We start from the raw sequence: 50,101 nt of genomic DNA, 5'->3' as shown, positions 1-50,101 counted from the left end.
TCCGCGCGGTGCTGCACCGGCTCGAGGCCGGCGAGCTGCGCGGCGAGATCGAAAAGCTGCTGGCCGCCCAGCTGGAGACGATGTGGAGCCTGAACGCCGAGTACGACGTCCTCGTCTGGGAGTCGGACCTGGTGCGCGAGGGGCTGTTGCAGCAGGCGCTCGAGCTGCTCGAAGCGACCCCCTACGTCAGCCGGCCCTCGGAAGGCAAGTACCAGGGCGCCCTGGTGATGGACACCTCGGCCTTCATCGAGGGGATGGAAGACCCCTACCTGGTGCTCTTGCGCTCCGACGGCACGGCCACCTACACGGCCAAGGACATCGCCTTCCAGTTCTGGAAGATGGGCCTGCTCTCGGGGCTGCGCTTCCGTCCCTTCACCCGCCAGCCCTCCGGCCGCCAGCTCTACACCAGCCACCCCGAAGGCGAGCCCATGCCCTTCGGGAACGCCCAGGAGACGATCAACGTCATCGACGTGCGCCAGAGCTACCCCCAGCAGGTGCTCAAGGCGGCGCTCGAGGCCGCCGGCCGCCACGACCTGGCCGAGGGCGCCTACCACCTGGCCTACGAGACCGTGCTGCTCGAGGGGAAGCCGCTGTCGGGGCGCAAGGGGCACACCGTCAGCGTCGACGAGGTGCTCGAGGAAGCGGTGCGCCGCGCCCGCGCGGTGATCGCCGAGAAGAACCCCGGCCTGGAGAACGCGGACGCGGTGGCCCGCATGGTGGGCATCGGCGCCGTTCGCTTCGCGATGGTCAAGACCGAGCCCAAGAAGCAGATCGACTTCCGCTGGGACCAGGCGCTCAGCTTCGAGGGCGACGCCGCCCCCTACCTGCAGTACGCCCACGCCCGCGCCGCCTCGATTCTGCGCAAGGCCGAGGCCGAAGGCCTCGCCGACGAACCCGACTACGCCCGGGCCACGCCCTACGAGGTGGAGCTGGCCAAGGTGCTGCTGCGCTTCGAGGAGTCGGTGCAGAAGTCGGCCGAGCTGAAGACGCCGCACGTCCTCGCCCAGTACCTGCTCGACCTCGCCGCCGCCTGGAACGCCTACTACAACGCCAAGGAGGACGGCCGCCCCGCCACCCCGGTGCTCACCGCCCCCCAGGGGCTGCGCGGCCTGCGGCTTGCGCTGGTGCGCCGCTTGAAGCAGACGGTGGCCACGGGGCTCGGCCTGCTCGGCATCGGCGCCCCCGAAGCGATGTAATCTTACGCGAGTTTAAGACCCGGGCCGTATACTTTAAGGCGAATGCGACCCCGCGACCTGCGCCCCTCCCTCGCCACGGCCTTCTGGTTGATCGCCGCGCTCGCCCTGCCCGCCTGGGCCGAAGTCTCGGGCGCGGCCGAGGCCGCCCGCGTACGGGTGATCCAGGAGGCCATGCCCGCCGTGGTCAAGATCCAGGGCACCCCCACCTACGCCGGCGGCGAGGACGCGGTCTGGGGGTCGGGCTTCTTCTACTCGAGCGGCCGGGTCGTCACCAACTTCCACGTCGTGGACGGTCTCAAGAACCTGACGGTCACCCTCTACGACGGCCGCAGCTACCCCGCCGACGTCTTCGCGGTGGACCGCGGCATCGACCTGGCCATCCTCGAGGTGCACGGGGCCACCGCGCCGGCCACCCTCACCTTCGCCCGCGAGACCCAGGTGCTCGCGGGGCAGACGGCGATCGTGCTGGGCTCCCCCTTCGGCAAGCGCAACCTGGTCTCGGTGGGCGTCATCTCCGGCAGCGGCCCCTTCGACTTCGTGGGGCAGCTGGGCGAGGGCGACGTGGGCATCGAGATCCCCGAGATCTTCTACACCGACGCCCGCGTCGAACCCGGCAACTCGGGCGGCCCGCTGCTCGACGGCCAGGGCCGGGTCATCGGGGTGATCGACGCGGTGCTGGGCGGCGCCAGCGGCATCGGCGGCCTGGGCATCGCCGTACCCGGCTACCTGGTGGTGCAGAGCATCTACGACCTCGAGCAGTTCGGGGTGCCCCAGCGCGGCTGGCTGGGCGCGGCGCTCGTCGACCTCACCGAGCTGGACCCCCTCACCCTGCGCCTCGCAGGCCTGGAAAGCACTCAGGGGGCGATGGTCGACCGGGTGCAGCCGGGTTCCCCCGCCGAGGCCGCGGGGCTGCAGGGGGCGCGGCGCGACCGCTACGGCAAGCTCGTGGAACTGGGCGACGTCATCGTCGCCGTGGGCGGCAAGGCCGTCAAGAACCGCTTCGACGTGATCCGCGAGATCGCCCGCAGGCGCCCGGGCGAGAAGGTAGAGCTCACCCTTTGGCGCAACGGCCAGAAGATCACCGTGACCGTGCAACTCACCGCACGACGCTGACACCCGGGAGACGACGTGTACATCGCCATCGAAGGACCCATTGGGGTCGGTAAGACCACGCTCACCCGCCACCTCGCCCAGGCCCTCGAGGGCGAGGCGCTTTTCGAGGTCGTCGAGGAGAACCCCTTCCTGCCGCTGTTTTACGAGGACCCGGAGCACTACGCCTTCAAGGTCCAGGTCTTCTTCCTGCTCTCGCGCTACAAGCAGCTCGAGCACCTGGCGCAGCCGCGCCTCTTCGAGCGCGCGGTGGTGGCCGACTACCTCTTCGACAAGGACTTCATCTTCGCCTCGCTCAATCTCGCGGGGCACGAGTGGCAGCTCTACCAGGAGCTCTACCAGAGCCTTTCGCCGCGCATCCCCACCCCTGACCTGACGATCTACCTGCGCGCGCCGCTGGAGGTGCTGCTCGAGCGCATCCGCCGCCGCGGCCGCAGCTTCGAACGCGGCATCGACCCCGGCTACCTGCAGCGCCTCACCGAGGCCTACGACCGCCACTTCGCGCGCTACCGGGGCCGCCTCTGGATCTTCGACAACACCGACGTCAACTACGCCGACGATCCCGCCGCCGCCCACTGGGTGACGCGCCAGGTGCTGGCCCGGGCCAGCGTAGACTAAGGGCGGGCATGTACATCGCCATCGCCGGAAACATCGGATCGGGCAAGTCCACGCTGACCAGGCTGCTGGCGGCGCGCTACCGGTTGCACCCCGTCTACGAGGCCGTCGAGGAGAACCCCTACCTCGCCGACTTCTACCTCGACATGCGGCGCTGGGCCTTCCACTCGCAGGTCTTCTTCCTGGCCAAGCGGCTGGACCAGCACCTGAGCGAGATCAACCCCCGGCGGCGGGTGGTGCAGGACCGCACCGTCTTCGAGGACGCCCACGTCTTCGCGCGCAACCTGCGGCAGCAGGGGCACTTCTCGGACCGCGACTGGGCCACCTACACCGCGCTCTTCCAGGGGGTGGCGCGGGCGCTGAGGCAGCCCGACCTGCTCATCTACATCCACGCCGGCGTGGAGACGCTCAAGGCGCGCATCGCCAAGCGGGGACGCGACTACGAGCGCGCCATCCCCGAGGCCTACCTGGCGGCGCTGGCGCAGCTTTACGAGGAGTGGGTGGGCGGCCTGAAAGACGTGCCGGTGCTCACGCTGCCCGGCGACGAGCTGGACTTCGTGGAGAACCCCGAGGACCGCCGCTGGATCTACCAGCAGCTCGAGGTGCGCGGCCTCCAGCCCTTCGAGCTCTTCGAGTGAGCCCATGACCCTGCGCGAACTCTTCGCCCCCTTCGGCCCCGCCTTCCCGGACGCGGAGGTGCGGGGCGTGACCCACGACTCCCGGCGGGTGGAGCCCGGCTTCGTCTACGTAGCCCTGCCAGGCCGGCGCTTCGACGGCCACGCCTTCGTGGACGACGCCGTGCGCCGGGGTGCGGTGGCCGTGGTGGGCGCGCGGGAGCTGCGCCCCGGGGTGCCCTACCTGCGCCTGCCCGAGGCCGAGCTGCGGCCGGCGCTGGCGCGGCTGGCAGCCGGGTTCTTCGACCGCCCCTCCGAAAAGCTGTGGGTCGCCGGGGTCACGGGCACCGACGGCAAGACGACGACGGCCTTCCTGCTCCGCCACCTGCTCGCCGCCGGCGGCCGGCGCACGGGCCTGATCGGCACCGTGGGCCACGACACCGGCGCGGGCCTCGTCTTCCCCGAAGGCCACTTCACCACCCCCGAGGCTCCGGAGGTGCAGGGGCTGCTGGCGGAGATGGTCGCGGCCGGCCTCAGCCACGCGGTGCTCGAGTCCAGCTCCCACGCGCTGGCGCAGCACCGGCTCGACGCCGTGGACTTCGACCTGGCCGTCTGGACCCACCTCAGCCCCGAACACCTCGACTTCCACGGCGACATGGAGGGCTACTTCCGCGCCAAGGCCGCGCTGGTCGAGCGGGCGCGGCTCGCGGTGCTCAACACCGCCTGCCCCTACGCCATGCGGCTGGTGCACCGGCCCCACCTGAGCTACGGCCCCGGCGGTGTCTTCGAGCTGCTTGCGGTGCACGAGGAGGCGGAAGGGCTCGCCTTCGCGTTTTCGAGCCCCGAGGGCCGTTTCGAGACCCGGCTGCCGATGCTGGGGCGCTACAACGCCGAGAACGCCCTCGCGGCCCTGGCCGCGGGCTACACCGCGGGGGTGAGCCCGGAGCGCGCCGCGGCGGAGCTGCCGCGGTTCGGAGGGGTGCCCGGACGGATGCAGATCGTTCAGACCCGGCCCTTCCGGGTGGTGGTGGACTTCGCCCACACCCCCAAGGGCCTGGCCGCGACGCTGGCGGCGCTCTCCCCCACGACCCGCGGACGCCTGATCGTCGTCGTCGGCTCCGCCGGCGAGCGCGACCCCGGAAAGCGCGCCCCGCTGGGCCGGGTGGCCGCCGAGCGCGCCGACCTGGCCGTCTTCACCGAGGAGGACAGCCGCAGCGAGCCGGTGGAGGAGATCCTGGCGGCGATGGCGCGCGGGGCGCGGGAGGCGGGGGCGCGGGAAGGCGAGCGCTACCGGCTCGAGCCCGACCGGGCGCGCGCCATCGCCCTGGCCTTCGAGCTCGCCGGCGACGGCGACACCGTGGTGCTCGCCGGCAAGGGGCACGAACGTACGCTGGAGCGCGCGGACGCCACCCTGCCCTGGGACGAGGCCGCCCTGGCACGCCGCCTGCTGGGGCTAGACTGAGGGCATGGAGCGTTTCCCCACCAGCCTGCTCGAGCGCATCGAGGCGTCGATCTACCTGGCCGCGGGCTACATCCTTTCCCTCGCCGCCGCGGCGCTCCTGGGCTTCGCGGTCTGGGAGGCGATCGGGCTGTTCTCGAGCCAGAACCTGGCCGGCGCCATCGTGCGGCTGCTGGACCGGGTGCTGCTGGCGCTGATGATCGCCGAGATCATCTACACCGTCGCCCGTTTCTCGCGCGAAGGCCACCTCGAGGCGGAGCCCTTCCTGGTCGTGGGCGTGATCGCCGCGGTGCGGCGCATGCTCGTCATCACCGCCGAGAGCACCGTGGACATGAGCCTCGAGAGCGCCCACTTCCTCGCGGTGCTGGCCGAGCTGGGGCTGCTGTCGCTGGCCATCGTCTGCTTCGCGTTCGCCATCTTCCTAATTCGGCGGCGGTAGACTGGGGTCGTGCCGCGCCTGCGCCCCAACCTGATCCCGCCCCTCGAGCACGGCGAACGGGTCATCTACTGGCTCGTCGCGGTTTCGCTGATGATCGGGGCGCTGGTCTACCTCGGCTACACGCTGGTCTACGTCTTCGGGCTCTACGCCCAGGCCAGCTACACCGACGGCACCCTGGCGCTGCTCAACGGCTCGCTGCTCACCCTGATGCTCGCCCAGGTCGTCTACACCACCCTGACCTTCCTCGAGACCGGGGTCCTGCAGATCGAGCCGGTGCTGATCGTGGGCATCATCGCCTCGGTGCGGCGCATCCTGGTGATCACCGCGACGCTCAGCACCACCTCCCCCGCCCCGGCGCCGCTCGCCTTCCAGGAGACGATGGTGGAGCTGGGGGTGCTGGGGGCAATCACCCTCGTGCTCGCGGTCGCCATCTTCCTGATCCGCGGACGCCGCTTGAAGGAGCAACCATGCAAAGAGACCGCCTCGTAACCTGGCTCGACGACTTCCTGAAGATCCACGACTACCCCGACCTCGCCCTCAACGGCTTGCAGGTGGAGGGCAAGGAGACCATCGAGCGCATCGGCGTGGCCGTGGACGCCGCCCAGGCCACCTTCGACGACGCGGTGGCCGCGGGGGTGGACCTGCTGATCGTGCACCACGGCCTCTTCTGGGGGCAGCCGCTGGCGCTGCGGGGGCACGTGAAGAAGCGCATCCAGACGCTGTTCGACGCCGGCATCGGCCTCTACGCCGCCCACCTGCCCCTCGACGCCCACCCCGAGGTGGGCAACAACGCCGTGCTGGCCCGCGAGCTGGGCATGGTGGACCTGGAGCCCTTCGGCAGCTACAAGGGCGTCAAGATCGGCTTCAAGGGCCGCTTCCCCGCCGGCACCACCCTGCACGACGTGGCCGACCGCCTGGGCCAGCTCACCGGCATGCAGAGCCTGGTGCACCAGGGCGGCGGCGACCTGATCGGCCGCGGGGGCATCGTCTCGGGCGCCGCCGCCTGGACGCTGGTCGAGGCCGACGAGGAAGGGCTGGACGTCTTCATCACCGGCGAGCCCAAGCACGAGGTCTTCCACGAGGCCTTCGAGCGCCGCATCAACGTGGTCTACGCCGGCCACTACGACACCGAGACCTTCGGGGTGAAGGCGCTGGCGGCCCGCCTCGAGGCCGAGTTCGGCCTGCCCTGGACCTTCTTCGACCGCCCCACAGGCCTGTGACCATGGGCGAACCGCTGCGTTTCATCAGCTTCGAAGGCCCCGAGGGCTCGGGCAAGAGCACCCAGGCGGGCCGCCTCGCGGCCTGGCTGCGGGCGCGCGGCGCGAGCGTCACCCTGACCCGCGAACCGGGCGGCACCTTGCTGGGGCAGGAGATCCGCAGCTGGCTGCTCCACCGCGAGGAACCCATGGGCGAAGAGGCGGAGTTCCTCCTTTACTCGGCGGACCGGGCGGAGCACCTGCGCACGATCGTGCGGCCGGCGCTCGCGGAGGGGGCCTTCGTCATCAGCGACCGCTTCGTGGACTCGTCCTACGCCTACCAGGGCTACGGCCGCGGCCTCGACCTCGACTGGCTGCGGGCGGTGAGCGCCGGCATCCTCCGCGGCGTCCTCCCCAGCCTCACCTTCCTGCTCGACCTGCCGCCCGAACGGGGGCTGGCGCGGCTGGCCGGGCGCGACCGGCTGGAAGGGGAGTCGCTGGAGTTTCACCGGCGGGTGCGCGAGGGCTACCGCAGCCTGGCCAGGAGCGAACCCGAACGCTTCGTCGTCCTCGACGCGGAGCTGCCCGCGGACGAACTGGAGAACCGCATCACCCGGGAGGTGATCTCACGATGGCCAAGTTTAAGTGGCTCCTGATCGGCGTGGTCGTGGCGCTGGGAACCTACGGCTACTTCGCCGCCACCCAGCTGCGGCTCGAGTCCACCCCGCCGCCGCTGCAGCTGCGCCAGCGGGTGCTCTACGTGACCACCCCGTCGCAGACCTATGAACTCGTCGTGGAGGTGGCCGAGACCCCCGAACAGCAGATGCGGGGGCTGATGTACCGCACCGAGCTGGCCGAAGACCACGGCATGGTCTTCCTCTTCCCCCGGGCGACCGACGTGGGGTTTTGGATGAAGAACACCAAGATTCCGCTCTCTATCGCCTTCTTCGACCAGAACGGCCGCATCGTGCGCATCCTCGACATGGACCCCTGCACCCTGCCGCCCGAGGAGTCGGACCGCTGCCCGGTCTACGCCCCGGGCCTCGCCTACGTGGGGGCGCTGGAAGTGAACCAGGGCTGGTTCGCCGCGCGCGGCGTGAAGGAGGGGGACTCGATCAGCTTCGGGCCCTGGAAATAAAACCCGGGGGCGGCCCGGCCGCCCCCGTTCGCACGCCGCCCGGTCAGTCCGCGGCGGCGCTTTTCGTGGCCTTTTCGGAGCCGCCTGTGGACTTCTTCCCGCCCTGCGAGCCGGAGCTGCGGGAATCCTTCACGTACCAGCCCGAGCCCTTGAAGATCACGCCCACCGGCTGGATCACGCGCTTCACCGGCTCGCCCGTCTCGGGGTGATGGGTCAGCGGGTCGTCGTGGATGCTCTGCTCCACTTCGAAGTACTCGCCGCTTTCCAGTCCTTTGTACACGTAGGTCGGCATCGTTCCTCCGTTCGGCATTTTGACACTCACGGCGCTTGAGTGTCAAGACCGCGGCGAGGGTTAGACTGGTCCGCATGAAGCCGGAGCTGCGCAGGCAACTTCTTAAGCGGCGCGCCCGCCTGGACACGGAGCGGATCGGCGAGGCCGCGACGGCGGCGCTGGCCGACTTCCTGCGCCGGCGGGGGGCGGGCCGGGTGCTCCTCTACCTGCCGTTTCGGGGAGAACCCTCGCCGCTGGGCCTGCTCCGGCGCTACCCCGAGGCCCGCTACTTCCTGCCGCGCACCGCGCCCGGGGGCCTGAGCGTGCACCCCTTCGACGCCCCGCGCGAACGCCACCGCTACGGCTTCGAGCAGCCGGCCGCGGGTGCGCCCGAGGTCGATCCGGCGGGCCTCGACGCCGTCGTCGTCCCCGGCCTCGCCTTCGACCGCGCCGGCGGCCGGCTCGGCTACGGGGCCGGCTACTACGACCGCTTCCTGGCGGCGCTGCCGCCGCGGGTGCTGCGGATCGGCCTGGTGCCCGAAGCCCTGGTGCTCGAAGCGCTGCCCCGCGACCCCTGGGACGTCCCGGTGGACTTCCTGGCCACCGAGCGGGGCGTGCGCCCCGTGCTCCGGGGCCGCGATCCCGATAAAATGGCTCCATGATCCGGGCGGTGGTCTTCGACCGCGACGGGGTGCTGATGCGGCCGGCCCGCGGCGTGGTACGGCGGTTCGCCGAGTGGCTGGCCCCCTGCACCCCCGGCGGGCTCGAAGCCGACGCCCTGCTGGCCACCCTGACCCCGATCTGGGAGCGCTACGCCGCCGAGATCCGCAGGCTGAAGGTGCCGCCCGAGGAGGAGACGCGCTTCTGGCTGGAGATGGCGCGGGAGCTGCTGCGGCGGCTCAAGAGCCGCTGCTCGCCCGCCGAGCTGGTGGCCACCTGGCCCTACTACCGCTTCATCGAGCCCACCGTGGGGGCACGGCCGCTGCTCGAGTGGCTGCAGGTGCAGGGGTACACCGTCGCCGTGCTCTCGAACACCACCCCCAGCCTGCGCGAGAGCCTGGCCTACCACGGCCTCGCCGAGTTCGTCGACCGCTTCTTCGCCAGCAACACCCTGGGGCTGCTGAAGCCCGACGGGCGGATCTTCCGCCGGGTGGGCGAGGAGCTGGGGCTGCCCCCGGAGGCGATCGCCTACTTCGACGACTACCCCGACAACGTGCGCGTCGCCCGCACCCTCGGCTGGCACGCCTACCTGGTGCGGCTGGGCGAACCGGGACCCGAGGTCGTGCACGACCTCGACCTCATCTACGAGATTCTGGAACGTTAGAGCCGGGCGTGCGCCGGGCGCAGCACCCGGCCCTTGGCCTTGCCCCAGCCCAGGCCGAAGCCCTCCACCGTCACCCAGTACCAGCCGCCGGGGCCCTGGTGCGCCACCGGCTCGCCCAGCGCGAAGCCGAGGGCCCGGGGATCGTCGGCCCGCAGGGCGAGCTCCGGCCCGGCGGCCCCGGGCGGGAGCGCGTGGGCCAGGTGCGCCGCGGGAACGAAGCGGCCCTTCTTGGCCTGGCCCAGGTAGAGGCCCGGCGCCGGCGCCGCGATCCGCCCCAGGTCGGGCAGGCCTTCGGGCAGCAGGTAGAGGTGCCCGCTGCGCTCCCACAACGCACCTTCGGGCGGGCTCTTCAGGTGGTCGCGCGCCCAGCCGCGCCACTCGGCCAGCGCCCGGTGGTCGGGCCGCGGCGGACGGAAGCGCGGGGGGGAACCCGCCGCTCCTTCGCGCCGCACCAGCCGCGCCAGGAAGTGCCCTTCACCGCGCAACCGGTGGGGCCAGAGGCGGGCGGTCCGCGCGAGCCGGGCCTCGCCCCCGCCCCAGGCGGGGACGCCCGGCGCGAAGCTGGGGTGGAGGCGTGCGTCTTCGACGTCGAACTCGGGGTGCGCCCGCAGGAAGGCGCCGACGACGCCCTCGTTCTCCTCGGGAGCGAAGGTGCAGGTGGCGTAGACGAGCACCCCGCCCGGCCGCACCAGCGCCGCGGCCGCCTCGAGCAACCGCGCCTGCACCGCCGCGGCGCGCGCGGGGGCCGCCGGACCCCAACGCGCCGCGGCCGCCGGCTCCTTGCGGAACATCCCCTCGCCGCTGCAGGGGGCGTCGAGCAGCACCCGGTCGAAGAACGCCCCCCAGCGCTCGGCCAGCCGCGCCACCGGAGCCTGAACCACCGCCTGGATGCTCCCCCAGCGCTCGAGGTTGTCGAGCAGGCCGCGGATGCGGCCCGAGTCGACCTCGTTGGCCACGAGCAGGCCGCGCCCCTCCATCTTGGCGGCGAGGTGGGTGGTCTTGCCCCCGGGCGCCGCGGCCAGGTCGAGCACCCGCTCGCCGGGCCGGGGGGCCAGCACCTCACCCACCGCCTGGGCGCTGGGCTCCTGGATGTAGTAGAGGCCGGCGTAGTGGTAGGGGTGGGGGCCGGGGCGGGCCTCCGGAGGGTAGTAGAAGCCCGCGGGGCTCCAGGGAATGGGCTCGAGCGCCCAGGGAACCCGCGCCCGCAGCTCGGCGGGCGAGAGCTTCAGGGTGTTGACGCGCAGCCCGTGGCTGCGCGGCTCCTCGGTCAGGGCCCGCAGGAAGTCGGGGTATTCGTCCCCCAGCAGCTCGGCCATCTTGTTCAGGAACGCCCCCGGCAGCTCCGCCATCGCCCCGAAAGTATACTGCAGGCGTGATCGTCGCCATCGGCAGCGACCTCGTCGCGGTGGAGCGCATCCGCCGGGTCTACCGGCGTCACCCCCGGCGCTTCCTCGAGCGCCACTTCACTCCCGAGGAACGCGCCTACGCGCTGGCCGCCGCCGACCCCGCCCCCCGCCTCGCCGTCCGCTGGGCGGCCAAGGAGGCCTTCGCCAAGGTCTGGCCTGCGCGGCTCGGCTGGCGCGACGTCGCCGTGGCCCACCAGGGGCCGCGGCCGGTGCTGCGCTTCAGCCCCGAGCTCGAGCGCGCCCTCGCCGAACGGGGCCTGACCGCCCTCGTCACCCTGAGCCACGAGCGCGACTACGCCCTGGCCTTCGTCGCGCTCGTCACACAACCTTCACCCACGACTGGATAGAATGACGCTGAGATGATGCCCACACGAGCGGTCGAGCTGCAGCCCGTAGGCGCGGGAGACGCGCCCCGCATCCACTCCGTCTACCGGGCGAGCCCGCGCCACTTCGAACGGATCGGCATCGAGGTGCCGGCCCTTCCCGACGTCGAGCGCGAGGTCGAGGCCATCCTGGCCGACCCCGCCCGGCGCGCCTACCTGGTGAACCACGAGGGCCGGACCGTCGGCTACCTCGACTTCAAGCGCCGCTACCCGGGCGAGGACGAGGCCACGGTCACGCTGATCCTGATCGCCGAACCCCACCAGGGCCGCGGGTTCGGGCGCGCCGCCATCGAAGACCTGGAGTCGCTGCTCGCGCACGAGTCGCGGCGCCTCTATGCGGCGGTCTACGGCCACAACCCCGGCGCCGTCGCCTTCTGGAAGAAGCTCGGCTACCGCTACCTCAAGGACGGCGGCCCCACCCTGAGCTGGTACTACAAGCGGCTCAGCTAGGCCGCGGCGCCATCACCACCAGCAGCACCGCCGGCTGCTCGCTGGCGTTCCAGACCCCGTGCTCCTCGCCCGCCGGCGCGCGGGTCGCCTGACCCGTGGTCAGGGTGGCCTGCGCCTTGCCCACCTGCACCCGAACCTCGCCGGCGAGCACCAGGTAGACCTTGTCGGAACCCTCGTGGGCGTGCACCTTCTGCATCTGCCCCGGCAGCAGGGCGTAGAGGTCGTAGAACATGTGGGGCGAGTCGAAGACGGGGATCTTCTTCATCTTTTCTTGGCCGAACTCGACCAGCTCTTCCAGGACGCGGATCTCCATGAACGCAGCCTACACCGCGCCGCCCTGCGATAATGGGGGTATGGACCTGGGACTCAAGGGTAAGACCGCCATCGTCACCGGCGCCTCCCAGGGCATCGGCCGCGCCGTCGCCGACGCCCTGGCCGCCGAAGGCGCGCGGGTGGTGCTCTCCGCCCGCAACGAGGAAAAGCTGGCCCGTGCCGCCGCCGAGATCTGCGCCGCCGCGGGCGACGCCGCCTACTACGCCGGCGACCTGAACGACCCCGAAACCGCGGAGCAGCTGGTCGCCTTCGCCGAACGCGAGTTCGGACCCGTCGACCTGCTGGTGGGCAACACCGGGGGGCCCCCGAGCGGCGAGGCCCACGCTCTCGACGAGGCGGCCTGGCGCGCCGCCGCGGAGCTGTTGTTCTACCCCCAGATCCGCCTGACGCGGCGGGTGCTGCCCGGCATGCGCGAGCGCGGCTGGGGCAGGATCCTCTACATCACCTCCATCTCGGTCAAGGAGCCGATCGAGAACCTGGCGCTCTCCAACGCCCTGCGCGCGGCGGTGACCGGCTTCGCCAAGACGCTGTCGCGCGAGGTCGCCGCGGACGGCGTCACCGTGAACACCCTGGGCCCCGGCTACACCGCCACCGAGCGGGTGAAGCACCTCTTCGAGGACAACGCCGCGCGCCAGAACACCACGCCCGAGGCGCTCGAGCAGCGCCTGCTGGCCCAGATCCCCGCCCGGCGCATGGCGCGGCCGGAGGAGATCGCCGCGGTGGCCGCCTTTTTGGTGAGCGAGCCGGCGTCGTACCTGACCGGGCAGGCGGTCATGGTGGACGGCGGCTACACCCACGGCCTGCTCTAGTAAAGTGGGGGCCGGAGGGACGATGGGCGAGAAGCGAACCGTAGTGATCGAACAACTTTGCGAAAAGCGCTTCGCGGCGCACAACGAAAACGACCGGACGGTGATCGTGGACGGGGCGAGCCCCGCGGTGAGCCTGCGCCCGATGGAGCTGCTGCTGGCGGCGCTCGGCGGCTGCACCGCCTACGACGTGGTCGACATCATGAAGAAGAAGCGGACCCCGCTGGCGCGGTACCGGGTCGAGGTGACCGGCGAGCGGGCCGAGAAGCACCCGCGGCGCTACACCCACATCCACGTGGTCCACGTCGGCGCCGGCGAGGGCGTGACCGAAAAGCAGTTCGCCCAGGCGGTACGCCTGAGCCACGAAAAGTTCTGCAGCGCCTCGGCCAACCTCAACGCCGAGATCACCTGGGAGGTCCGCCTCGAAGACGCGGCTGACGCCGGGGCTTAAGTCGCGGCTGCGGGCCGCGCTGGCAGCGGGCCGGGAGCGGGAGGCCGCCCGGCTGCTGCGGGAGGCCGCCCGGACCGCGTCGCGCGGCGAGGCCGCGGTGCTCGAGCGCTGGTCGGGGCTGCTGCTGATCCATAGCGGCCGCGAAGTCGAGGGCACGCTGGCGATCGAGCGCGCCGACGCGGCGCTAGACCTCCTCGGCCTCGGCCACCCCACGCTCGAAGGCCTCTTCCAGGAGCTCGGCCTCGAGGGGGACGACCTCGCCGAAACGTAGGTAGACCAGCCGCGCCACCGGCTCGATGCCCCAGGCCGCGGCCACGGCGCGGCGGTAGAGGGCGAGCTGGAAGTGGTAGCGCTCGGGGTGCAGCTCGCGGTCGGTCTTGTAGTCCTCGAGCACCCAGGCGTCGCCCACCCGGTAGAGGCGGTCGATCACGCCCTCCCAGACCGTATCCAGCCGCGGGGTGCGGGTGGGCAGCAGCAGCGGAAACTCGGCGTAGTCCTCGTCGCGCTCCGCGAGCGCCGGCAGCTCCGCGCCCAGCAGCCTCCAGTAGGTCTCGAGCCGCTGGGCCACCTCGGTCTGCACCCGGGTGCGTTCGGGTTCGGTGAGCCGTTGCACCGCCTCCTGGTTCCAGAGGTCGGCGAGGCGCTCGGGTCCCCAGTCCTGCCCGATGGCGTAGTGGACGAGGATGCCCACGGTGCGCGCCACCAGCCCCGGGTCCACCCCCGCCTCCTCGAGCTCGACGGCGACGTCGCCCTCGTCGTCCAGTTCGGGCGGGGCCGGGCGTTCGGCCTTGAGGGCGCTGGGCGAGTAGACCGGAGGCCGCGCCAGCGGCTCCACCGGGGCGCGCAGGCGCTCGTCCACCTCGGCGGCGCGGCGGGCCGCGGCCGCGGCGGCCTTGGGCGCGGGCAGCCGCTCGACGTCGAGCCGCTCCACCTCGAGCGCGTCCCACGCCGCCAGGTTCATCTCCTCGATCAGGGTGCGCCCCAGGGTGCGCCGCCAGAACTTGGGCCGCAGCCCTTCGCCGTCGGGCTTGAGCTGCACGCTCAGGCTGAGCAGCAGCCGCGACCGGGGGCGGCTGAGGGCGACGTAGAGCAGGCGGTAGGCCTCCTGCCGCTCCCGTTCCTTCCACTCCGCGGCGAAGCGCGCGTAGTCGGGGTCCGCCTCGGCGGCGAACTCGCCCGAGCCGGGGCGCACGTAGAAGGGTTCGGCGCCGTCGGGCTGGCCGCGGTTGAGGTCGAAGACGGCCACGACCGGCCACTCCAGCCCCTTGCTGCCGTGCATCGTGTAGATCCGCACCGCGTCGAAGCCGCCCTCGGGAACGCCGGCCTCGTCGCTGCCGCGCAGCTCCTCGAGGTCGCGCAGCAGGAACTCGAGCCGCCCGTAACGCCGGCTCGCCAGCCGGAAGAGGAGCTGGTCGACGTTGGCGCGGGCGGGGGGCTCGAGCCGCTCGAGGTAGCTCTCGCCGTTCAGGAAGGGGGTGCGCACCATCCGCTCGAAGAAGTCGAGGGGGCGCAGGGTCTGCACCCAGCGGGAAAGCCGGGCGACGCGCTCGGCCACCTCGGGCGCGGCGCGCTCGAGCTCGGCTAGCGGGTCCTCCGCCTCCAGCACCCGTTCGACGCGGGCCAGGTCCAGCCCCGCGAAGGGGCCGCGCAGGAAGGCGGCGAGGCTGAACCGCCCGCGCGGGTCGAGCGCCACCCGCGCCGCGTGCACCAGGTCGCGCACCTCGATCAGGTCGTAGAAGCCGCGTCCGCCGACGACGACGTGCGGCACGCCGTGGGCGGAGAGGGCGCGGGCGAGGAGCGGCACCGAGCTGTGGCTGCGCACCAGCACGGCCATCTCGCGCCAGGCGTGCTCCGCGTGCTGCTCGAGCAGCCAGCGGGCGAGCTGGTCGGCCTCGTAGGGTCGCAGCGCGTCCTGGCGCGCCTCGCCCTGCACGAGCTGGAGCCGCACCCGGCCCGGCCCGGCGCCGGGCCGCGCCTCGACCGGCGGCGCCTCCGCGCGCGCGAACGCCTCGGGACGCTCGTCCGCCACCCAGTCGACGTAGCGGTTGAGGAAGCGCACCAGCGCCCGGTCGTGGCGCCAGCTCGTCACCAGCGGCGGCAGCGGCTCCCCGCGGCGCATGGCCTCGCGGAAGACCTCCACGTCGGCGTTGCGGAAGGCGTAGATCGACTGCTTGGGGTCGCCCACGACCTCGACCTCCACCCCCAACGCCTCCAGCGCCGCGAAGACCCGGCCCTGCAGCGGGCTGGTGTCCTGGTACTCGTCCACGAAGACCCGGGACAGGCGCGAGCGGATGCGCGCCGCCAGCGCCTCCTCGCGCCCCGCCCGCTCGAGCAGCCGCCAGGCGTGCAGCTCGATGTCGGACGGCCCCAGGGCCTCGCCCCCGAGCCGCCGCGCGTACCGCTCCAGCACCGCCCGGAAATGGGTCCACAGCGCCTCCGCCGCCGCCCCTTGCGGCCGCAGCTCGGCGGCCAGCGAGCGCTTGGCGAAGAGCCGGCCCAGCACCTCGGCCAGCTCGTCGGTCTCCTCGTTCAGGTAGACGTAGGCGCGCGCCTCCTCGGCGAAGATCTGCTGCGCCTCGGAGGCGTCGATGCGCAGGAAGTCGGGCTCGAGCCCCAGCGCCAGGGCGTTCTGGCGCAGGAGCTCGGCGAAGAAGCCGTGGATCGTGGTCACGGTCGCGCCCAGCACCTCGGTGGCCAGCGCCCCGGCGCGCCGCACCACCGCCTCGGGGGGAACGTCCTCCGCGCCCGAAGGCTTAAAGCGGCCTTCGGCGATGGCCAGAAGGCGCTCGCGCAGGCGCGCCTTCAGCTCGGCCGCCGCCGAGCGGGTAAAGGTGACCGCGGCCAGGCGGTAGGGCGGGTGCTCGGCGAGCGCGGCGGTGAAACGGCTCGTCAGCGCGTAGGTCTTGCCGGTGCCAGCGGAGGCGATGCGGACCTTCACGTTTCCACCTCGTCCTTTCGGCAGACGTCGGCGAAGGGGCAGCTGCGGCAGTGCCAGCCGGGCACCGCCTCGGCGCGGGCGGCGCGCCAGCGCTCCAGCGCCCGCTCGGCCCAGCGGCGTCGCTGGTCGGCCATCTCCTGGAACTTGCGCACCCAGGCCTCGCGGTCGCGCTGCGGGTCGGCGCCGTAGCCGCGCACCGGCGGACCTCCCAGCGGCCAGTACCACAGCTCCACCGCGTAGCCGCGGCGCAGGTAGGTTCCGGCGACGATGAACTCGACCCAGCGGTCGCGCAGCCGCTCGCGCACCTCCGCCTCCGTAAGCGGCTCCTCGCCGAAGCGGTAGACGCGCGCGGTGCGCCCCTCGCGTTCGCCGGCGTGAACGTGCACGGTCAGCTCCCCGAAGCTCACGCCCGGGAAGAAGGTCAGGCGTTCGAAGCGCGCGGGCGTCATTCCCCAGCGGGCCAGGGCCTCCGGGTCGGGGGCGCGCCCCTCGCGTTTCGCCTCGGCGAGCCGCTCGAGCGCCCGGTACCACTCGGGGCGCTCGTCCTCGTCGGGCCGCAGGCCCTCGCGGGCCTCCAGCCAGGAGCGGAAGCCGCAGCCGCCGTAGCTGCGATCGAAGCGGTAGACCTGGCTCAGGCCGCTGGGCGCGGGCAGCGGCACGCCCTCGCGGGGGGCGCGGTAGCCCGAGCCCTCACGCGAGAGCGCCCGGCTGACCAGCGGCACCGGCCCCATGGGCCGGGGCTCGGCCGCACCCACCAGGTCGTGCTCCGGCTCCAGCGGCCGCCCCCCATCGGCCTCCGGGTAGCTGATCACGACCTCGTCGGCCAAAGCCCGCAGGCTGCGCCACAGGTGCACGTCCCGGCCCCGCAGGCGGCGCGGCAGCACCCCCCGTTCGGCGTAGATCCGCTCGAAAACCTCGGACCAGGGCCGCCGCGCCTCCTCGGGGATGAAGTAGTCCTCGCGCTCGCCCAGGGTGTAGACCCCCTCGCTCGCCCCCAGGACGTAGGCCTTGCGGTAGCGGCGTCCGCTGACCTCCCGCGGGCTGAGCAGGGCCACGCCCCCGGGCCGGCGCGCCCGCAGGCGCACCCGCTCCAGCAGCCCCGCCCACCAGGCGCGGAAGCCTTCGGGGCCCCCGGCCTCGAGCGCCTCGCGGGCGCGCAGCAGGAAGACCTCGCGCCAGCGGCTCTGGGCCAGCAGCGGCCGGCCGTCCACCAGCCGCTCCGCCCAGGCGAGCAGGTGGGCGCGCCGCGCCGCGTCCTCCGCGGGCGCGCCGGCGAGCGGGTCGAGGGAGGCGAGCACCGCCTCCAACGTCGGCGCCAGGCGGCCGCCCTCGGCCTCGTCGAGCTGCCGGGCCAGCTTACGGATCGCGTCCAGACCGGCCAGCCCCCGCGCCAGCGCCGCGCGCCCCAGCGGGGCCAGCTCCTCGAAGAGGAAGAGCCCCTCGGCCGTGGGGTGGTCGGGAAAGCGCAGCAGATCGACCAGCAGCTTGCCCGGCTCCTCCTCGCTGGGGGCGTGGTAGGTCTCGTCCATCAGGTAGAGGTCGTACTCGCGGGCGAGCATCTTGGTCGCCTCCAGGCGCTCGGGGGGGACGACGAGCGCCAGCTCGAGGGGGTCGAACCCCCCGACCAGCAGGTCGCGCTTGATCTCCGCCAGCACCCAGCGCAGCTCGTGCACCGGGTTCTCGGCGCGCCAGACCGCGACCGCCGCAGGCAGCCGCGGCGGGTCCTCCGCGGGCCCCGGGGGTTCGGGGAGCGAAGCCCAGACCTCGACGCCGGCCCGCTCCATCGCGGTCAGCAGCGAGAGCGCGAGCGGCGAGAGCTCCCAGAACCCGGCGGCGAAGACCGCGTCGGTCTCGGGACGCCAGGCGCCCTCGGCCACCAGGTCGGCGGCGAGCCGGGCCACGTCGTCGGGGTCCAGCGCCGCGCCCTTGGCCCGCTCGTAGGCGGCGTAGACGCGCTGCAACCTGCGGGACTCGGCGTCGCCGACCGGCACCTCTTCGGGGGCGACCTCGAAGCGCTTGAGCTCGGCGATGGCGCGGGCAAAGAGGCGTGCTTCGCCGGGCGCGGGCATGCGCCCGCCCGCCAGCTCGCGCAGCGCCTCCCCCACCCGCGCCACCCGCAGGCCGGTCGAGAGGAAGGTTCCGGTGCGGCCGGCCTGGGCCAGCACCCGCTGGTGCACCTGCTGAAAGTGCACCGCCTCGGCCCCCAGGGCAGCTCCCCGGGCCGCGAGCCGCCGCAAAGCGAAGTTGCGGTTCGAAGGCAGCGTCAACCACCACACGCGGCGTTTTTGGGCCGTCAGCTCGCGGGCGCGCTCCAGCATCCGCTCCGAAGCCCCGCCGTCCGCCGCGTCGATCAGCCAGTGCATGCACGAGCATTCTACGACGCCCCGCTTCCTCAGAAATACCTAATAGTAATGACTTGCACTAAAAGGTGATTTGCGCTATCCTACCCCTTGGAGGTATACGGGTATGGAAAACACAGAAAAAGTCGTCTCGCTTCCGCGGCTCAACGAACCGGCGCCCGACTTCGAGGCCAAGACCACCAAGGGCACGCTCAAGCTCTCGGACCTGAAGGGTAAGTGGGTGGTGCTGTTCAGTCACCCGGCCGACTTCACCCCGGTCTGCAGCACCGAGTTCCTGGGCTTCGCCAAGCGCGCGGACGAGTTCGCCCAGCGCAACGTGCAGCTCGTCGGTCTCTCGATCGACAGCATCTACAGCCACCTGGCCTGGATCAAGGACCTGGAGGACCTGACCGGGATCACCATCGACTTCCCGGTGATCGCCGACCTGGACATGAAGGTCTCGAGCCTCTACGGCATGGTCCACCCCGCCGCGGCCGACACCGCCGCGGTGCGCACCGTCTTCGTCATCGACGACAAGGGCATCCTCCGCGCGATGCTCTACTACCCGCTGACCAACGGCCGCAACATCGACGAGGTGCTGCGCCTGGTGGACGCGCTGCAGTTCACCGACAAGACCGGTCTGGCCACCCCGGCCGACTGGCGTCCGGGCGAGTCGGCGATCGTGCCGCCTCCGGGCACCATCGACGACATCAAGGCCGACGAGGCGAAGAAGGACGAGTACGTCGAGTTCAAGCGCTGGTACCTGCGCTACAAGAAGGTCTCGTAGCCGCTTCCAAAGGCGGGCCGCCGCGCCACGGCGCGGCGGCCTTCTTTTTCGCTCCCGCTAGGAGACGAGGCTGCGCTCGACCCGGGCGAGGGCCTGCTCCAGGTCCTCGGTCAGGTCGCGCGGGTCCTCGATGCCCACCGAAAGCCGCACCAGACCGGGGGTGATCCCCTGGCGCTCGAGCACCTCGGGCGGCAGCAACTCGTGGGTCGTGCTCGCCGGGTGAGTGGCCAGCGACTCGACGTCGCCCAGGGAGACCGCCTGGGTGAAGAGCTCGAGGCCGTCGAGGAAGACGCGGGCGGCGTCGAAGCCGCCGTGGAGCTCGAGGGCCACCATCCCGCCGTAGCGGTCCATCTGGCGTGCGGCGACCTCGTGCCCGGGGTGCTGGGGCAGCCCCGGGTAGTAGACGCGGGCCACCGCCGGGTGGCGGGCCAGGTAGGCGGCCACGGCCTCGGCGCCGTCGCAGTGGGCCTCCATGCGCAGGGCCAGCGTCTTGATCCCCCGCATGAAGAGGAAGGCGTCCTCCGGACTCATCGCCCCGCCGACGTGGCGGAGGCCGTGCATCCGCAGCTCCTGCATCATCTCCCCGGGTCCCGCGACCACACCGCCGATCGCGTCGCCGTGACCCCCCAGGTACTTGGTCGCCGAGTGCACCACCACGTCGAGACCGAACTCGAGCGGCCGCGTCAGGTAGGGGGTGGCGAAGGTGTTGTCGGCGACGGTCAGCACCCCGTGCGCGCGCCCGACCTCGCCGACCTGGGCCAGGTCGTGGATGCGCAGGGTCGGGTTCGTGGGCGTCTCCACGTAGAGCATCCGGGTGCGGGGGCCCACCCACGCCGAGGGCGGTTCTTCGGAAACGTCGCGCACCTGGATGCCGAAGCGCGTGAGCGTCTCCAGGAAGAGCCCCTCGGTGCCGCCGTAGAGCGGACCGAGAAAGGCCAGCTCGTCGCCCGGCTGCAGAAAGGTGAGGGTGAGCGCCGCGATCGCCGCCATGCCGCTGGCGAAGGCCACCGCGTCCTCGGCGCCCTCGAGGTTCGCCAGTTTCTCTTCGAACACCCGCACCGTGGGGTTGCCGATGCGGGTGTAGACGTAGCCGGACTCTTCGCCCGCGAACATTCGCGCGCCGCGGTCGAAGGATCCGTACGCGAACGTGGACGTGCGGTACACGGGGGTGACGTGGGCCCCGGTGGCCGGGTCGGGCCGCGAACCCACGTGCAGCGCACGGGTACGGAAACGTTTCATGCTCGGTCCTTTCTCCCCAAAGGGGGGTGCTATGGTTCCATTGTACCGCCGTAGACTGGGGAGCGTGGAGCCGCACCCGCCGTTTTCGATCCTCGCCCGCGTCTACGACCGCCTCATGGAAGACGTCCCCTACGAGGGCTGGGCGCGTTTCGTGCTCGCGGTGCTGGGGGGCGAGGGCTGCTTCCCTCGCAGCGTGCTCGAGCTGGGAGCGGGGACGGGCAGCGCCCTCGAACCCTTCGTGGCCCGCGGCCTCGAGGCCGCGGGGGTGGACGTCTCCGAGGCCATGCTCGCCCGCGCCCGCGCCAAGCTGCCGGGGGTGTGGTTCCAACGGGCCGACGTGCGCGGCTTCGACCTGGGACGCCGCTTCGACCTCGTCTACTCCGCCTTCGACAGCCTCAACAACCTCACCGAACCCGCGGACCTGGAGGCGGCCTTCCGCACCGCCCTGCGGCACCTCCACCCCGGGGGATGGCTCGCCGCCGACCTGAACACCCCCGAAGGCCTGCGCGAGCTCTGGCGTGAGGAGGCCTGGGAAGAAGACGGGGTACGGCTCGTCTACGGCTACGACGCCGCGACCCGGCTGGGCCGGCTCGAGGCCTGGGTCGAGGGCGAGGTGGAGGTGCACCTGGAGCGGGGCTACGAGCCGGACGAGGTCCGGGCGATGCTGGAGGCGCTGGGCTTCGACCCCGTCTTCGCCCTCACCTATCCCGACGGCCGCGAACCCGACCTGCTGGCCGACCGCTTCTGGGTCTTCGCCCGCGCCCCCGAGGCTCACCCAGCTCAAGCGGACCCGGCGTAGCCTGGAGGGGTGAAGACCCCGCGCGAACCCGTCAACACCTACACCCACGCCGCCGGCGCGCTGCTGGCCCTCGCCGGTCTGGGCTGGCTCGTCGCCCTGGCCTGGCCCGATCCCCGGCTGGTGGCGGGGGCCGTCGTCTTCGGCGTGACCATGTTCCTGATGTACACCGCCAGCGCCGGCTACCACGCCGCTCGGCTGGGGGAGCGCGGCCTCGCCTGGCTGCGCAAGCTCGACCACGCGGCCATCTTCCTCTTCATCGCGGGGTCGTACACCCCGGTGCTGCTCACCCGCCTCGACGGGGTCGCGCGCTGGGGCTGGCTCGGCCTCGTCTGGGGGCTGGCGGCGCTCGGCATCGCCCTCAAGCTCTGGAAGATGACCGCGCCCCGCTGGCTCTCGACCCTCTCCTACCTGGGCCTGGGCTGGCTCGCGGTCTTCCTGGTACCCCAGCTGCAGCTGCCGCCGGCGGCCCTGGGCTGGCTGATCGCCAGCGGCGCCCTCTACTCGCTGGGCGCGCTGGTCTACGCGCTCAAGCGGCCCAACTTCCGCGGCTTCGGTTTTCATGAGCTGTGGCACCTCTTCGTGCTCGGGGGCAGCGCCACGATGTTCGCCGCCGTCTGGGTTTTGTTCGCCGCCAGCAGCTAGCCCGCCGGCTTGACGATTTTCATAAATGAGTGTATTCTTAAGATATACGCCACTTTCTCATGAGAAAGTAGGCTATACCTAAACCATGATGGAACACGACTACGAAGCCAGCGAACACATGGACGGACCGCTGATCCTCATCGTCGAAGACGAAAAGGACATCGCCCGCTTCATCGAGCTCGAGCTCCAGGCCGAGGGTTACCGCACCGAGGTGGCCTACGACGGCATCACCGGCCTCTCCAAGTTCCGCGAGACCAGCCCCAACCTGGTCATCCTCGACCTGATGCTCCCGGTCATGGACGGCCTCGAGGTGGCGCGGCGCATCCGCAAGACCTCGAACATCCCCATCCTCATCCTCACCGCCAAGGACGCCGTCACCGACAAGGTCGAGGGCCTCGACGCCGGCGCCGACGACTACCTGGTCAAGCCCTTCTCCATCGAGGAGCTGCTCGCCCGGGTGCGCGCCCACCTGCGCCGGGTCACCCCAGCGATCACCGGCGAGATCCGCGTCGCCGACCTGATCATCAACCTGGAGGGGCGCGAGGTCTTCCGCGGCGGTCGGCGCATCGAGCTTTCCAACAAGGAGTTCGAGCTGCTCGAGCTGCTGGCCCGCAGCCCCGGCAAGGTCTTCAGCCGCTTCGAGATCGAGGAGAAGGTCTGGCCCGGCTACCAGGGCGGCTCCAACGTGGTCGACGTCTACATCGGCTACCTGCGCAAGAAGCTGGAGGCCGAGGGCGAGCGGCGGCTGATCCACACCGTGCGCGGCGTCGGCTACGTGCTGCGCGAAGACTGAACCCCGCACCCCGAGGAAAGGTGGCGAGCGGCCCCGGCCCATACCCGTGAACCTGCGCACCCGCATCACCCTGCTCACGCTGCTGGTGCTCTCCCTGTCGCTGCTCGTCATCGGGGCCAGCGTCTACGCGCTGCTGCAGCGCTACCTCTACCAGACCCTGCGCGCCGAGCTGCAGGACGCGATGGCGCAGGTCATCCAGCAGTACGAGATCGAGTTCAGCATCGGCTCGCGCTCCGGGGTGCTGGGCAAGGTGCTGCCGCCCTCGGTCTACGGCGAGATCGACCTGCTCATCCCCAGCCACCCGACGCCGGAGTCGTTCACCAACGAGGTGATCGTGGCGACGAGCCGCACCCTGGGGCAGCGCCTCCTCCTCACCCCCAACGACTATGCCCAGCTGCTGCAGAAGGGCGAGGTCTGGGCCACCGCCCAGCTGCCGCAGGGCGAGCGGCCGCCGCTAAGGCTGCTCGTCTACGGCGTCCTCGTCAAGGCGCCGACGGCGCCTTTGAACCTGGAAACCTGGGTGGCCATCTTCGTGGCCAAGCCGCTGCGGCCGCTGGAGTCCACCCTAGCCGAGCTCTCGCGGGTCTTCCTCTTTACCTCGATCTTCGTCCTCACCCTGGGGGGCGTGCTCACCTACCTGCTGGTGGCGCGCACCCTGGAGCCGCTCGAAGCCATCGCCCAGAAGGCCGAGGAGGTGAGCATCAAGGGGCGCACCCGCCTGCCCGAACCCGAGACCCACGACGAGGTCTCGGCGCTGGCGCGGGCGCTCAACCGCATGCTCGAGCGCCTGGAGCACGCCTTCCAGACGCAGAGCCGCTTCCTCGCCGACGCCTCCCACGAGCTGCGCACCCCGATCACCGCGATCCTGGGCCACGTCGGCTACCTGCTCAGGCGCACTCCGGTCAACGAGGTCCAACGCGAGAGCCTGGAGACGATCCGGCGCGAGGGCGAGCGCATGACCAAGCTCGTCACCGACCTGCTCGAGCTGGCGGGCAGCGAGGGCGGCTGGCGCTTCGAGGTGCGGCCCGTCGAGCTGCGCGGGCTGCTGCAGGAGATCGCCAGCGAGTACGCCCCCACCTTCGAGGGCGAGATCGTCCTCGAAGCTCCCGAAGAGGTCTGGGTGGAGGGCGACGACGAGCGCCTGCACCAGGTCTTCGCCAACCTGATCGCCAACGCCGTCAAGGCGGGGGCGACCCGCATCACCCTGCGCGTCCGGCAACCGCCGGGCCGCGTGATCGTGCAGGTCAGCGACAACGGCCCCGGCATTCCGCCCGAGCACCTGCCCCACCTCTTCGAGCGCTTCTACCGGGTGGACAAGGCGCGCGACCGCGCTGCCGGCGGCTCGGGCCTGGGGCTGGCCATCGTCAAGGCCATCGTCGAGGCTCTGGGCGGCGAGGTTTGGGTGGAGTCGCAGGTGGGCGAGGGCACCACCTTCAGTGTTTCTTTAAAGCACGCAGCAGCTCCGCCGCCTCATCTGCGCTGATCTCGCCCTTCTCCAGCTGCTCGAGCACCCGCGCCCGCTCCACGGGCACGTCGGACCCGGCTTCCTCCTCGTAACCAAGGACCCGCAGCAGCGTCTCGAAGCGCGCCCGCACCGTGGGGTAGCTGACGCCGAGGATCCGCTCCATCTCCTTGAGGTTGCCCCGGGTCTTGACGAAGAGGCGCAGGATCTCCAGCTGCTCCGGGGGCAGCGCGGCGAACTCGTTGACGGCGAAGCGCCCCTCGATACGGGTCTGGCAGCTGGGGCAGGCCAGGCCCGTCACCTCCAGGCGCGCGTGGCAGACGGGGCATTCGTAGGGCATGAGCGGTTTCACAGCAAGCCTCCTACACGTATCACGACGTAAGCGTCACGGTTCTTCACTTCCACCAGGGGCTCCGCCGGCGACAGTTCGGTCAAGCCCAGCCTGGACGGTTCGAAAAGGCGGCGCCAGCCGCCCCTCCGGCCCAGGCGCCGCTCGTTCCACCAAGCCGCCAGGGCGAGCACGAAGGCCAGCGGGGTCTCGAAGGGCTCGAGCAGCAGCACGAGCCGGATGCGCGGCGCTCCCCTGGCGCGCACCTCCAGGTGCAGCCAGCGGGGCTGGCGGCGGCGTAGACGTTCGAGCAGGGCGTTCATACCACCTCGATGAGCACCTCGGTGCCGTCCGGATCGTGGACTTCCACCAGCTTCCCTTCGGGAACCCCGCTCCCCAGCGAAGCGAGGAACTCGTCAAGGTCGAAGCCGGCCTCGACGATCTGCGCCCGTTGCTCCTCGGGCACGAACTTGAGGGCGAAGCGCGCCAGCGCCAGCGGCAGGTTGACCTTCACCACCGTACCGTCCTCCCCGTCGTGGACGTAGATCCGCAGCAGCCGGGCGGGCCCGCTGCGGGGCTCGGGCGCTGCAGACGGGGTTTCTTCGAGCGCGCTCAGAAGCGACTCGGCCTCCTCCGCGGTCAGCTGGCCTTCGGCCAGCAGGTTCAAGATGCGCTTGCGTTCTTCGTTCACGGCAGCTTCACCTCCACGTCCCCCATGCCGACGGACACTTTGAGCTCTCCCCGCCCCTCGCCCACGGTGCCGCTGTAGCTGACCGAGGGGCCTTTGCCTTCATGCTGCAGCCGGCCGGAAACCTTGACCTCGCCCAGGCTCGCGTTCACCTTGAGCCGCAGGTCGCTTTCCGGTTCGAGCGTCAGCCGCACCTTGCCCATCCCCAGCTGCACCCGGTGGCGGTCTTCCACGACGCGAACCCGCCCCTCCACCTCGCCCTGACCCAGCCGCACGTCCAGCGCGTCGCTGCGGTCGAAGCGGAGCCGGCCCTGGCCCAGCTGCACCCTGAGCGCCGGCAGCGCGCCCTGGATGCGAACCTCGCCCTGGCCCAGCTGCAGCTCCAGCGCCAGCCCCGGGGGCAGGGCCAGGCGCAGCGCTTTGCGGGAATCCAGCAGGTTGAAGGCGCCGAAGAACTTCCGGCGGCCGCCGCCGGCGCTGAGCTTCCAGTCGGAGCCGTCGGCCTCGAGCCGCGCTTCCAGCCCGCCGTCCTCCTCGATCACGGGCGCGTCCAGGTCCGCACGCACCCGCACCCGCAGGTCGGCGCGTTCGATCCGCGCCCGCAGCCAGCCTTTGCCGACGACGGGAGCGGGCCCCGCGCTCTCCCCCTCCAGCGCCTCGAGCAGGCGGCCGGCTTCGTCGGGGTCGATCTTGCCCTCTTCGAGCAGCTTGGCGATGCGCAGGTACTCATCCATGGGCGCCTCCCAGCCTTTTCGCTCCCCGAACGGTCCGGGGGCGGGCCTCGCCTCGCGTCTGCGGCTCCGGCGTCGCTTCAGGTCGGGTGCGCCGGGCCGCCGCCGCCTCGCGGCGCAGCTCCCGCACGCGGGCCGCGAGAATCGTGGGGTCTTGCCAAGGAACCGGAGCCAGCATCTTGACCTCCTTGGCCTGATTGTAAACCTCTGTTTTATGATTTGTCAAGCTATGATTTACATATGCTAAACGGGGTGGCGACCGCCCCAGTACGGGGCCACGAAGAAGACGAAGACCAAGGCGGCGTAGGCCGCCCACCACAGCAGCACCCGGCCGCCGCTGACGCGGCCCGGGCGGTGCTCGAGCAGCAGCAGCGTGAAGAGCGCCCAGGTCACCAGCGTGGCCAGCTCCTTTACGTCGGGGGCGACCGGGCTCCCCCACAGCCGCCAGGCCCAGGCCATCCCCGTGAGCACGCCCACCGTGTAAAGGACGTAACCGGCCCGCAGGTAGGGGCCCTCGAGCCGCGCCAGGCCGACGAGCGGCGGCGCCGAGAGCGAGCGCCAGGGCGCGGACCTGAGCCGGCGGTGCTGGGCCCAGCCCGCCACTGCCGCCAGGAAGGCGACGGTCAGGCTGACGTAGGCGAGGGTGAGGACCCCCGCGTGGAACACCACCAGCGACCAGGGCAGCGGCCCGCTGGTGGTGCCCACGAAACGCAGCGAGAGCAACGCGAAGAAGAGCGCGGTGGCGTAGGCGTACCGCACCCAGGTGCGCCAGCGGGGCCGGTTGGCGTAGCCGCGGGCCACCCCCACGAGCCCGATGACGAGCAGCATCGCCGCCTCGAACGAGGAACCCAGCACCTGTCCGGTGGTGACCGCGTGCCAGACGGCCGCCGCGAAGAAGAATCCCAGCGACCAGCCCGAGCGCCGCTCGTCCCAGACCAGCGAGGCCAGGAGTACGAGCGCCCCCAGGCCGGCCAGGGCGGCGGTCACGCTAGCCCTCCAGCATCCGCTCGAGCCGCGGGCCCAGCTTGGGATCCTTGGCCATCCGGATCAGGGGGTGGGCGGTCTTGCCGACGAGCCGCCGCACCAGCCGTTCCAGCTCCTCCTCCCGCGCCGCGCCGCCGAGGGCGGCTTCGAGCTCCCGGCGCAGACCGTCTTCGATCCAGGCCTTGAGCCGCTGGATCCGGTCGGCGGCGACGTGGCCTGCGTACCACTCCATCCAGCCGGCGAGCTCGTCGGCCACGATGCGCTCCACCCGGGGCAGTTCGCCCGCGCGCGCCGCGCGGTTCTTCTCGGCCACGGTCTCCAGGTCGTCGAGGTTGTAGAGGTAGGCGCCGGGCAGCCGCGCCACCGCCGGCTCCACGTTGCGCGGCAGGGCGATGTCGATGAGGAAGAGCGGCTGGGTGCGCCTCTCCAGCACCTCGCGCACCCGCGACTGGCGCACCACGTAGTGGGGGGCGGCCGCGGAGGCGATGACGATGTCGGCCCAGGCCAGCGCCTCGGCCACGTGCTCCATGCCGCAGGCCCGGCCGCCGTAGCGTCCGGCGAGCTTCTCCGCGTTCTCGGGGGTTCGGTTCAGCACCCAGACCTCGCGGGCGCCGTAGTGGGCCAGGTGCTCGAGCACCCGCTCGGCCATCTCGCCGGCGCCCAGGACCAGGGCCCGCAGGCCCGCCAGGTCCCCGAAGACGGCGCGGGCGAGGTCCACCGCGGCGTAGGCCACGCTGGTGGCGCCGCGGCCGATCGCGGTCTCGGCGCGGGCCCGCTTGCCGGCGGCGATCGCCGTCTGGAACGCCTGTTCGCTGATGGGGCCGGTCGTGCCGGCCTGGCGCGCGGCGAAGAGGCCGCTTTTCACCTGACCCAGGATCTGCGCCTCCCCGACCACCAGGCTGTCGAGCCCGGCGGCGACGCGGAAGAGGTGCCGGAGCGCCGCCAGACCGCGGTGGCGGTAGGCGTAGTCGGTGTAGTGGCCCAGATGGTCGCGGTAGATCTCGAGCGCCGGACGCCGCGGACGCACCAGGTAGACCTCGGTGCGGTTGCAGGTCGAGACGACCACGGCCTCGTCGGCTTCGTCGGCCAGCTCCTCAAGCAGCGCCGCAAGGCGCGCACCGGAAACCGCCACGCATTCACGCACCCCGATGGGTGCGGTCTTGTGGCTGATTCCGACGAGCTCCAGCGGCGGTTCCACGACGCCCTCCCAAGCGGCAGTTTACCCCAAACCGCCTCAGGGCAGGTGTCCCTTTTCTTCGTACAAGTCGCGAATCCGTTCGGCCCAGCCCCGGACCCCGGGTTGCCGCGGCCAGACCACGCGGGCGAAGCCGGCGGCCCGCGCCGCCTCCGCCGTCACGCGGCCGATCGCGGCCAGCGGAGGACGGGCCGCGGTGGCGCGCGCCCAGGCCGCTACCGCCGAGGGCGAGGCGAGCGCCGCGACGGCGGCGGCCTCGAGCCGCGCGACCTCCTCCGGCGCGAGCGCCCGGGGGCGGGTGGTGTAGGCGTCGAGCCGCCGCACCCGAAAGCCCCGCGCTTCCAGGATGCGGCCCAGCTCCTTTCCGGCCCGGCTCGAGGTGGGCCAGAGCAGGGGGCCGGGCTCCGGCAGGCTCTCGGCCAGCGCCCGGCCGTAGGCCTCGGGGGCGGTGAAGCCGGGTTCGAGCCCCGCGCGCTCGAGCGCGCGGGCCGTTCCCCCGCCCAGCGCCGCCACCCGCAGCGGCGGCCGCCCCGCCGTCTCCCAGGCGCGGGCAAGGAAGCGGGCCGCGGTGGGCGAGGTCACGGCCACCCAGGACCAGCCCTCGCCCAGCGCGCCGGCGAGGGCGGGGAAGTCGGGCCCGGGCGCGTGCTCCACCAGGGGCACGCTGGCGTGGGGTACCCCGAAGGCGTCGAGGAGGCGGGCGAGCTCGCGGTCCTTCTCGGGGGAGCGGGTGAGGACGACGCCTTCCACCCCCTCATCCTAGCGCCGCATACAATGAGACCGCCGATGCGCCACCTCTACCTGCACGTCCCCTTCTGCCCCACCCTCTGCCCTTATTGCGACTTCCACGTCGTGCGCCGGGGACCGGGTCTGGTGGAACGCTACCTGGAGCGGCTGGCGGCCGAGGCCGCCGAACTGCACGCCCGCCGCCCGGGGGAGCTGACCACCCTCTACCTGGGCGGGGGGACGCCCAGCTACCTGCGCGACCGCGAGCTGGAGCGGCTCTTCGCCGCCCTGCCCTGGCCGCTCGCGCCCGGCGCCGAGGTGACCCTCGAGGCCAACCCCGGCACCCTCTCCCCCGCCCGCCTGGAGCAGCTGCGCAGCCTGGGGGTGAACCGAATCTCGCTGGGGGTGCAGAGCTTCCAGGACCCGGTGCTCGCGCGGCTGGGCCGCGCCCACAAGGGCCGGGGAGCGCTCCGGGCCGCGGAGGAGGCGCTGGCGGCGGGCTTTCGGGTCTCGTTGGACCTGATCCTGGGGCTGCCCGTCCAGGACGTGGCCGCCGACCTGGAGACCGCGGCGGCGCTGGGGGTGGGCCACGTCTCCGCCTACACGCTGCAGGTCGAGGCCGGCACACCCTTCGCCCTGGCGGGGCTGGAGCCCGACCCCGACCGCGAAGCCGAGGCCTTCGAGCTCGCCCGCGAGGTTCTGGGCCGCGCCGGGCTCGCACGTTACGAGGTGAGCAACTTCGCCCGCCCCGGCGAGGAGGCGCGCCACAACCTCGCCTACTGGCGCATGGCGGAATGGGGCGGGCTGGGGCCCGCGGCCAGCGCCCACTTCCACACCCCCGCGGGGCCGGGCGTGGCCGAGCGCCGCACCAACCCGCCGCTGCCCCGCTGGGCCGCGGGCGAGCCGCCCCTGCGCGAGGTGATCGGCCCGCTCGAGCACGCCAAGGAAAGCCTGATGATGGGCCTGCGCCTGCGCGAAGGGGTGGACCTGGCCGGTCTGGCCCGCCGCAGCGGCCTCGCGGAACTCGGCCGCGTCCTCGCCCCGGCGGCGGAGCGGCTGGCGGCCGGGGGGCTGCTCGAGCGCGCCCGCGCGCGGCTGCGGCCCACCGAGGCCGGCCTCGACCGGCTGCACGCGGCGCTGCTGCCGCTATGGGAGGCGCTGGAGGCGGCCTACCCGTCGGACGGTGCCTCCTGAACCACCCGCAGCGGTTCGGGGAACCAGACGGTGCGCTGCGGAAAGGGGATCTCGAAACCGGCTTCGTCCAGGGCGATCTTCGCCGCCTCCGTCAGCTCGGCGGCCACGACCGGATAGTTGGGGATCTCGCGCTCGGGGATCCAGACGACGAGGGTAAAGTCGACGCTGTTGTCGCCGAGTCCCGTGACGAGCACCGCAGGCGCGGGGTCTTTGAGCAGCTTGGAGTGCGCGGCCACCACGGCCTCGAGCGCCTGCCGCACCTCGCGGGTGTCGTGGCGGTAGGCCACGCCCACGGGGATGCGCAGCCTGAGCGGACCGCCCGCCGAGAGGTTCTTGATCTCGCCCCCGGCCACGACGGCGTTGGGGATGGCGACGCTCTCGTTGTCGGGGGTGCGCAGCCGGGTGGTGCGCAGCGTCAGCCCCTCGACCTGGCCGTACTCGCCGCCGATCTGCACCCAGTCACCGATCTTAAAGGGGCGGTCCATCAGCAGGATGATGCCGGCGATGAAGTTGGAGAAGGTGTCCTGCGCCGCCAGCCCCACGGCCAGGCCGAGCACGCCCAGAGCCCCGATCACCGGGGCGATCTGGGCCCCCGCCACCATGTAGGCGGCCCAGATGACGAGCAGCGTCAGCGTCACGTAGCGCAGCAGCAGCACCAGGTTGGGGTCGAAGCCGCGGCGCACCAGCCGGCCCTCGATCAGCGCCTCGAGCCCCACCCAGACCAGGTAGACGAAGAGCAGCTTGGCCACGGCGCGCGCCGCTTGCTGCGGGTCGCCGAGGCCGAAGACGGCCACGGCGAAGACGAGCGCCGCGCCCCAGAAGACCAGGTCCCAACCGCCCGCCAGCCGGCGGCGCACCCGCGGCGCGAGCCGGCGCGCCGCCCGCAGGGTGAAGGCCTTGCCCAGCCAGGCAAAGGCCCAGGCGAGGACGACCAGACCCACCCAGGCGGCCGCCTGGTAGCCGCGCTCGCCCCAGCCCGCGGTCTCGGGGCCCGCCCCGCTGACGCGATCGAGGGCGTCGCGCATGTGCGACCAGATTTTGTTCATGTTGCGAAGTATACCGCGTGCGCCTCAGCTCCGGCGCCAGACCGCCCAGCTGCGGTAGGCCAGCCCCTGCCAGCCCTCCCCCGCCGCCAGCAGCTCGAGCCCCCCGGGGGGCCGCATCAGCTCACCCGGCTCCCAGTAGTGCGGGCTGTCGGGCCGCCCCCGGCGCAGCGCCTCGCTGCGGTTGAAGCCCTCGACGAGGACCAGACCCCCGGGTTTGAGCCGCGGCGCCAGCCGCTTCATCAGCGGCCGGCTGACGAAGTAGCTGACGACCACACCCGTGAAGGGCCCGGGGGGAAGGTCGTCGGGCGCGGCCTCGAGGTCGGCCACCAGGGCGTGCACCGCGGCCCGCCGCCGCTGCGCCATGGCGCGCACCCGCTCGACGGCGACCGGGCTCTTCTCCAGCAGGAAGACGCGGTGCCCCCGGCAGGCCAGGAAGAAGGCGTTGCGTCCGGTTCCGCCCGCGAGGTCGAGCACCTCCCCTTCCGGCAGCAGAAAGCCGTAGGCCCGCACCACGAAGGCGGGGTCGAAGGCTTCGGGGCTGCCCTGGTAGTAGGCGTCCCAGTCGCGCGGCACGGCCCTATCTTACGTCAAGGTCGGCGCCGAACAGATCCACCAGCCCCTCCTCCAGGCCGATCCGCCAGGTCGTCCAGTTGTGGCCGCCGGGGAACTCGCGGTACTCGTGCGCCGCTCCCCGCTCCGCCAACACCGCCGCGAAGCGGCGCGCCGGCGCCAGCAGCCACTCGAGCCAGCCCGCCTGCAGCAGGACCCGCTCCGGCAGGCGCGCGGCCTCGGCGTAGCGCTCCCTCAGCCATTCGGGGTCGCGGCGGGCGTCGCGCCCTCCGGGGACGGCCAGCAGCGCCGGGGACTGGGCGCCGACCCGGGGGAAGACGTCGGGGTGCTCGAGCCCCAACCACAGCGCCGCGAGCCCGCCCAGGCTCGCCCCCCATGCCCCCCAGGGCCCCCCGGGACCGAACGCCACCTCGACCGCCGGCAGCACCTCGTCGAGCAGGTGCCGCTCGAGCGCGGGGTCGAAGCGGTACTCGCGCTCGCGGTCTTCAGGCTCGCTGAAGACGAGCCGCAACGGTACGATCCGCCCCTCGCGCCAAAGCGCCTCGGCGGCGTGCGCCAGCCGGCCGATGCGGTGGTAGGCCACCCCGTCGAAGACGAGCAGCGTGGCCGCCGGACCCGCCGGGGGCTGGTAGACGACGATCCGGCGCCCCCCGGTGCGCAGCGGGCGCACCCTTCCCAGCAGCGTCTTGGGGTACGAAGGCGGATGTAGGGCGCCGGGCAGGCGCACGACGCGCGCGTAGGGGCGCCAGGGGTTCTGCGCCGTCTCGGGGTTGTCGGGGTCGGCCAGCGGCGCTCCGGAGGCGTCCAGGAACGCGTACTCCAGGATCGCCCCCCGCGGCAGCTCGAGCTCGACGGGGCCGCGCAGGGGCCAGGGGTCGTGGGTCCAGTCGGTCACGTCGGCCACGAAGGCCACCGCGCCCGCGGGCGGGGTGATCACGACGCGGCGGCCCCGGACCTCGACCATCCCCCGTATTCTGCCACGCGTCACCTTTGCTGCGGCCCACCGGAGTAGGCTGGAACGCGGAGGGATCGAGATGAGCGTAAACGTAGGCGACCCCATACCCCAGGCCACCGTGTTCACCAAGGACCTCGAGCCCGTCGACCTCGCCGCGTACGGCCGCGGCCGGCCGCTGGTGATCCTCTTCTTCCCCGGATCGTTCACCTCGGTCTGCGAAAAGGAGCTCTGCACCTTCCGCGACAGCATGGCCGCCTACAACGAGGTCGGCGCCCAGGTCGTGGGCCTCAGCGTCGACACCCCGTTCTGCCAGGCGGCCTTCGCAGAGAAGAACCGTATCGACTACCCGCTGCTCTCCGACTTCAACAAGGAGGCCATCCGCGCCTTCGGGGTGGTGCTGCCCGAACTCAAGGGGCTGCGGGAGCTGGCGCAGCGCGCCGCCTTCGTGGCGGACGCCGAGGGGAAGATCCGCTGGGCCTGGATCGCCGAGAATCCGGGTCAGGAGCCGCCCTACGACGAGGTCGCGGCGGCCGTCCGCGCCCTCTAGACCCCACGCCCCGCCGCCGCGGGGCGTTATGCTGAACCCATGCAAGCCGTGGTCATGAACGCCCGCGGCGGGCCCGAGGTGCTCCGCCCCGCCGCGCTGCCCGACCCCGAACCGGGGCCGGGCGAGGTGCGCGTACGCGTGCGCGCGGTCGCGCTCAACCACCTCGACGTCTGGGTGCGCAAGGGGGCGGCCTCGCCCGAGCTGCCGCTGCCGCACGTCCTGGGCTCCGACGTCAGCGGCGTGGTGGACGCCGTGGGGCCGGGCGTGGAGGAAGACCTGACCGGCCGTGAAGTCGTGCTGAACCCCGGCCTCTCCTGCGGCCGCTGCGAGGCCTGCCTGGCGGGGCGCGACAACCTCTGCCCCGAATACAGGATCCTCGGCGAACACGTCTGGGGCGGCTACGCCGAGTACGTGGTCGTTCCCCGGGCCAACCTGCTCCCCAAGCCCGAAAACCTGAGCTTCGAGGAGGCCGCGGCGGTGCCGCTCGTCTTCCTCACCGCCTGGCAGATGGTCGTGGACAAGCTGCAGGTGCGCCCGGGCGAGTGGCTGCTCGTGATGGCCGCGGGCTCGGGGGTCGGCAGCGCGGCGCTGCAGATCGGGCGGCTCTTCGGCGCCCGGGTGCTCGCCGCCGCGGGCAGCGAGGAGAAGCTGGCGCAGGCCCGGGCGCTGGGGGCCGAGGCGACGGTGAACTACCGCGAGCCCGGCTGGCACCGGCGGGTGCGCCAGCTTACCGGCGGGGGCGCGCACGCGGTGGCCGACCACACCGGCGCCGACTTCTGGGAGGGCGTCCTCAAGGCCACCCGCAACGGAGGCCGGATCGCGCTCGTCGGCGCCTCCTCCGGCTACCTGGCCCAGACCCCGCTGGCCCACGTCTTCTACCGCCAGCTCACGATCTACGGCTCGACGATGGGCTCGAAGGCGCGCCTCTTCGAGGTGCTGCGCCACGTCGAGGCGGGAGCGCTGCGTCCGGTGGTGGGCCGGGTGCTGCCGCTGGCGGAGGCGGCGCGCGGTCACGAACTCCTGGAAGACCGCGCCGTCTTCGGTAAGGTGGTGCTCCGGGTCGGCGGCTAAACGTGAGCGCGTCGCTGCAGCCGCGGGGGCGGTCTGCTAGGCTTGAAGAGGAGGTGACATCATGGGCTGCAACGTTGGGAAGGGAGATCAGATCTTCCGTTTCGTGCTCGGTGTGGTGCTGCTCCTCGCCTACTTCGTGGGCTGGATCGCCGGTACCTGGGGTACGGTCGCGCTCATCGTCGGCATCATCCTGGTGGTCACGGCCGCTTTCCGCTTCTGCCCGCTCTACCGCCTGCTCGGGGTCAACACCTGCGAGCCGCAGAAGGGCTGAGGCCCGCACGTCCGGAAACGGCGCGGGCCCGCCCGCGCCGTTTCGTTTGCGGGGCGCATAGAGTATGATGGGCGCGTGGATAGATTGGCTTTGTTTATTGACGGCTCGTTCGTGTACAACTGCGCCAAGCGGATGGGCTGGAACGTGGACCACCGCAAGGTGATCGAGCACTTTCCCTCCGGGTTCGCGCTCTTCAACGCCTTCTACTACGCCCCGATCACCGACTGGAACGACGAACGACAGCAAAAGTTCCTGGACGCCCTGATCTTCATGGGCTACTCGGTGCGCTCGCGCGAGGTGCGCGGCGAGGCGCCCAGCTTCGAAGCCCACATCGCCACCGACCTGCTCATCACCGCGCCCCGCTGGGACGTGGCGCTCCTGGCCAGCGGCGCGGCGCAGCTGGTCCCGGCCGTGGAGGCCGTGCGCACGATGGGCAAGGAGGTGCACTTGCTGGGCATCCCCGAGCTCGTGGACCTCGACATCCGCAGCGCCACCGACCGCTTCATCGACCTCAAGGAGTACCGGGAGCTGCTGGAGCGCGAAGGAGGCGGGCGCCGCGTCTTCCCCGACGTGACCCAGGAGCTCGCCAACACGGAAAACGCCAGCGCCGAAGCCTCCGAAGAGACCCGAACCGAAGAGGGCTAGCCCGCCGCAAACAACGAACGCCGCCCGAGGGGCGGCGTTCGTTGCGTACGCCGGCGGCGCTACTCGACGAGTTCGATGATGCAGAGCTGGGTGCCGTCCCCGCGCCGGCGCTCGGCCAGCTTGAGGATGCGGGTGTAGCCGCCACTGCGCTCGGCGAAGCGGGGCGCGATGTCGTCGAAGAGGCGGCGCACCACGTCGAGGTCGTGAATCTCACGGATCACCTGACGGCGGGCGGAGAGGTCGCCGCGCTTGGCCTTGGTGATCAGCGGCTCGACGAAGCGGCGCAGCTCCTTGGCCTTGGGAACCGTCGTGCGGATGCGCCCGTGGCGCAGCAGCTCCGTGGCCATGTTGCGGAACATCGCCTTGCGGTGATCGCTGAAGCGGCCCAGTTTACGTCCGGTCTTCATGTGGCGCATGGCTTACTCCTTTAACGCGAGACCGAGCGCGGCGAGGCGCTCCTTGATCTCTTCCACGCTGCGCTCACCGATGCCCGGTACCTTCTTGAGCTCGCGCTCGGTGAGCGCGGTCAGGTTGGCGACCGAGTCGATGCCCTCCTCGCGGAGGTTGTGCAGCACACGGGTCGAAAGGCCCAGATCCTCGAGCGCGACGCCCTGGCGGCCGGGCTCGGCCGCGGCCTCTTCCGGCTCGGCCGGCGCCGCTTCGGGTGCCTGCGCCTCCGCCGCCTCGGGCTCAGGGGCGGCCTGCGGCGCGAGCTGGTCGAAGTAGCCCAGCTGCCCGCGCAGGATCTCGACCGCCTGCGCCAGAGCGGCGTCGGGGGTGACCGAGCCGTCCGTCCAGATGCGCAGGATCAGCTTGTCCAGGTCGGTGCGCTGGCCCAGTCGGGTGTCCTCGACGTGGAAGGCCACGCGCTTGATCGGCGAGAAGAGGGCGTCGACGGGGATCGAGTTGATGCGGTCCTTGATGCCGTGCTTCTCGGCCGCGACGTAGCCCACGCCCTCGTCGACGCGGACTTCCATGACCAGCTTGGCGTCCTCGCCCAAGGTGGCGATGTAGAGGTCGGGGTTGACCAGTTCGGCGCTGGAGGGCACGACCAGGTCGCGGGCGTAGACCTCACCCGGCCCCTCGGCGCGCAGCAGCAGCGTCTTGGAACCGGGCTCGTGGAACTTGACGATCAGCTCCTTGAGGTTGAGGACGATCTGGACCACGTCCTCCTTGATGCCGGGCAGGGTCGCGAACTCGTGCAGCGCGTCTTCGATGTAGACGCTCGTGACCGCGGTACCGGGAATCGAGGACATCAGGATGCGGCGCAGCGGGTTGCCCAGGGTGACGCCGAAGCCGCGCTCCAGGGGCTCGAGCACGAACTCGCCGTAGTTCCCCTCGACGCGCGAGGTCAGTACCGGGGCTTTCGCCGTTAAGGTTTCCAACAAGACCGCCTCCTTTACCTCGAGTAGTACTCGATGACCAGCTGCTCGTTGACGGGCAGGGCCAGGTCCTCACGCTCGGGCAGGCGCAGGAACTTGCCCACCATCTTCTCGGGGTCGAACTCCAGCCAGGGCCCGGTCTTGCGGCCCTTGGCCGCCTCCGCGTTGGCCTGGATGGCGCCGATCTTCTTGCCCGCCTCGGTCACGGCGATCACGTCGCCGGGGCGCACCCGGTAGCTGGGCACGGTGACCTTGCGGTCGTTGACGGCGATGTGGCCGTGCCGCACCAGCTGGCGCGCCTGCTTGCGGCTGCTGGCGATGCCCAGACGGTAGACGACGTTGTCGAGACGGCTCTCCAGCAGGCGCAGGAAGACCGTACCGGTCACGCCCTTCTTCTTCGAGGCCTCCTCGAAGAGGTTGCGGAACTGCTTCTCGCTGATGCCGTAGATCCGGCGCATCTTCTGCTTCTCGCGCAGGCGCACCGCGTAGTCGCTGGGGCGGCGGGCGCGGCGCTGACCGTGCTGCCCCGGCGCGTAGGGCCGGCGCTCGATCGCGCACTTGGGGCTGTAGCAACGGTCGCCCTTGAGGTAGAGTTTTACGCCTTCACGGCGGCAAAGCCGGCAAACAGGACCAATGTATCTGCCCATGGTTCAGCTCCTCCTACGCCCGCTTCTTCTTGCGGGGACGGCATCCGTTGTGGGGGACCGGAGTATCGTCGACGATGGACCGCACCTGCAGCCCGCTGGCCTGAAGGGCGCGGATCGCCTGCTCGCGTCCGGCGCCGGTACCCCGAACCACGACGTCGACCTGGGTCATGCCGAAGTTCTGCGCCTTCTTGGCGGCGTCCATCGCGGCCAGCTGCGCGGCGTAGGGGGTGCCTTTACGGCTGCCCTTGTAACCGATCACGCCACCCGAGGACCAGGTTACGGGGTTCCCGTCCAGGTCGGTGATCGTGATGATCGTGTTGTTGTAGGTCGCGTGGATGAACGCCTTCCCGTGCGCGACCTGCTTCTTGACCTTTTTTCGCGTCGTTCTCGTTTTCTTAGCCTTGGCCATACTCTCCTCCTTGGAGTATCAACTGGCCCTCGCCGCACCGGCGGCTGGAGCAACCTTAGGAGTGTACCCGATCTTCATCCGGTACGCAAGCTACTTGCGCGGCGCCTTCTTCTTGCCGGCGACGGTGCGCTTCGGCCCCTTGCGGGTGCGGGCGTTGGTCTTGGTCTTCTGCCCGCGCACCGGCAGGCCGCGGCGGTGGCGCAGCCCCCGGTAGCAGCCGATGTCCATCAGCCGCTTGATGTTCGACTGCACCTCGCTGCGGAGCTCGCCCTCGAGCTTCCACTTGTTCTCGACGTAGTCGCGCAGCTTCACCACGTCCTGCTCGGACAGGTCCTTGACGCGGATGGAGCCGTCGATGCCGGTGGCCTCGAGCGCCTCCTTGGCGCGGGTGCGGCCGATGCCGTAGATGTAGGTCAGCGCGATCTCCACGCGCTTGTTCCTGGGAATTTCAACACCTGCGATACGAGCCATGCTGCCTCCTCACCTCACCCCTGACGCTGCTTGTGCTTGGGGTTCTCACAGATCACGTAGACCCGGCCGTGGCGGCGGATCACCTTGCACTTGTCGCACATCTTCTTGACCGAAGCACGCACTTTCATGACCAAACCTCACTTCCGGTAGATGATTCTTCCCTTGCTGGGATCGTAGGGGGTAATCTCCACCACCACGCGGTCGCCCGGCAGGATGCGGATGTAGTGCATCCGCATCTTTCCCGAAACGTAGGCCAGAATCTCGAGGCCCGAGTCCAGCTTGACCTTGAACTGGGTGTTGGGCAGCGCCTCCAGGACGACGCCCTCCGCGCGTATGGTGTCTTTTTCCTTCGCCACTCTGCTCCCCCTAGCGTCTTCCCGTTAAAAGCCTTGGGCCGCTCTCGGTGACCGCCACCGTGTTTTCGTAGTGGGCAGCGAGGTTCCCCCGCCCGCTGCTGGCGGTCCAGCCATCTTCCAATACTACTACAGGCGCGGCGTGCAGGGTCACCATCGGTTCGATGGCCAGGGTCATCCCCGGGCGCAGCTTCGGCCCCACGCCGGGCCGGCCGAAGTTGGGCAGCTGCGGGTCCTCGTGCATCTCGCTGCCGATGCCGTGGCCCACGAACTCCCGCACCACCCAGAAGCCCGCGTCCTCCACGTGCTGCTGGATGGCCGCGGAGACGTCGCCCAGGCGCGCGTCCGGGCGGGCGGCTTCGAAGCCCTTCCAGAAGCTCTCCTCGGTGACCCGGATGAGGCGCTCCGCCTCCTCGGAGACCGCCCCCACCGCGAAGGTGCGGGCCATGTCGGCGGCGTAGCCCCCGTAAAAGAGCCCCACGTCCACCGAGATAATCTCGCCCTCTTCGAGCGGCCGCTCGGTGGGAATGCCATGCACGACGACCTCGTTCGGCGAGGCGCAGATCGTGGCCGGGAAGCCGTAGAGGCCCAGAAAGGCGGGCCGGGCCCCCAGCGCCTCGATCCCCTCGCGGGCGATGCGGTCGAGCTCGAGCGTGCTCACCCCCGGCCGCACGGCCTCGGCGATGCGGTCCATCACCTCGGTGAGGCGGGCGCCGGCCTCGGCCATGCGCTCGATCTCGGCGGGGCTCTTGAGAACGATCGGCACTAGAGCGCCTCCCGGATGCGGCAGTAGATGCGGCCGGGATCGCCCAGGCCGTCGATGCGCCGCAGCACCCCGCGGGCGTCGTAGTAGTCGACGAGCGGCCGGGTCTGCTCACGGTAGACCTCGAGCCGGCGGCGGATCGTCGCCTCGTTGTCGTCGGCGCGGCCCTCCAGCTCGGCCCGCTTCAGCATGCGCCGCACCAGCTCGTCCTCGGGCACCTCGAGCAGCAGCGCCGCGTTCACCGGGGCACCCAGCTCGCCCAGCAGGGCGTCGAGCGCCTCGGCCTGGCGGGTGGTGCGCGGAAAACCGTCGAAGATGACGCGGACCTCGGGCATCCCCGCGAGCTCCTCGCGGATGATGGCGAGGATCAGTTCGTCGGGCACGAGCTCCCCGCGCTCCATGATCGGCTGCACCTTCCGCCCCAGCTCGCTGCCGCGGGCCACGTGGTCGCGCAGGATGTCGCCGGTCGAGATCTTGACCAGGCCCAGGTCGTCCGCGAGCCGGGCCGCCTGGGTGCCCTTGCCGGCACCCGGCGGCCCCAGGAAGATCACGACCATCGACCCTGCGGCCATCAGAAGTTCCTCCGCCCCTTGATCCGACCCTTGGAGAGGAAGCCCTCGTAGTTGCGCATCATCAGCTGCGACTCGATCTGCCGCAGGGTGTCGAGGGCCACCCCCACGACGATCAGCAGGCCGATCCCCGAGAAGGCCAGCGACTGCACCTTGGTCAGGTTCTGGATAATCTGCGGCAGCGCCGTGACCACGCCCAGGAAGAGCGCACCCCAGAGCGTCATGCGGCTGACGATGTGCTCCAGGAACTTGATCGTCGGTTCACCGGGACGCACGCCGGGGATGAAGCCGCCGTACTCGCGCAGGTTCTCGGCGATGCGGCGGGGGTCGAACTGCACCGCGGTGTAGATGTAGGTGAAGAGGATGACGAGGACCACCTCGATGATCAGGCCGCTGGCGTTGCGCGGGTTGAAGAAGCTGGCGATCGCGGACGCGATCGGGCTATTCGCCTGGAAGGGCGCGGTCAGGAAGATGGGGATCTGGATGATCGCCGCGGCGAAGATGATGGGGATCACGTTGGCGGCGTTGAGCTTGATCGGCAGGTAGGTGGTCTGGCCGCCGTACATCTTGCGGCCCACCACCTTGCGGGCGTACTGCACCGGGATTCTTCGCTCGGCCTGGGTGACGGCCACCATCCCCGCGAAGGCGAGCACGATGAAGGCGAAGAAGAAGATGACGTTGACGATCCCCACCTCGCCGCGGGAGACGAGCTGGAAGAGGCCGATCAACTGGGGCACCCAGTTGGCCACGATGCCGGCGAAGATGATCAGCGAAACGCCGTTGCCGAGGCCGTATTCGGTGATGCGCTCGCCCATCCACAGCAGCAGGGCGATGCCCGCCACCTGGGTGATGACGACGAGGAAGCGGAAGCCCCAGCCGGGCTCCCAGCCGGGCAACAGGAACTGCCCGCCGTTGTTCTCGAGGAAGCCCACGGCCAGGAAGAGGCCCTGGAAGGCGCCCAGGGCGATACCGCCGATGCGGGTGTACTGGGTGATGATGCGGCGGCCCTCCTCGCCTTCGCGCTGCAGCTTCTCGAGCGCCGGCACGGTGGTGGTGAGGAGCTGCATGATGATCGCCGCGGTGATGTAGGGCATGATGCCCAGCGCGAAGATCGAGAAGTTCTGGAAGTTGCCGCCCGAGAAGAGGTTGATGATGCCGAAGACGCCGCCCGCGGCCGAGCCCAGGAACTGGGAGACCTTAGCCACGTCCACCCCCGGGGTGGGCACGAAGGTGCCCAGCCGGTAGACGGCCAGCATCATCAGCGTGAAGAAGAGGCGCTGCCGCAGCTCCGGGACCACGAAGGCATCCCTAAACGCGCGCAGCATCTCAGGCCTCCTCGCCAGGCTCGGCTTCCAGCGTCAGGGCCTCGCCGCCGGCGGCGGCGAGCTTCTCGGCGGCGCTCTTCGAAAACTTGTGGGCGTGGACCTTGAGGGCGACGGTCACCTCGCCGTGGGCGAGGACCTTGACCAGACCGCCCGCCTTGCGGATCAGGCCCGCCTTGGCCATCAGCTCGGGGGTCACCTCGCCGCCCTCGGGGAAGCGCTCGACCAGGCGGCCGAGGTTGACCGTCTGGTACTCGGGCCGCCGGATGGCGCCGGGCACCTGGCCGCGCATCCCCCGCTTGGGGAGGCGCATGATCAGGGTGGAACGGCCGCCCTCGAAGCGGCGCGGGTCCTTGAGGCCGCCGGAGCGCGACTTCTGCCCCTTGTGGCCGCGGGTCGCGGTCTTGCCGTGGCCGCTCGAGGTGCCGCGGCCGACGCGCTTCTTGCGCTTCGTGGCGCCGGGGTTGGGTTTCAGGTCGGTGACTTTCATTCCTTCACCTCGACGATCTGGACCAGGTGCTCGACCTTGCGGATCATGCCCCGGATCGAGGGATTGTCGGGAAGCTCACGCTCGCGGTTCATCTTGGTGAGCTTCAGCGCCCGCAGGGTGGCCTTCTGGTCGCGCGGGAAGTCGATGGGGCTACGGACCAGCTTGACGCGAAGGGTACCCATCAGGAAGCCTCCTTCCGCATCTTCTTGACCTCGTCCCAGGTCTGCAGCTGCTTGAGCGCTTCGATCGTCGCGTAGGCGACGTTGATCTCGTTGCGGCTGCCCAGCACCTTGGTGAGGATGTCGGTCACGCCCGCGAGCTCGAGGATGGCGCGGGGCACCTTGCCCGCGATCACGCCGGTACCCGGGGCGGCGGGCCGCAGGATGACGCGGCTCGACTCGTAGACGACTTCGATCTCGTGGGGGATGGTGCCGTTCTCGAGGGGGACCTCGATCAGGTTGCGGCGGGCGATGTTCTGCGCCTTCTGCACCGCCAGCGGCACCTCCTTGGCCTTGCCCAGACCCACGCCGACGCGGCCCTGCCGGTCGCCCACCACCGCGAGCGCCCCGAAGCGGAAGCGACGGCCGCCCTTGTAGGTCTTGGCGGTACGCCGGATCATGATCATCTTCTCTTCAAAATCGGTTTCTGGCATGCCGTCCTCCTTTAGAACTCGAGCCCCGCTTCACGGGCGGCTTCGGCCAGCGCCTTGACCCGGCCGTGGTACTTGTAGGCCCCGCGGTCGAAGACCACCTGCTTGATGCCTTTCTCGACCGCCTTCTTGGCGATGTCGGCGCCGACCTGCTTGGCGGCCTCGGTCTTGTTGCCCTTCACCCCGAGCGCGAGCGTGGAGCTGGCCACCAGGGTCTGGCCCGCCTCGTCGTCGATGATCTGGGCGTAGATGTGGCTGAGGCTGCGGTAGACGGTGAGCCGCGGGCGCCCGGAACGCTTCACGCGCTTGCGGGTGCGGTACTTGCGACGCTGAAAGGTGTTCAATCGGGCCATGACTAACCTCCGGTCACGCCGGCCTTACCCGGCTTGAGGCGCAGGACTTCGCCCGCGTAACGGATGCCCTTGCCGTGGTAGGCGTCGGGCGGGCGGATGGCGCGGATGTTCGCCGCCACCTGGCCCACCTTCTGCTTGTCGATGCCCGAAACGCGGATCTTGGTGGGCTCGGGCACCTCGAGGGTGATGCCCTCGGGGGCCTCGACGATGACGGGGTGGCTGTAGCCGATCGAGAGCTCGATCTTGCCGCCCTGCAGCTTGGCGCGGTAACCGATGCCCTTGATCTCGAGCTCCTTGACGAAGCCCTGGGAAACGCCCTCGACGGCGTTGGCCACCAGCGAGCGGGTGAGCCCGTGCAGCGCCCGGTGGCGGCGGCTGTCGGTGGGGCGCTTGACGACGGCCTGGTTGTCTTCGACGACGATCTCCAGGTCGGGGTCGAAGTCCACGACCAGCTGGCCCTTGGGGCCCTTGACCGTCACCTGACCCGGTTTGACGTCGAGGGTCACGCCCGCGGGCAGGGGGATGGGAAGCTTGCCGATACGCGACATCTCACCACACCTCGCAAACGACCTCGCCGCCCACGCCCTTGCGGCGCGCCTCGCGGTCGACGAGGACGCCCTTGGACGTGGAGACGATGGCGATGCCCAGACCGCGCCGCACCACCGGCACCTGGTCCGCGCTCACGTAGACGCGGCGGCCGGGACGGGAGACGCGCTGGATGTGCTTGATGGCCTTCTCGCGGCGGGGGCCGTACTTGAGCTCGAGCCGCAGGATCGGCTTGCCGTCGTTCTCTACGCGCTCGTAGCCCTTCAGGTAACCCTCGCGCACGAGGATCTTGACGATCTCTTCCTTGAACCGGGAGGCCGGAACGTCCACGGTGGCCTTGTGCACCATGAGCGCGTTCCGGATCCGGGTGAGCATGTCCGCAATGGGATCGGTGGTCATATCTTCTCTCCTTTTGTCGCCTTAGGCTCAGCGAGCGGTCTCGAGGGAAACCCCCCGACCGGCCCTCGCTACCAGGAAGCCTTCTTCAGGCCCGGAAGCTGGCCCTTGTGCGCGAGCTCGCGGATGCAGATGCGGCAGAGGCCGAAGTAACGGTAGACCGCGCGCGAGCGGCCGCAGCGGGTGCAGCGGTTGTAGGCCCGGACCTTGAACTTGGGCTTGCGCTTCGCCTTTTCTACGAGTGCCTTCTTAGCCATGTCGCTCCTCTACTTACGGAAGGGGAACCCCAAGAGCTCCAGCAGAGCCTTGGCCTCTTCGTCGGTCTCGGCGGTGGTCACGATGGCGATGTCCATGCCGCGCACGGCGTCCACCTGGTCGTAGGAAATCTCGGGGAAGATCAGCTGCTCGCGGATCCCCAGGTTGTAGTTGCCGCGGCCGTCGAAGCCGCCCGGGTTGACGCCGCGGAAGTCGCGGATGCGGGGCAGGGCGACGTTGATCAGCTTCTCCAGGAAGATCCACATGCGGTCGCCGCGCAGCGTCACCTTGAGGCCGATGGGCATCCCCTTGCGCAGCTTGAAGTTCGAGACCGACTTCTTGGCGCGGGTGATGACCGGCTTCTGCCCGGTGATCTGGCGGATCTCCTCGGCGGCCTTCTCGAGGATGCGCACGTCTTCCTTGGCCTCGCCCAGGGCCTGGTTGATGACGATCTTCTCGAGGCGCGGCGCGGCCCAGACGTTGTCGTAGCCGAAGCGCTGGATCAGCTCCGGACGCACCTCGCTGACGTAGCGCTGTTTGAGTTTAATCTCCAAAGGCATCGTTCACCTCACTCCTCGTCCAGGGCGGCGCCGCAGTGGTTGCACACGCGGATGCGGCGGACCTTGCCTTCCTCTTCGATCAGCTTCTTCTTGACCCGGACGGGCTTGCCGCAGCTGGGGCAGACGGGGCGAACCTTGCTGGCGTGCACCGGCGCCTCCATCTCGTGGAAACCGCCCTGGGGGTTGTCGGGGGTGGCGCGCATGGCCTTCTTGACCACGTTGACGCCCTCGACGACGACCCGCTGCTTCCTGGGGTAGACGGCGATGACGCGGCCGGTCTTGCCCCGGTCCTTGCCCGAGACCACGACGACGTTGTCGCCCTTCTTGACGTGCAGTTTGGGCTGCATCAGAGCACCTCCGGCGCCAGGGAGACGATCTTCATGAACTTACGCTCGCGCAGCTCACGCGCCACCGGGCCGAAGACGCGGGTTCCGCGCGGCTCCCCCTGGTTGTTGAGCACGACCGCGGCGTTGGAGTCGAAACGGATGGCGCTGCCGTCGGGGCGCTTGACCTCTTTCTTGGTGCGCACGATCACGGCCTTGACGACCTCGCCCTCCTTGACCACGCCGCCGGGGATGGCTTCCTTGACCGAGGCCACCACCACGTCGCCGATGCTGGCGTAGCGCCGGTACGAACCCCCGAGCACGCGGATCACCTTGAGGCGGCGCGCGCCGGAGTTGTCGGCGACCGTAAGACTGGTTTCCTGCTGGATCATGCCTTACCACGCTCCTTGCGCAGGCGGTAACGCTCGACCGCGTCCATGCGGCCTTCCTCGAGGCGGCGGGTCACCCTCCAGCGCTTCTTGCCGGAGATGGGCCGCGCCTCCACGATCTCGACGACGTCGCCCACCTTGTAGGCGTTCTCCTCGTCGTGGGCCAGGTACTTGCGGGAACGCTTGGTCACCTTGCCGTAGAGCGGGTGCGGGAACTGGCGCTCCACCAGCACGGCGACGGTCTTGTCCATCTTGTCGCTGACCACGACGCCGGTGAGTACTTTTCTGGGCATCGGCTCTCCTCCCCTACTCCGCCGCCTGCTGCTTCTCGCGGATCACCGTGAGCAGGCGGGCGATGGTGCGCTTGGTCTCGCGGATGCGGTGGTTCTGCGCCAGCTGCCCGATCGAGGCCTGGAAGCGCAGGTCCATCAGCTCGCGCTTCTTCTCGCGCACCTGCTCGTAGAGCTCCTCGGTGCTCAGGTTGCGCATCTCATTGAGCTTCATCGTAGGCATCCCTCTTGACGAACTTGGTCTTGATCGGCAGCTTGTGGCCGGCCAGGCGGAAGGCCTCGCGCGCCTGCTCCTCGGTCACGCCGGCGACCTCGAACATCACGCGGCCGGGCTTGACCACGGCCACCCAGCCTTCCACGTTACCCTTACCCTTACCCATGCGGACTTCCAGCGGCTTCTTGGTGAAGGGCTTGTCGGGGAAGATGCGGATGTAGATCTTCCCGCCGCGGCGGAAGTGGCGCACCATGGCCACACGCGCGGCCTCGATCTGGCGGTTGGAGATCCAGGAGGGCTCCATCGCCACCAGGCCGTACTCGCCGAAGGCCACGTAGTCGCCGCCCTTGCTGGCCCCGCGCATGTTGCCGCGGTGCTGCTTGCGGTACTTGAGCCGTTTAGGCATCAGCATCGCCGGCCTCCTTCTTCACGCGGCGGCGCACGGCGGGGCGGCGGCGGGTGCGCTCGGGCTTGCCCGCGGCCGCGGCGGCCTTGCGCGCCGGCTTCTGCTGGCCGATGACCTCGCCCTTGAAGATGTAGGCCTTCACGCCCAGCACCCCGTAGGTGGTGCGGGCGAGGGCGAAACCGTAGTCGATGTTGGCGCGCAGGGTGTGCAGCGGCACCCGCCCGTCGGAGCTCCACTCGGTGCGGGCCTGCTCGGCGCCGCCGATGCGGCCCGAGACCACGACCTTGGCGCCCTGGGCGCCCGACTCGACGACGCGCTGCACCGCCTGTTTGATGGCGCGGCGCACCGCGAAGCGGCGCTCGATCTGCTCGGCCACGCGCTGGGCCACGAGCGGCGCCGAGAGGTTGGGGTTGCCCACCTCCTGGACGTTGAGCGCGATGGTGCGGCTGGGGAACATCTTCTGCAGCTCCGCGCGCATGCGCTTGATCGTCTCGCCGCCGCGCCCGATGATCACGCCCGGCTTGGCCGCGTGCACCGTCACCGAGAGGTTGTCGGCGGCGCGCTCGATGTCGATGCGGGCGATGCCGCCGTGCGCCACCTCGTTCTCGATGAGCTCGCGCACCTTGCGGTCCTCCTCGAGCAGCTGGGCGTAGCCCTTCTTGCCCGAGTACCAGCGCGACTCCCAGTCCCGGGTGATGCCCAGGCGGAAGCCGATGGGGTTGATCTTGTTACCCATGCTTCTCCTCCACGATGACGGTGATGTGGCTGGTGCGCTTCTTGATGATGTCGGCGCGGCCACGGGCCCGCGGCAGGATGCGCTTGAGGGTGGGCCCCTCGTCGACGTAGGCCGCCTTGACCACCAGCTGGTCCTCGAGCAGGTCGTGGTTGTTGACGGCGTTGGCGACCGCGCTCTTCAGCACCTTGCGCACCGCGTGGGCGGCCCGCTTGTTGGTGTACTTGAGGATCTGGTCGGCCTCGTCGGCGCTCTTGCCGCGGATCAGGTCCACGACCAGGCGCACCTTGCGCGGAGACATGCGGATGTACTTGGCCACGGCTTTCGCTTCCATGCTCCGCCCCCCTAGCGCTTCTTGGCCTGCTTGACGTCCTTGCCGTGCCCGCGGTAGGTGCGGGTCGGCGCGAACTCGCCAAGCTTGTGGCCCACCATGTTCTCGGTGATGAAGACGGGCACGTGCTGCTTGCCGTTGTATACGGCGATCGTGTGCCCGACCATCTCGGGAACGATGGTGGAGCGTCGGCTCCAGGTCTTGATGACCCGCTTCTCGCCGGCGGCGTTCATGGCCTCGACCTTTTCGAGAAGGTGGTCATCGATGAATACGCCTTTTTTCAGACTACGCGGCATGCTTCACCTCGCTACTTCTTCTTCCGCCGGCTGATGATGAACCGGTCCGAGGGCTTGCGCTTCTTGCGGGTCTTCTTGCCCTTGGTCTGCCAGCCCCAGGGCGAGGCGGGCGGACGACCGCGGGGCGCGCGCCCCTCACCGCCGCCGTGGGGGTGGTCCACCGGGTTCATCGCCGAGCCGCGCACGTGCGGCTTGCGGCCGAGCCAGCGGGTGCGGCCGGCCTTGCCGATGACGATGTTCTTGTGGTCGGCGTTGCCCACCACGCCCACGGTCGCGTAGGACTCGGCGTGGATGCGGCGCAGCTCGCCCGAGGGCAGCCGCAGCACCACGTAGTCGCCCTCGCGGCCCTGGATCTGGGCGCCGGTGCCGGCCGAGCGCGCCAGCTGGGCGCCTTTGCCGGGCTCGAGCTCGATGGCGTGCACCACCGTACCCACGGGGATGAAGCGCAGCGGCAGGGCGTTGCCCACCTGGATCGGCGCTTCGGGGCCGGACTGCACGGTCATGCCCGGCTTCAGCCCCTCGGGGGCGATGATGTAGCGCTTCTCGCCGTCGCGGTAGAAGAGCAGGGCGATGCGCGCCGAGCGGTTGGGGTCGTACTCGATGGCGGCGACGCGGGCGGGGATGCCGGCCTTGTCGCGCCGCTTGAAGTCGATGATGCGGTAGAGGCGCTTGTGGCCGCCGCCGCGGAAGCGCACGGTGATGCGCCCCTGGTTGTTGCGCCCGCCCGTCTTCTTCAGCGGCTCGGTCAGCGACTTCTCGGGCTCGGTCTTGGTGATCTCCGAGAAGTCGGCCACCGTCATGAAGCGACGGGAGGGGGTGTAGGGCCTGAACTTCTTAACCGCCATGGTTCACCTCTAAATCAGCCCTTCCAGGGCTTCGATCTTCTGGCCCGGGGCCACGGTCACGATCGCCTTCTTGCGGTCGGGGCGCTTGCCCTCGTAGCGGCCCATGCGCTTCTTCTTGCCGCGCACGCTCATCACGTTGACGTCCACGACCTTGACCTTGAACGCCTGCTGCACCGCGTTCTTGACCGCGGTCTTGGAGGCGTCCGGGTGCACCCAGAAGGTGTACTTGCCCTCGGCGTAGCCGCCGTAAGCCTTCTCCGAGAGCACCGGCTCGATGATCACGTCGTACGGGGTCTTCACGCCTCACCTCCGATGCCGGCGCGCTCGAGCGCGAGCGCCAGCGCCGCCTCGTCGAGGACGAGCCGGTCGGTGCGCAGGATGTCGTAGACGTTGATGCCCTCGGGACTCAAGGTCACGACCCAGGGCAGGTTGCGCGCCGCGCGGCGCACGTTCTCGTCGGCGGTCACCAGGGTGACGCGCTCCGAGCCGTCCAGGCCGTGCTTACCGGCCCACTCCACGAACTGCTTGGTCTTGCCCTCGACGCCGGCGAAGGCCTCCACGACGAGCAGCTTCTCCTCGCGGGCGCGGTCGGCCAGCGCCATCGCCAGGCCGGCGCGGCGGACCTTCTTGGGCAGGGTGTAGCCGTAGTCGCGCGGCTTGGGACCGAAGACGACGCCGCCGCCCACGAAGATGTTGGCGCCGCGGCTGCCGTGGCGGGCGCGGCCCAGCCCCTTTTGGGGGAAGAGCTTGCGGGTCGAGTAGTTCACCTCGCCGCGGGTCTTCGTCGAGGCGGTGCCGCGGCGGCGGCTCGCCAGCTGCCAGCGCACCACCTCGTAGAGGACGTGGGGGTTCACCTCCTCGGGGAGGGGCAGCTCGCGCGAGGTGGCCTTCCCTTTGGCGGGAATGACGGGAACCTTGTACATCACTTCGCCCCCTTGTCACGCGTGGTCTCGCGCACGACCACCAGGCCGCCGTTGGGGCCCGGGATCGCGCCCTTGATGAGGAGCAGGTTCTCCTCGGGAATCACCTCGACCACTTCCAGGTTCTGCACCGTGATGCGCTCCGCACCGTAGTGGCCGGCCATCTTCTTGCCCTTGTAGACGCGGCCGGGCGCCTTGCGCTGACCGATCGAACCGCCGTGGCGGTGGATGCGGTGGGCGCCGTGCGAAGCCGGACCGCCGGCGAAGTTCCAGCGCTTCATCACGCCCGCGGTGCCGCGACCCTTGCTGGTGCCGGTCACGTCCACCTTGTCGCCGGGCTGGAAGATTTCGACGGTGACCACGTCGCCCTCGGGCTGGAAGTCGCGGATCTCGCGCAGGTAGCGGACCGGCTCGGCCGCGAACTTGGCGAAGTGGCCCTTCATCGGCTTGTTGACCCGCTTGGGCTCGAGCGGCGCGAAGCCCAGCTGCACGGCGCTGTAGCCGTCGCTCTCCGGGCTCTTGCGCTGCACCACCGGGCAGGGGCCGGCCAGCACCACGGTCACCGGGATGGCACGGTCGTTCTTCCAGATCTGGGTCATGCCCACTTTGGCGCCTAGGATGCCCTTCACCGGCCACCTCCAACCGTCTTGATCTCGATCTCCACGCCCGTCGGCAGATCGAGGGTCATCAGACTCTCGATCGTCTTCTTGTTGGGGTTGGTGATGTCCACCAGGCGGTTGTGGGTGCGGATCTCGAAGTGTTCGCGGCTGTCCTTGTGCTTGAACGGACCGCGCAGCACGGTGAAACGGCGGATACGGGTGGGCAAGGGAACCGGCCCCGCCACCTTGGCGCCGCTGCGCCGGGCCGTCTCGACGATCTTGCGCGCGGAAGCGTCCAGGCTCTTGTGGTCGAAACCGCGCAGCTTAATGCGAATCTTTGGCATCCCTCACCTCACTCCAGAATCTTGGTCACGACCCCAGCGCCCACGGTGCGGCCGCCCTCGCGGATGGCGAAGCGGAGGCCTTCTTCCAGGGCGATGGGCTTGATG

At 70.7% G+C, this 50,101-nt stretch carries 75 protein-coding genes (1 of these 75 cut by a window edge); 27 read left to right on the top strand and 48 right to left on the bottom strand.

Annotation, left to right across the window (positions count from 1 at the left end; all coding sequences use genetic code 11):
- The 10 genes in view from HNQ05_RS00375 to HNQ05_RS00330 are tightly spaced (at most 42 nt apart) and all read left to right on the top strand, a layout consistent with a single transcriptional unit that may run on beyond the window.
- Window positions 1-1,196, top strand: partial view of an arginine--tRNA ligase gene (locus HNQ05_RS00375; protein WP_147147797.1) — the 3' portion only. The gene continues 625 nt to the left of window position 1, outside the view; 1,196 of the gene's 1,821 nt are visible here — the last part of the coding sequence; its start codon lies off the left edge, out of view; its stop codon occupies window positions 1,194-1,196.
- Between the two features lie 42 nt (window positions 1,197-1,238).
- The gene (locus tag HNQ05_RS00370) at window positions 1,239-2,309 is read left to right on the top strand and encodes a S1C family serine protease (RefSeq protein ID WP_147147800.1); all 1,071 of its coding nucleotides are present in this window, start codon (window positions 1,239-1,241) and stop codon (window positions 2,307-2,309) included.
- Window positions 2,310-2,324: 15 nt separating this feature from the next.
- Complete coding sequence (locus tag HNQ05_RS00365) at window positions 2,325-2,924, top strand: deoxynucleoside kinase (RefSeq protein ID WP_147147802.1); 600 nt, start codon at window positions 2,325-2,327, stop codon at window positions 2,922-2,924.
- A gap of 8 nt (window positions 2,925-2,932) precedes the next feature.
- Window positions 2,933-3,559, top strand: coding sequence for a deoxynucleoside kinase (locus tag HNQ05_RS00360; protein WP_147147804.1), 627 nt, complete (start codon window positions 2,933-2,935; stop codon window positions 3,557-3,559).
- 4 nt (window positions 3,560-3,563) lie between these two features.
- Window positions 3,564-4,997 carry a UDP-N-acetylmuramoyl-L-alanyl-D-glutamate--2,6-diaminopimelate ligase gene (locus tag HNQ05_RS00355; RefSeq protein ID WP_147147806.1) on the top strand — a complete coding sequence of 478 codons (1,434 nt, stop codon included), beginning with the start codon at window positions 3,564-3,566 and terminating at the stop codon, window positions 4,995-4,997.
- A 4-nt stretch (window positions 4,998-5,001) separates the two neighbouring features.
- Window positions 5,002-5,433: a phosphate-starvation-inducible PsiE family protein gene (locus HNQ05_RS00350; RefSeq protein WP_147147807.1), complete on the top strand. Its 432-nt coding sequence runs from the start codon at window positions 5,002-5,004 to the stop codon at window positions 5,431-5,433.
- 9 nt (window positions 5,434-5,442) lie between these two features.
- On the top strand, window positions 5,443-5,922 hold the full coding sequence (locus HNQ05_RS00345; protein ID WP_147147809.1) for a phosphate-starvation-inducible PsiE family protein: 480 nt from the start codon (window positions 5,443-5,445) through the stop codon (window positions 5,920-5,922).
- Window positions 5,901-6,653, top strand: coding sequence for a Nif3-like dinuclear metal center hexameric protein (locus HNQ05_RS00340; protein WP_147147811.1), 753 nt, complete (start codon window positions 5,901-5,903; stop codon window positions 6,651-6,653). Before HNQ05_RS00345 ends, HNQ05_RS00340 begins: the two co-directional genes overlap by 22 nt.
- A gap of 2 nt (window positions 6,654-6,655) precedes the next feature.
- Entirely contained in the window at window positions 6,656-7,285 is a 630-nt protein-coding gene (gene tmk, locus HNQ05_RS00335) for a dTMP kinase (RefSeq protein ID WP_147147813.1), read from the top strand.
- Entirely contained in the window at window positions 7,261-7,767 is a 507-nt protein-coding gene (locus HNQ05_RS00330; protein ID WP_147147815.1) for a DUF192 domain-containing protein, read from the top strand. Before tmk ends, HNQ05_RS00330 begins: the two co-directional genes overlap by 25 nt.
- 43 nt (window positions 7,768-7,810) lie before the next feature.
- On the opposite strand, the gene HNQ05_RS00325 is transcribed toward HNQ05_RS00330, so the two are convergent.
- A complete protein-coding gene (locus HNQ05_RS00325; RefSeq protein WP_147147817.1) occupies window positions 7,811-8,059 on the bottom strand; it encodes an FmdB family zinc ribbon protein in 249 nt (82 codons plus the stop codon).
- A gap of 74 nt (window positions 8,060-8,133) precedes the next feature.
- Between HNQ05_RS00325 and HNQ05_RS00320 the strand changes: the two genes are divergently transcribed.
- Window positions 8,134-8,700, top strand: coding sequence for a 5-formyltetrahydrofolate cyclo-ligase (locus HNQ05_RS00320; RefSeq protein ID WP_147147820.1), 567 nt, complete (start codon window positions 8,134-8,136; stop codon window positions 8,698-8,700).
- Window positions 8,697-9,362, top strand: coding sequence for an HAD-IA family hydrolase (locus HNQ05_RS00315; protein WP_147147822.1), 666 nt, complete (start codon window positions 8,697-8,699; stop codon window positions 9,360-9,362). The genes HNQ05_RS00320 and HNQ05_RS00315 overlap by 4 nt, the downstream gene beginning before the upstream one ends.
- On the opposite strand, the gene rsmF is transcribed toward HNQ05_RS00315, so the two are convergent.
- Window positions 9,359-10,711 carry a 16S rRNA (cytosine(1407)-C(5))-methyltransferase RsmF gene (gene rsmF / locus HNQ05_RS00310; protein WP_147147824.1) on the bottom strand — a complete coding sequence of 451 codons (1,353 nt, stop codon included), beginning with the start codon at window positions 10,709-10,711 and terminating at the stop codon, window positions 9,359-9,361. The two genes, HNQ05_RS00315 and rsmF, sit on opposite strands and share 4 nt — an antisense overlap.
- Window positions 10,712-10,734: 23 nt before the next feature.
- Here rsmF and HNQ05_RS00305 point away from each other — a divergent pair, with 23 nt between their 5' ends.
- Window positions 10,735-11,115 carry a 4'-phosphopantetheinyl transferase superfamily protein gene (locus HNQ05_RS00305; RefSeq protein ID WP_147147827.1) on the top strand — a complete coding sequence of 127 codons (381 nt, stop codon included), beginning with the start codon at window positions 10,735-10,737 and terminating at the stop codon, window positions 11,113-11,115.
- Window positions 11,116-11,127: 12 nt separating this feature from the next.
- On the top strand, window positions 11,128-11,601 hold the full coding sequence (locus HNQ05_RS00300; RefSeq protein ID WP_147147829.1) for a GNAT family N-acetyltransferase: 474 nt from the start codon (window positions 11,128-11,130) through the stop codon (window positions 11,599-11,601).
- Here the strand turns inward: HNQ05_RS00300 and HNQ05_RS00295 are convergent.
- Entirely contained in the window at window positions 11,594-11,914 is a 321-nt protein-coding gene (locus HNQ05_RS00295; RefSeq protein ID WP_147147831.1) for a cupin domain-containing protein, read from the bottom strand. The two genes, HNQ05_RS00300 and HNQ05_RS00295, sit on opposite strands and share 8 nt — an antisense overlap.
- 40 nt (window positions 11,915-11,954) lie before the next feature.
- Between HNQ05_RS00295 and HNQ05_RS00290 the strand changes: the two genes are divergently transcribed.
- The 3 genes from HNQ05_RS00290 to HNQ05_RS00280 all read left to right on the top strand — a co-directional run bounded on the left by HNQ05_RS00290 (window position 11,955) and on the right by HNQ05_RS00280 (window position 13,462).
- The gene (locus HNQ05_RS00290) at window positions 11,955-12,743 is read left to right on the top strand and encodes an SDR family oxidoreductase (protein WP_147147833.1); all 789 of its coding nucleotides are present in this window, start codon (window positions 11,955-11,957) and stop codon (window positions 12,741-12,743) included.
- 22 nt (window positions 12,744-12,765) lie between these two features.
- Window positions 12,766-13,191: an OsmC family protein gene (locus HNQ05_RS00285; RefSeq protein WP_147147835.1), complete on the top strand. Its 426-nt coding sequence runs from the start codon at window positions 12,766-12,768 to the stop codon at window positions 13,189-13,191.
- 97 nt (window positions 13,192-13,288) lie between these two features.
- Window positions 13,289-13,462 carry a hypothetical protein gene (locus HNQ05_RS00280; RefSeq protein ID WP_183677491.1) on the top strand — a complete coding sequence of 58 codons (174 nt, stop codon included), beginning with the start codon at window positions 13,289-13,291 and terminating at the stop codon, window positions 13,460-13,462.
- On the opposite strand, the gene HNQ05_RS00275 is transcribed toward HNQ05_RS00280, so the two are convergent.
- Window positions 13,376-16,129 carry a UvrD-helicase domain-containing protein gene (locus HNQ05_RS00275; RefSeq protein WP_246104122.1) on the bottom strand — a complete coding sequence of 918 codons (2,754 nt, stop codon included), beginning with the start codon at window positions 16,127-16,129 and terminating at the stop codon, window positions 13,376-13,378. The two genes, HNQ05_RS00280 and HNQ05_RS00275, sit on opposite strands and share 87 nt — an antisense overlap.
- A complete protein-coding gene (locus HNQ05_RS00270) occupies window positions 16,126-18,492 on the bottom strand; it encodes a PD-(D/E)XK nuclease family protein (protein WP_183677489.1) in 2,367 nt (788 codons plus the stop codon). Before HNQ05_RS00270 ends, HNQ05_RS00275 begins: the two co-directional genes overlap by 4 nt.
- Before the next feature lie 103 nt (window positions 18,493-18,595).
- On the opposite strand from HNQ05_RS00270, the gene HNQ05_RS00265 reads away from it, so the two are divergent.
- A complete protein-coding gene (locus tag HNQ05_RS00265; RefSeq protein ID WP_013458200.1) occupies window positions 18,596-19,255 on the top strand; it encodes a peroxiredoxin in 660 nt (219 codons plus the stop codon).
- Window positions 19,256-19,312: 57 nt separating this feature from the next.
- Here the strand turns inward: HNQ05_RS00265 and HNQ05_RS00260 are convergent, their stop codons facing one another.
- Window positions 19,313-20,494 (bottom strand): trans-sulfuration enzyme family protein, encoded by a 1,182-nt coding sequence (locus tag HNQ05_RS00260; RefSeq protein WP_147147837.1) that lies wholly within the window; start codon window positions 20,492-20,494, stop codon window positions 19,313-19,315.
- A 64-nt stretch (window positions 20,495-20,558) separates the two neighbouring features.
- On the opposite strand from HNQ05_RS00260, the gene HNQ05_RS00255 reads away from it, so the two are divergent.
- The 4 genes from HNQ05_RS00255 (at window position 20,559) to HNQ05_RS00240 (ending at window position 24,211) form a co-directional block, all read left to right on the top strand.
- Window positions 20,559-21,293 carry a class I SAM-dependent DNA methyltransferase gene (locus tag HNQ05_RS00255; protein ID WP_147147839.1) on the top strand — a complete coding sequence of 245 codons (735 nt, stop codon included), beginning with the start codon at window positions 20,559-20,561 and terminating at the stop codon, window positions 21,291-21,293.
- Between the two features lie 9 nt (window positions 21,294-21,302).
- Window positions 21,303-21,935 (top strand): PAQR family membrane homeostasis protein TrhA, encoded by a 633-nt coding sequence (gene trhA, locus HNQ05_RS00250; RefSeq protein ID WP_147147842.1) that lies wholly within the window; start codon window positions 21,303-21,305, stop codon window positions 21,933-21,935.
- Between the two features lie 118 nt (window positions 21,936-22,053).
- Window positions 22,054-22,728 (top strand): response regulator transcription factor, encoded by a 675-nt coding sequence (locus tag HNQ05_RS00245; RefSeq protein WP_041554805.1) that lies wholly within the window; start codon window positions 22,054-22,056, stop codon window positions 22,726-22,728.
- A 46-nt stretch (window positions 22,729-22,774) separates the two neighbouring features.
- Window positions 22,775-24,211 (top strand): sensor histidine kinase, encoded by a 1,437-nt coding sequence (locus tag HNQ05_RS00240; RefSeq protein WP_147147844.1) that lies wholly within the window; start codon window positions 22,775-22,777, stop codon window positions 24,209-24,211.
- Here the strand turns inward: HNQ05_RS00240 and HNQ05_RS00235 are convergent.
- The 7 genes from HNQ05_RS00235 to HNQ05_RS00205 all read right to left on the bottom strand — a co-directional run bounded on the left by HNQ05_RS00235 (window position 24,162) and on the right by HNQ05_RS00205 (window position 28,866).
- Window positions 24,162-24,530: a DUF2089 domain-containing protein gene (locus HNQ05_RS00235; RefSeq protein WP_147147917.1), complete on the bottom strand. Its 369-nt coding sequence runs from the start codon at window positions 24,528-24,530 to the stop codon at window positions 24,162-24,164. The genes HNQ05_RS00240 and HNQ05_RS00235 overlap by 50 nt on opposite strands.
- Window positions 24,531-24,538: 8 nt before the next feature.
- On the bottom strand, window positions 24,539-24,841 hold the full coding sequence (locus HNQ05_RS00230) for a hypothetical protein (protein WP_147147846.1): 303 nt from the start codon (window positions 24,839-24,841) through the stop codon (window positions 24,539-24,541).
- Window positions 24,838-25,209, bottom strand: coding sequence for an SHOCT-like domain-containing protein (locus HNQ05_RS00225; RefSeq protein WP_147147848.1), 372 nt, complete (start codon window positions 25,207-25,209; stop codon window positions 24,838-24,840). Before HNQ05_RS00225 ends, HNQ05_RS00230 begins: the two co-directional genes overlap by 4 nt.
- Window positions 25,206-25,940: an SHOCT-like domain-containing protein gene (locus HNQ05_RS00220; protein WP_147147850.1), complete on the bottom strand. Its 735-nt coding sequence runs from the start codon at window positions 25,938-25,940 to the stop codon at window positions 25,206-25,208. The genes HNQ05_RS00225 and HNQ05_RS00220 overlap by 4 nt, the downstream gene beginning before the upstream one ends.
- 240 nt (window positions 25,941-26,180) lie before the next feature.
- The gene (ccsA, locus tag HNQ05_RS00215) at window positions 26,181-26,924 is read right to left on the bottom strand and encodes a cytochrome c biogenesis protein CcsA (protein WP_147147852.1); all 744 of its coding nucleotides are present in this window, start codon (window positions 26,922-26,924) and stop codon (window positions 26,181-26,183) included.
- A gap of 1 nt (window position 26,925) precedes the next feature.
- On the bottom strand, window positions 26,926-28,119 hold the full coding sequence (gene hemA / locus HNQ05_RS00210) for a glutamyl-tRNA reductase (protein ID WP_147147854.1): 1,194 nt from the start codon (window positions 28,117-28,119) through the stop codon (window positions 26,926-26,928).
- Between the two features lie 36 nt (window positions 28,120-28,155).
- Window positions 28,156-28,866 carry a uroporphyrinogen-III synthase gene (locus HNQ05_RS00205; RefSeq protein WP_147147856.1) on the bottom strand — a complete coding sequence of 237 codons (711 nt, stop codon included), beginning with the start codon at window positions 28,864-28,866 and terminating at the stop codon, window positions 28,156-28,158.
- Between the two features lie 36 nt (window positions 28,867-28,902).
- Here HNQ05_RS00205 and hemW point away from each other — a divergent pair, with 36 nt between their 5' ends.
- Window positions 28,903-30,036 carry a radical SAM family heme chaperone HemW gene (gene hemW / locus HNQ05_RS00200; RefSeq protein ID WP_147147859.1) on the top strand — a complete coding sequence of 378 codons (1,134 nt, stop codon included), beginning with the start codon at window positions 28,903-28,905 and terminating at the stop codon, window positions 30,034-30,036.
- Here the strand turns inward: hemW and HNQ05_RS00195 are convergent.
- Genes HNQ05_RS00195 through HNQ05_RS00185 form a run of 3 tightly spaced genes read right to left on the bottom strand, consistent with a single transcriptional unit; the run spans window position 30,012 to window position 32,616 of the window.
- The gene (locus HNQ05_RS00195; RefSeq protein WP_147147861.1) at window positions 30,012-31,082 is read right to left on the bottom strand and encodes a mechanosensitive ion channel family protein; all 1,071 of its coding nucleotides are present in this window, start codon (window positions 31,080-31,082) and stop codon (window positions 30,012-30,014) included. The two genes, hemW and HNQ05_RS00195, sit on opposite strands and share 25 nt — an antisense overlap.
- A gap of 24 nt (window positions 31,083-31,106) precedes the next feature.
- The gene (locus HNQ05_RS00190; RefSeq protein WP_147147863.1) at window positions 31,107-31,655 is read right to left on the bottom strand and encodes a class I SAM-dependent methyltransferase; all 549 of its coding nucleotides are present in this window, start codon (window positions 31,653-31,655) and stop codon (window positions 31,107-31,109) included.
- A gap of 4 nt (window positions 31,656-31,659) precedes the next feature.
- Window positions 31,660-32,616: an alpha/beta hydrolase gene (locus tag HNQ05_RS00185; RefSeq protein ID WP_147147865.1), complete on the bottom strand. Its 957-nt coding sequence runs from the start codon at window positions 32,614-32,616 to the stop codon at window positions 31,660-31,662.
- Window positions 32,617-32,686: 70 nt separating this feature from the next.
- Here HNQ05_RS00185 and HNQ05_RS00180 point away from each other — a divergent pair, with 70 nt between their 5' ends.
- From HNQ05_RS00180 to HNQ05_RS00165, 4 genes are all read left to right on the top strand, one after another.
- Window positions 32,687-33,154, top strand: coding sequence for a redoxin domain-containing protein (locus HNQ05_RS00180; protein WP_147147867.1), 468 nt, complete (start codon window positions 32,687-32,689; stop codon window positions 33,152-33,154).
- 39 nt (window positions 33,155-33,193) lie between these two features.
- Window positions 33,194-34,225: a zinc-binding dehydrogenase gene (locus tag HNQ05_RS00175; protein ID WP_147147869.1), complete on the top strand. Its 1,032-nt coding sequence runs from the start codon at window positions 33,194-33,196 to the stop codon at window positions 34,223-34,225.
- Window positions 34,226-34,286: 61 nt separating this feature from the next.
- Window positions 34,287-34,496: a YgaP family membrane protein gene (locus tag HNQ05_RS00170; protein ID WP_147147871.1), complete on the top strand. Its 210-nt coding sequence runs from the start codon at window positions 34,287-34,289 to the stop codon at window positions 34,494-34,496.
- A gap of 75 nt (window positions 34,497-34,571) precedes the next feature.
- On the top strand, window positions 34,572-35,141 hold the full coding sequence (locus HNQ05_RS00165; RefSeq protein ID WP_147147872.1) for a LabA-like NYN domain-containing protein: 570 nt from the start codon (window positions 34,572-34,574) through the stop codon (window positions 35,139-35,141).
- A gap of 59 nt (window positions 35,142-35,200) precedes the next feature.
- Here HNQ05_RS00165 and rplQ read toward each other — a convergent pair whose 3' ends face one another.
- The 32 genes from rplQ to HNQ05_RS00005 form a co-directional block, all read right to left on the bottom strand.
- Window positions 35,201-35,557 carry a 50S ribosomal protein L17 gene (rplQ, locus tag HNQ05_RS00160; RefSeq protein ID WP_147147874.1) on the bottom strand — a complete coding sequence of 119 codons (357 nt, stop codon included), beginning with the start codon at window positions 35,555-35,557 and terminating at the stop codon, window positions 35,201-35,203.
- Window positions 35,558-35,560: 3 nt separating this feature from the next.
- The gene (locus HNQ05_RS00155; protein WP_147147876.1) at window positions 35,561-36,529 is read right to left on the bottom strand and encodes a DNA-directed RNA polymerase subunit alpha; all 969 of its coding nucleotides are present in this window, start codon (window positions 36,527-36,529) and stop codon (window positions 35,561-35,563) included.
- An 11-nt stretch (window positions 36,530-36,540) separates the two neighbouring features.
- Entirely contained in the window at window positions 36,541-37,170 is a 630-nt protein-coding gene (gene rpsD / locus HNQ05_RS00150; RefSeq protein ID WP_147147878.1) for a 30S ribosomal protein S4, read from the bottom strand.
- 13 nt (window positions 37,171-37,183) lie between these two features.
- Complete coding sequence (gene rpsK / locus HNQ05_RS00145) at window positions 37,184-37,579, bottom strand: 30S ribosomal protein S11 (protein WP_013458225.1); 396 nt, start codon at window positions 37,577-37,579, stop codon at window positions 37,184-37,186.
- Window positions 37,580-37,669: 90 nt separating this feature from the next.
- Window positions 37,670-38,050 carry a 30S ribosomal protein S13 gene (rpsM, locus tag HNQ05_RS00140; protein WP_013458226.1) on the bottom strand — a complete coding sequence of 127 codons (381 nt, stop codon included), beginning with the start codon at window positions 38,048-38,050 and terminating at the stop codon, window positions 37,670-37,672.
- A gap of 14 nt (window positions 38,051-38,064) precedes the next feature.
- The gene (gene rpmJ / locus HNQ05_RS00135) at window positions 38,065-38,178 is read right to left on the bottom strand and encodes a 50S ribosomal protein L36 (protein WP_013458227.1); all 114 of its coding nucleotides are present in this window, start codon (window positions 38,176-38,178) and stop codon (window positions 38,065-38,067) included.
- Between the two features lie 9 nt (window positions 38,179-38,187).
- Window positions 38,188-38,406 carry a translation initiation factor IF-1 gene (infA, locus tag HNQ05_RS00130; RefSeq protein WP_013458228.1) on the bottom strand — a complete coding sequence of 73 codons (219 nt, stop codon included), beginning with the start codon at window positions 38,404-38,406 and terminating at the stop codon, window positions 38,188-38,190.
- A gap of 10 nt (window positions 38,407-38,416) precedes the next feature.
- Window positions 38,417-39,169, bottom strand: a complete 753-nt coding sequence (gene map / locus HNQ05_RS00125; protein ID WP_147147880.1) for a type I methionyl aminopeptidase — start codon at window positions 39,167-39,169, stop codon at window positions 38,417-38,419.
- The gene (locus HNQ05_RS00120; RefSeq protein WP_147147882.1) at window positions 39,169-39,738 is read right to left on the bottom strand and encodes an adenylate kinase; all 570 of its coding nucleotides are present in this window, start codon (window positions 39,736-39,738) and stop codon (window positions 39,169-39,171) included. The genes map and HNQ05_RS00120 overlap by 1 nt, the downstream gene beginning before the upstream one ends.
- Entirely contained in the window at window positions 39,738-41,060 is a 1,323-nt protein-coding gene (gene secY, locus HNQ05_RS00115) for a preprotein translocase subunit SecY (RefSeq protein ID WP_147147884.1), read from the bottom strand. The genes HNQ05_RS00120 and secY overlap by 1 nt, the downstream gene beginning before the upstream one ends.
- 1 nt (window position 41,061) lies before the next feature.
- Window positions 41,062-41,547, bottom strand: a complete 486-nt coding sequence (rplO, locus tag HNQ05_RS00110) for a 50S ribosomal protein L15 (RefSeq protein ID WP_147147887.1) — start codon at window positions 41,545-41,547, stop codon at window positions 41,062-41,064.
- A complete protein-coding gene (gene rpmD, locus HNQ05_RS00105; protein ID WP_147147889.1) occupies window positions 41,544-41,729 on the bottom strand; it encodes a 50S ribosomal protein L30 in 186 nt (61 codons plus the stop codon). The genes rplO and rpmD overlap by 4 nt, the downstream gene beginning before the upstream one ends.
- A complete protein-coding gene (gene rpsE, locus HNQ05_RS00100; RefSeq protein ID WP_013458234.1) occupies window positions 41,729-42,199 on the bottom strand; it encodes a 30S ribosomal protein S5 in 471 nt (156 codons plus the stop codon). Before rpsE ends, rpmD begins: the two co-directional genes overlap by 1 nt.
- Window positions 42,200-42,210: 11 nt before the next feature.
- Window positions 42,211-42,549 carry a 50S ribosomal protein L18 gene (gene rplR, locus HNQ05_RS00095; RefSeq protein ID WP_147147891.1) on the bottom strand — a complete coding sequence of 113 codons (339 nt, stop codon included), beginning with the start codon at window positions 42,547-42,549 and terminating at the stop codon, window positions 42,211-42,213.
- A gap of 2 nt (window positions 42,550-42,551) precedes the next feature.
- Complete coding sequence (rplF, locus tag HNQ05_RS00090) at window positions 42,552-43,097, bottom strand: 50S ribosomal protein L6 (RefSeq protein WP_147147893.1); 546 nt, start codon at window positions 43,095-43,097, stop codon at window positions 42,552-42,554.
- A 1-nt stretch (window position 43,098) separates the two neighbouring features.
- A complete protein-coding gene (gene rpsH / locus HNQ05_RS00085; RefSeq protein WP_147147895.1) occupies window positions 43,099-43,494 on the bottom strand; it encodes a 30S ribosomal protein S8 in 396 nt (131 codons plus the stop codon).
- Window positions 43,495-43,562: 68 nt separating this feature from the next.
- Window positions 43,563-43,748 carry a type Z 30S ribosomal protein S14 gene (locus HNQ05_RS00080; RefSeq protein WP_013458238.1) on the bottom strand — a complete coding sequence of 62 codons (186 nt, stop codon included), beginning with the start codon at window positions 43,746-43,748 and terminating at the stop codon, window positions 43,563-43,565.
- A gap of 9 nt (window positions 43,749-43,757) precedes the next feature.
- Complete coding sequence (rplE, locus tag HNQ05_RS00075; protein WP_147147897.1) at window positions 43,758-44,306, bottom strand: 50S ribosomal protein L5; 549 nt, start codon at window positions 44,304-44,306, stop codon at window positions 43,758-43,760.
- A gap of 8 nt (window positions 44,307-44,314) precedes the next feature.
- Window positions 44,315-44,653 carry a 50S ribosomal protein L24 gene (rplX, locus tag HNQ05_RS00070; protein WP_147147899.1) on the bottom strand — a complete coding sequence of 113 codons (339 nt, stop codon included), beginning with the start codon at window positions 44,651-44,653 and terminating at the stop codon, window positions 44,315-44,317.
- Window positions 44,653-45,021, bottom strand: a complete 369-nt coding sequence (gene rplN, locus HNQ05_RS00065) for a 50S ribosomal protein L14 (RefSeq protein ID WP_147147901.1) — start codon at window positions 45,019-45,021, stop codon at window positions 44,653-44,655. The genes rplX and rplN overlap by 1 nt, the downstream gene beginning before the upstream one ends.
- Window positions 45,018-45,311 carry a 30S ribosomal protein S17 gene (gene rpsQ, locus HNQ05_RS00060; RefSeq protein WP_147147903.1) on the bottom strand — a complete coding sequence of 98 codons (294 nt, stop codon included), beginning with the start codon at window positions 45,309-45,311 and terminating at the stop codon, window positions 45,018-45,020. The genes rplN and rpsQ overlap by 4 nt, the downstream gene beginning before the upstream one ends.
- Window positions 45,312-45,324: 13 nt before the next feature.
- Window positions 45,325-45,522 carry a 50S ribosomal protein L29 gene (gene rpmC, locus HNQ05_RS00055; RefSeq protein ID WP_013458243.1) on the bottom strand — a complete coding sequence of 66 codons (198 nt, stop codon included), beginning with the start codon at window positions 45,520-45,522 and terminating at the stop codon, window positions 45,325-45,327.
- Window positions 45,509-45,934: a 50S ribosomal protein L16 gene (rplP, locus tag HNQ05_RS00050; protein WP_147147905.1), complete on the bottom strand. Its 426-nt coding sequence runs from the start codon at window positions 45,932-45,934 to the stop codon at window positions 45,509-45,511. Before rplP ends, rpmC begins: the two co-directional genes overlap by 14 nt.
- Window positions 45,921-46,664, bottom strand: a complete 744-nt coding sequence (gene rpsC / locus HNQ05_RS00045) for a 30S ribosomal protein S3 (protein WP_147147907.1) — start codon at window positions 46,662-46,664, stop codon at window positions 45,921-45,923. Before rpsC ends, rplP begins: the two co-directional genes overlap by 14 nt.
- A complete protein-coding gene (gene rplV / locus HNQ05_RS00040; protein WP_013458246.1) occupies window positions 46,657-46,995 on the bottom strand; it encodes a 50S ribosomal protein L22 in 339 nt (112 codons plus the stop codon). Before rplV ends, rpsC begins: the two co-directional genes overlap by 8 nt.
- Before the next feature lie 11 nt (window positions 46,996-47,006).
- Window positions 47,007-47,288 carry a 30S ribosomal protein S19 gene (rpsS, locus tag HNQ05_RS00035; protein ID WP_013458247.1) on the bottom strand — a complete coding sequence of 94 codons (282 nt, stop codon included), beginning with the start codon at window positions 47,286-47,288 and terminating at the stop codon, window positions 47,007-47,009.
- Window positions 47,289-47,299: 11 nt separating this feature from the next.
- A complete protein-coding gene (gene rplB, locus HNQ05_RS00030) occupies window positions 47,300-48,133 on the bottom strand; it encodes a 50S ribosomal protein L2 (RefSeq protein WP_013458248.1) in 834 nt (277 codons plus the stop codon).
- Window positions 48,134-48,142: 9 nt separating this feature from the next.
- Entirely contained in the window at window positions 48,143-48,433 is a 291-nt protein-coding gene (locus HNQ05_RS00025) for a 50S ribosomal protein L23 (RefSeq protein WP_013458249.1), read from the bottom strand.
- Entirely contained in the window at window positions 48,430-49,056 is a 627-nt protein-coding gene (gene rplD / locus HNQ05_RS00020; protein WP_147147909.1) for a 50S ribosomal protein L4, read from the bottom strand. Before rplD ends, HNQ05_RS00025 begins: the two co-directional genes overlap by 4 nt.
- Window positions 49,056-49,682 (bottom strand): 50S ribosomal protein L3, encoded by a 627-nt coding sequence (gene rplC, locus HNQ05_RS00015; RefSeq protein ID WP_147147911.1) that lies wholly within the window; start codon window positions 49,680-49,682, stop codon window positions 49,056-49,058. Before rplC ends, rplD begins: the two co-directional genes overlap by 1 nt.
- Window positions 49,679-49,996, bottom strand: a complete 318-nt coding sequence (gene rpsJ, locus HNQ05_RS00010; RefSeq protein WP_013458252.1) for a 30S ribosomal protein S10 — start codon at window positions 49,994-49,996, stop codon at window positions 49,679-49,681. The genes rplC and rpsJ overlap by 4 nt, the downstream gene beginning before the upstream one ends.
- Window positions 49,997-50,004: 8 nt before the next feature.
- The coding region (locus tag HNQ05_RS00005; RefSeq protein WP_183677486.1) for an EF-Tu C-terminal domain-related protein at window positions 50,005-50,101 on the bottom strand (97 nt) is incomplete at its 5' end.

It is taken from the genome of Oceanithermus desulfurans (assembly GCF_014201675.1).
GTDB classification, from domain to species: domain Bacteria; phylum Deinococcota; class Deinococci; order Deinococcales; family Marinithermaceae; genus Oceanithermus; species Oceanithermus desulfurans.
This window is presented reverse-complemented; position numbering and strand designations above follow the sequence as displayed.

What these genes read in the sequence shown, in the direction of transcription:
- HNQ05_RS00370 (WP_147147800.1), top strand. Translation starts at nt 1,239, where the DNA reads ATGCGACCCCGCGACCTGCGCCCCTCCCTCGCCACGGCCTTCTGGTTG.
- HNQ05_RS00360 (WP_147147804.1), top strand. Translation starts at nt 2,933, where the DNA reads ATGTACATCGCCATCGCCGGAAACATCGGATCGGGCAAGTCCACGCTG.
- HNQ05_RS00355 (WP_147147806.1), top strand. Translation starts at nt 3,564, where the DNA reads ATGACCCTGCGCGAACTCTTCGCCCCCTTCGGCCCCGCCTTCCCGGAC.
- HNQ05_RS00350 (WP_147147807.1), top strand. Translation starts at nt 5,002, where the DNA reads ATGGAGCGTTTCCCCACCAGCCTGCTCGAGCGCATCGAGGCGTCGATC.
- HNQ05_RS00340 (WP_147147811.1), top strand. Translation starts at nt 5,901, where the DNA reads ATGCAAAGAGACCGCCTCGTAACCTGGCTCGACGACTTCCTGAAGATC.
- tmk (WP_147147813.1), top strand. Translation starts at nt 6,656, where the DNA reads ATGGGCGAACCGCTGCGTTTCATCAGCTTCGAAGGCCCCGAGGGCTCG.
- HNQ05_RS00330 (WP_147147815.1), top strand. Translation starts at nt 7,261, where the DNA reads ATGGCCAAGTTTAAGTGGCTCCTGATCGGCGTGGTCGTGGCGCTGGGA.
- HNQ05_RS00325 (WP_147147817.1), bottom strand. Translation starts at nt 8,059, where the DNA reads ATGCCGACCTACGTGTACAAAGGACTGGAAAGCGGCGAGTACTTCGAA.
- HNQ05_RS00320 (WP_147147820.1), top strand. Translation starts at nt 8,134, where the DNA reads ATGAAGCCGGAGCTGCGCAGGCAACTTCTTAAGCGGCGCGCCCGCCTG.
- HNQ05_RS00315 (WP_147147822.1), top strand. Translation starts at nt 8,697, where the DNA reads ATGATCCGGGCGGTGGTCTTCGACCGCGACGGGGTGCTGATGCGGCCG.
- rsmF (WP_147147824.1), bottom strand. Translation starts at nt 10,711, where the DNA reads ATGGCGGAGCTGCCGGGGGCGTTCCTGAACAAGATGGCCGAGCTGCTG.
- HNQ05_RS00300 (WP_147147829.1), top strand. Translation starts at nt 11,128, where the DNA reads ATGATGCCCACACGAGCGGTCGAGCTGCAGCCCGTAGGCGCGGGAGAC.
- HNQ05_RS00295 (WP_147147831.1), bottom strand. Translation starts at nt 11,914, where the DNA reads ATGGAGATCCGCGTCCTGGAAGAGCTGGTCGAGTTCGGCCAAGAAAAG.
- HNQ05_RS00290 (WP_147147833.1), top strand. Translation starts at nt 11,955, where the DNA reads ATGGACCTGGGACTCAAGGGTAAGACCGCCATCGTCACCGGCGCCTCC.
- HNQ05_RS00285 (WP_147147835.1), top strand. Translation starts at nt 12,766, where the DNA reads ATGGGCGAGAAGCGAACCGTAGTGATCGAACAACTTTGCGAAAAGCGC.
- HNQ05_RS00270 (WP_183677489.1), bottom strand. Translation starts at nt 18,492, where the DNA reads ATGCACTGGCTGATCGACGCGGCGGACGGCGGGGCTTCGGAGCGGATG.
- HNQ05_RS00265 (WP_013458200.1), top strand. Translation starts at nt 18,596, where the DNA reads ATGGAAAACACAGAAAAAGTCGTCTCGCTTCCGCGGCTCAACGAACCG.
- HNQ05_RS00260 (WP_147147837.1), bottom strand. Translation starts at nt 20,494, where the DNA reads ATGAAACGTTTCCGTACCCGTGCGCTGCACGTGGGTTCGCGGCCCGAC.
- HNQ05_RS00245 (WP_041554805.1), top strand. Translation starts at nt 22,054, where the DNA reads ATGGACGGACCGCTGATCCTCATCGTCGAAGACGAAAAGGACATCGCC.
- HNQ05_RS00235 (WP_147147917.1), bottom strand. Translation starts at nt 24,530, where the DNA reads ATGCCCTACGAATGCCCCGTCTGCCACGCGCGCCTGGAGGTGACGGGC.
- HNQ05_RS00230 (WP_147147846.1), bottom strand. Translation starts at nt 24,841, where the DNA reads ATGAACGCCCTGCTCGAACGTCTACGCCGCCGCCAGCCCCGCTGGCTG.
- HNQ05_RS00220 (WP_147147850.1), bottom strand. Translation starts at nt 25,940, where the DNA reads ATGGATGAGTACCTGCGCATCGCCAAGCTGCTCGAAGAGGGCAAGATC.
- hemW (WP_147147859.1), top strand. Translation starts at nt 28,903, where the DNA reads ATGCGCCACCTCTACCTGCACGTCCCCTTCTGCCCCACCCTCTGCCCT.
- HNQ05_RS00195 (WP_147147861.1), bottom strand. Translation starts at nt 31,082, where the DNA reads ATGAACAAAATCTGGTCGCACATGCGCGACGCCCTCGATCGCGTCAGC.
- HNQ05_RS00185 (WP_147147865.1), bottom strand. Translation starts at nt 32,616, where the DNA reads ATGGTCGAGGTCCGGGGCCGCCGCGTCGTGATCACCCCGCCCGCGGGC.
- HNQ05_RS00180 (WP_147147867.1), top strand. Translation starts at nt 32,687, where the DNA reads ATGAGCGTAAACGTAGGCGACCCCATACCCCAGGCCACCGTGTTCACC.
- HNQ05_RS00175 (WP_147147869.1), top strand. Translation starts at nt 33,194, where the DNA reads ATGCAAGCCGTGGTCATGAACGCCCGCGGCGGGCCCGAGGTGCTCCGC.
- HNQ05_RS00170 (WP_147147871.1), top strand. Translation starts at nt 34,287, where the DNA reads ATGGGCTGCAACGTTGGGAAGGGAGATCAGATCTTCCGTTTCGTGCTC.
- rplQ (WP_147147874.1), bottom strand. Translation starts at nt 35,557, where the DNA reads ATGCGCCACATGAAGACCGGACGTAAACTGGGCCGCTTCAGCGATCAC.
- rpsD (WP_147147878.1), bottom strand. Translation starts at nt 37,170, where the DNA reads ATGGGCAGATACATTGGTCCTGTTTGCCGGCTTTGCCGCCGTGAAGGC.
- rpsK (WP_013458225.1), bottom strand. Translation starts at nt 37,579, where the DNA reads ATGGCCAAGGCTAAGAAAACGAGAACGACGCGAAAAAAGGTCAAGAAG.
- rpsM (WP_013458226.1), bottom strand. Translation starts at nt 38,050, where the DNA reads ATGGCTCGTATCGCAGGTGTTGAAATTCCCAGGAACAAGCGCGTGGAG.
- rpmJ (WP_013458227.1), bottom strand. Translation starts at nt 38,178, where the DNA reads ATGAAAGTGCGTGCTTCGGTCAAGAAGATGTGCGACAAGTGCAAGGTG.
- HNQ05_RS00120 (WP_147147882.1), bottom strand. Translation starts at nt 39,738, where the DNA reads ATGGCCGCAGGGTCGATGGTCGTGATCTTCCTGGGGCCGCCGGGTGCC.
- secY (WP_147147884.1), bottom strand. Translation starts at nt 41,060, where the DNA reads ATGCTGCGCGCGTTTAGGGATGCCTTCGTGGTCCCGGAGCTGCGGCAG.
- rplO (WP_147147887.1), bottom strand. Translation starts at nt 41,547, where the DNA reads ATGAAAGTCACCGACCTGAAACCCAACCCCGGCGCCACGAAGCGCAAG.
- rpmD (WP_147147889.1), bottom strand. Translation starts at nt 41,729, where the DNA reads ATGGGTACCCTTCGCGTCAAGCTGGTCCGTAGCCCCATCGACTTCCCG.
- rpsE (WP_013458234.1), bottom strand. Translation starts at nt 42,199, where the DNA reads ATGCCAGAAACCGATTTTGAAGAGAAGATGATCATGATCCGGCGTACC.
- rplR (WP_147147891.1), bottom strand. Translation starts at nt 42,549, where the DNA reads ATGGCCCGATTGAACACCTTTCAGCGTCGCAAGTACCGCACCCGCAAG.
- rplF (WP_147147893.1), bottom strand. Translation starts at nt 43,097, where the DNA reads ATGTCGCGTATCGGCAAGCTTCCCATCCCCCTGCCCGCGGGCGTGACC.
- rpsH (WP_147147895.1), bottom strand. Translation starts at nt 43,494, where the DNA reads ATGACCACCGATCCCATTGCGGACATGCTCACCCGGATCCGGAACGCG.
- HNQ05_RS00080 (WP_013458238.1), bottom strand. Translation starts at nt 43,748, where the DNA reads ATGGCTAAGAAGGCACTCGTAGAAAAGGCGAAGCGCAAGCCCAAGTTC.
- rplE (WP_147147897.1), bottom strand. Translation starts at nt 44,306, where the DNA reads ATGCCTTTGGAGATTAAACTCAAACAGCGCTACGTCAGCGAGGTGCGT.
- rplX (WP_147147899.1), bottom strand. Translation starts at nt 44,653, where the DNA reads ATGCAGCCCAAACTGCACGTCAAGAAGGGCGACAACGTCGTCGTGGTC.
- rplN (WP_147147901.1), bottom strand. Translation starts at nt 45,021, where the DNA reads ATGATCCAGCAGGAAACCAGTCTTACGGTCGCCGACAACTCCGGCGCG.
- rpsQ (WP_147147903.1), bottom strand. Translation starts at nt 45,311, where the DNA reads ATGCCCAGAAAAGTACTCACCGGCGTCGTGGTCAGCGACAAGATGGAC.
- rpmC (WP_013458243.1), bottom strand. Translation starts at nt 45,522, where the DNA reads ATGAAGCTCAATGAGATGCGCAACCTGAGCACCGAGGAGCTCTACGAG.
- rplP (WP_147147905.1), bottom strand. Translation starts at nt 45,934, where the DNA reads ATGCTGATGCCTAAACGGCTCAAGTACCGCAAGCAGCACCGCGGCAAC.
- rpsC (WP_147147907.1), bottom strand. Translation starts at nt 46,664, where the DNA reads ATGGGTAACAAGATCAACCCCATCGGCTTCCGCCTGGGCATCACCCGG.
- rplV (WP_013458246.1), bottom strand. Translation starts at nt 46,995, where the DNA reads ATGGAAGCGAAAGCCGTGGCCAAGTACATCCGCATGTCTCCGCGCAAG.
- rpsS (WP_013458247.1), bottom strand. Translation starts at nt 47,288, where the DNA reads ATGCCGCGTAGTCTGAAAAAAGGCGTATTCATCGATGACCACCTTCTC.
- rplB (WP_013458248.1), bottom strand. Translation starts at nt 48,133, where the DNA reads ATGGCGGTTAAGAAGTTCAGGCCCTACACCCCCTCCCGTCGCTTCATG.
- rplD (WP_147147909.1), bottom strand. Translation starts at nt 49,056, where the DNA reads ATGTACAAGGTTCCCGTCATTCCCGCCAAAGGGAAGGCCACCTCGCGC.
- rpsJ (WP_013458252.1), bottom strand. Translation starts at nt 49,996, where the DNA reads ATGCCAAAGATTCGCATTAAGCTGCGCGGTTTCGACCACAAGAGCCTG.